This window comes from Apibacter sp. B2966, assembly GCF_011082485.1.
In the GTDB taxonomy this organism is placed as follows: domain Bacteria; phylum Bacteroidota; class Bacteroidia; order Flavobacteriales; family Weeksellaceae; genus Apibacter.
Genome location: NZ_CP049714.1, coordinates 2172501 through 2230171, shown reverse-complemented (window position 1 = coordinate 2230171; position 57671 = coordinate 2172501). Strand labels below are relative to the sequence as shown.

The window sequence follows — 57671 nt, the reverse complement described above, 5'->3', positions numbered from 1 at the left end:
TGTCGTATTAAAATGGAATAATATACCGGGAATTCTAAGTTATACTATTGAATATAAAACAAATAAAGAAGAAAATTGGAATACTAAAACCCTTGAATCAACCGACACCTTATACACCCTTACAGGATTAAAACCAAATACCTCATATAGTTGGAGAGTAAAAGCAAATTGCTATACTTCAAACAGTTCCAATTATGCTCAGTCTACATTCAATACCTTAATTTATCCAACTCCTACCCATCTGAGTGCTTACGATATTACTAGCAACAGCGCTATTTTAAAATGGGATGAAATGCCCGGGATTTCAAATTATACCGTTGAATATAAATCATCTTTAGAGTTAACCTGGACAACAGCTGCCATTGCAACTACAAATACATTTTTTCTTCTCTCAAAATTAAATGCAAATACCACTTATAATTGGAGAGTAAAAGCCAATTATTCTGCCTCTATCAGTTCCAATTTTGAAGAAAATTCATTCCGTACTTCTACTAATTGTGCAGCTAATTACGAACCTAATGATTCGTTTGAAACTGCATATCCTATAAACATCAATACTTTATATTCAGCTGCACTTGGCTCCAGTTATGATTTAGATTATTATAAATTTTCAATTTATAAAAAATCTACTATTGAAATTATTCTTAAAAACTTTTCTGAACATTATACTTTAGCTTTATATGATTCTTCAAAGAATTATATTACCCGTAGCACGAATACGGAGAATAATAAAGATCAATTTCAAATAAATTTAATTCCCGGAACATATTATATAATGGTTAAAGGATATAAAGATGCTTTTCTTGAAAATAAATGCTATGATTTAATCGTAAATCAAATTTTCAATGATAAAATTACTGATAACAATAACATAATCATATATCCTAATCCCGCTCATGAAACACTTAATATAAAAGGTGTTCCTTCAAATATTCAAAAATTTATAACATTAACTATATTTGATAATAGTGGAAAACTAGTTAAAAATGTACGACTTTTAATTGAAGACAAAATTTCTATAAATGTCTCTGATCTACAGCCCAATCTTTATATTATAAAAATTTTAGGAAAGAATTACAAATTCATAAAAAAATAAACTTAAGAATTACGTTAAAAAACCGAAAGACAAATCTTTCGGTTTTTTTTATATTCATTAAACTGATATTTTCAATCAACTCTTTTTTTATCAAAAAAATAAAGGGTCATACCGGCTCCTATGATTCCTAATCCAATAATACTTTCCCGAGGATGGTTGACAAAAGTAAAATACAAAATATAAAAGCTGAAAAGTAAAAAGATAACGGGCATTAGTAAAAAAATATTTCCTTTGAAAAGTACCCGATCTTTTTTCTTAATAAATAAAGAAGTACTCACGGCAGCCGTTGAAAGAAGTTGAAGTACAAATGCTGTGTAAATAAAAATTTCTTCAAATTTACCACTCAATATTATTAGTATACTGATAAGAGTATGAGCAACTACAGCCCATATAGGTATTCGGTTTTTATTTTCTTTACCTAAATAACTCCAAAGATGATTTTCTTTTGCTGTTGCCTGGGTTACTCTCGATCCAACCCACAAATAGCCACTAATTGTTGAAACTAATTGCAATGCAATCAAATAACTTATCCATTTTACTCCCCGAACGCCTAAAATATTGGTAAATGCGATATTGGCAATGTCTTCTTTTCCTTCCATTTGTTCGATTGAAGCATGTTTTAAAAAAACAAAATTTACCAACACATAACTTACTGTTACAAAAACAGTTCCTATTATCAACGCTTTGGGAAGATTAACTTTTGGCTTTTCAATTTCTTCAACAATATAAGAGGCAGAATTCCAACCGGTATAAGCGTAGGTAACAAACACTAACGAACTGGCAAAAGCCGGAACGATAATTTCATGAGTCCAAGAATTATCCCATAATAATGCATTAGTAGGAGACGGACTTATCGAAATTCCAATTAAAATCAGTACTACAATGAATGCTACCTTAAGAACGGCAAATATATTTTGAAAACGACTGCTTACCTTTAAGCTGAAACATTGAAATACAGCAATAATAATGATAATGAGAATAGCTGTACTTCTTTCATTTTCAAAACCCAAATATTTAGCCATAGCCAATGCTGCTAAAGCAATTGGCCCGGAGAAACCAACAATAAGCGATACCCAACTGGTGATGTATCCCATGATGGGATGATAAGTTCGAGAAAGATAAATATAATCTCCTCCCGATTGCTTAAAATGAGCTCCCAATTCCGCGTAGATAAAAGCACCTATTAAAGCCAGTATTCCCCCGATTGTCCATAAAAGAATAATGGTAAACGTATTGTGTAATTCCGGAACTTGATATCCTAAACTTGTAAACACTCCCGTTCCTACCATATTGGATATGACTATGGCAGTTGCTGTCTTCCAGCCTATTTTTTTCATATTTATATTAAATATATAAGTCTAAATTTAGAAATTCATAGAAAGCTTAGTAAACCAATTAGCTCCGGTTGTACCCATCTGTACCGGTGCATACTTGAAAACATTATAATAAGAATTTTCATAGATTTGCTTATCCGGAAATACATCAAAAATATTATTTCCGCCCATCGTTAATATTAAATCTTTTCGTATGGAATAACTGATACTAAAATCGGTTACTAATTTTGGATCATGATGTTGTACCGAACCGTATGGGTAACCATCTCTCGTAACTTTACCGAAATAGGTATTTCTTACTAATAAATTCCATTTCGAAACAGAGTAATTGAAGCCTAAAGTAGCCTTTGCTTTTGGACTTAAAGATTCAATTATATTGGTTTGATCGGGACCGAAATATTCATTTCTGTCTCCTTCAAAAACTTTCGGAAAATGATAATCAACAATTTCTGTTTCTGTATAGTTTCCTGATAAACTTATATCCAGATTTCCCCTTCCTAAACCAACTTTATACGTGGCCACTATATCAATACCTTTCGTTTCCGTATCCACAGCATTAGTAAAAAATCGTGCTCCTTCCACTCCATAAGATTCTACTTTTGCATTAACAAATTCACTCGTGAGTACAATACGATCTTTAACTTTGATATAGTAAGCATCAGCCGTTACATATATTTTTTTAGAAGGTTTAAATGTTAAACCGGCACTCGCATTTATAGATTTTTCTTCTTTAAGTTTATCAATACCTAAAGCTTTTGCCAAAGGACTGTCATTTCTAAATATACCTTTAGAAACAACTCCTGATCCCGACGATGAGATACTGGAAAAAGAATTATTGAAATATTGCTGTTGCAGAGAAGGGGCTCTGAATCCATTACTGAAAGCTCCCCTTACAGCAAATCCGTTTACATATTCATAACGCACCGCCAACTTTCCTATCCAAGAATTACCAAAATCGGAATAATGCTCATATCTTCCTGCCAAATCACCGGAAAATTTTCCTTTTTTAAATGCTACATCCGCATAACCGGAGGCATTATTTCTGTCCTCCTTTAACGCATTTTCAGGAGAAAATCCTATAAAACCTTGTGCTCCCCCCTCTCCCAGTATATCGGTGGGAAGAGTAGATGCTGTTGCCGGATTACCAAATTTATCGTAACGCATCCATGAGCCTTCTTCTCCGGCTTTTATTCTATACTGTTCGTATTTAAATTCTCCTCCGAAGGCAATAGAAAGAAGTGTATTTATTTTTTTAGAAATATCCAGATTGATAGTATTTTGCATAAACTCATGTCCCCCGGCTTTAAATTCCGTTGGAGAAAGTATACCCAACGAAGCATTGTTTGTATGCGTAGCCTTATAATTAAAGAGGTTTTCTCCAAAGGTATTACTTATATCTACCATCCAATTATTATGCATATATCTTATTCCCGTAGAGTTAGAAATATCATAAATAGTGGATTTTAATAAAGGTTGAAATCCTATCGGATAAAGTTCTTTAACTACATTAGTTTTTTCACTGGGAAGTCTTCGGAATTCAGCTCCTTCTCCTTGTCTTAAACTTGCTCCGCCGAATGAGTAGAACTCATACTTTTCGGATAATGGATAAATGGAATTTATAAAAAACTGTTGATTTTTAATTTGAGCATCTCCTGCCCTGAAACGGAAGTCTTTTTGGGTTAAACCCATTTCTGCCATAATTTTTTCATCGTTTATTCTGGCCTGATCGGGATCCGGTGCAAAATCATAGGCAAAGTTATCGCCAAACTTGTCCAGATTATTATCATATGAACGATTGGTTTTATTTCTTTGGCTGACTACAAAAGAAAGATTGATACTTCCTCCTTTATCTCCTAATTTAGCCCCGTAATTTCCGCTAAAATTGTAAGTTTCCCCGTCATTTCTATTGGTTAATCCATAGGTGATGGATGCCGAGCCGCCCTCATTCTTTTTTAAAATAATATTAATTACACCGGCAATGGCATCCGAACCGTATTGAGCTGCCGCTCCATCTCTTAGAACCTCTATTTTTTCTATTGCTGAAACGGGTATGGCACTTAAATCTGTACCCACAGATCCATTACCTACCGTATTTTGATAGTTGACTAATGAGGTAGTATGCCGTCTTTTTCCATTCACTAATACCAGAACCTGATCGGGACCCATACCTCTCAAGGTAGCCGGATCAATATGTTCCGTTCCATCAGAAGAAGATTGGCGAACTGAATTGAATGAAGGTACTAAATAATTTAATAAGTCGTTAACGGTTAATTGAGGAGATGCCTTATCTATTTTCCTGACATCTATTACATCTATGGCAACGGGAGAATTTACTTTTGTTCGTTCTGAACTTCTGCCACCGACTACAACAATCTCTTCAAGATCAAGGGAATCTACGGCTCGTTTTTCTTGAGCATCCACATAATTGGTAAATTCTAAAATTAAACTTACCATTAACAAAGAAACTTTTTTCATTATCTTTCTTACAGTTAGTAAATTATATTTATTAAAACTGTATCAAGAAAAACCGGAAAGGAAAAAAGAAATTATTCACAACTCAACACACTCACAATTCGCGAATCACTCATCTTTCCCCTCAGGGCTGGAATTAGCACCAAGCCTAAGCAGGCCGGTTGCCAAGGTTTCACAGGGCCAGTCCCTCCACCTTTCTTGATAAGTGATGTAAATATACCATAATTTTCATAATAAAATAATTTTATATTATATTATTTTACCTCTAAGATAAAGAAATAAATTTACTTTATCTTAAAAAATCTTACCAAGAAAATTATTCCTATTCCAAACAAGGAAATGAAAGTAAAAGATATTTGTAATGAAAATTTTTCAGCTAAAAAACCAATGCAAGGAGGACCTAGAAAAAAACCGATAAAACCAATGCTGGTAATAACTGTAAGCGCTTGTTCGGGCGAAGCTGTTTTTGAATTTCCCGCTAAGGTATATACTAAGGGTACGACTGCAGATATTCCCAGTCCAACAATAACGAACGAAAGAAGTGTAGTTAGTAATGTTGGAAATAGAACAGCACAGACCATACCTATAAAAATTAAAGATCCGCTGATAATCAACGTAATTTTTGAACCGAATTTTCGAACTACAAAATCAGAAATGAATCGTCCGCAAGCCATGGCTGCCATATAGGCAGTCAATCCATATCCGATATATTTTTTATCGGCTTTCACTATATTCCTCATATATTCATTGGACCAATCGGTCATCGTTCCTTCAGAAACCATAGCAAAAAAAGCTAGAAATCCTAAGACAATAAGATTTTTATCAACTCTGATAAATTTTGATTTTTTTGGTAATTCCATTGGTTCTTCTTTGGATTCATCCGGCAACAAGTATCTGAATAACCAAAGGGAAACCAGAATTCCTATGGAAGAATATAAAATAAAATGCTCAGAAGGTGGTATGTTTTTAGCAATCATTACTGCTCCTAACCAAGAAGCAAAAAAACCTCCAATGCTCCAAGTACCGTGCATGGAGCCTATTATTTGGCCTTTATAGGATTTTGACACATTAACAGCTTGTGTATTTATAGCTATATTGGTTAAATTACCTATGGCCCCGTAGGCTATTAAATTGAGTTTCAATTGCCACAATTTTCCACAAAATCCAATTCCGATTAAAAATATAAAGTAAAGAATGATAAATGTAAGGGTTGATTTTTTGCTTCCCAGCTTTTTTATTAAATTACCCGCAAAAGGTAACGTAATAAGTGTTCCGATGGATAAAAATAGTAAAACCAATCCCCAATTGGAATCGGAAACATTCATCGATAATTTAATCGTTGGAATTCGTGAAGCCCAAGTCGCGGAACTGCCTCCAAAGAAAAAAAATAAAAGGGTTACGGCCATTCTGGGCAAATGCTTTTTGTATATCATTGTTAATTCTCTCGGATTTTTTATGGATTGTATCTATTTATTAACTACTCCGGTATTTATAAAATAAAAAAAACCTGCTTGATACAATCAAACAGGCTGTTCATTAATTAAAACTTTATTCATTAGTCGGAGATTCTTTTTCAACCTCCAGTATTTTAATTTCCGTACTGTCTTTTTCTTTATTTAATCCAATATAGAGATGGTCTCCGTCATGTATCGATGAATTAATAATTTCTTCAGCGATCACATCTTCCACATATTTCTGGATCGCTCTTTTAAGCTGACGTGCACCGAAATTTTTGTCCCATCCTTTTTCAATGATGAATTCTTTAGCTTCCGGAGATAATTCTACTTCATATCCAATTTTAGCAATCCTATCGTACACATTTTTCAATTCTAAATCTATAATTTTAGATATATCTTCCTTTTCCAAATTATTAAAGATGATAACATCATCGATCCTATTTAGGAATTCAGGAGCAAATGTTCTCTTTAAAGCGTTTTCTAAAGTAGATTTTGCTCTTATATCGGAAGATGATTTTTTGGCAGAAGTTCCAAATCCAACACCGTCACCGAATTCTTTGAGTTCACGAGTTCCGATATTGGAAGTTAAAATGATTATTGTATTTCTAAAATCTATTTTTCTTCCCAAACTATCCGTAACATGTCCGTCATCTAAAATTTGCAAAAGGATATTAAATACATCCGGATGTGCTTTTTCAATTTCATCTAAGAGGATTACAGCATATGGTTTTCTTCTTACGGATTCTGTCAATTGACCTCCTTCTTCATATCCTACATATCCCGGAGGAGCTCCTACTAATCTAGATACGGCAAATTTTTCCATATATTCACTCATATCTATTCTAATGAGAGCATCATCTGAATCAAATAATTCTCTGGCAATAACTTTTGCTAATTGAGTTTTTCCAACTCCGGTTGCTCCTAAGAATATAAATGTACCTATAGGCCTGTTAGGATCTTTTAACCCGGCACGGTTTCTCTGAATGGCTTTTACTACTTTGTTGACCGCTTCGTCCTGACCGATTATTTTTCCTTTCATCAGATCTTTCATTTGAGCAAGTTTTTTAAGCTCTCCTTCTGCAACTCTTTGTACGGGTACACCGCTCATCATTGAAACTACCTCTGCAACATTATCTTCAGTAACAATCTCCCGATGTTCTCTTGAAGATTTTTCCCATTCTCTTTGTGCATTCGCTAATTTTGTTTCAATCTCTTTTTCGGTATCTCTTAATTTTGCAGCTTCTTCATACTTTTGGCTTTTAATTACCTTAGTCTTTTCAGCTCTGATTTTTTCTAATTCTTTCTCATAATTAACTATTTCCTTTGGAACTTTGATATTTTTAATATGGACTCTTGATCCCGCTTCATCGAGCGCATCAATCGCTTTGTCCGGTAAATATCGGTCGGTAATATATCTTGTAGTAAGATTTACACAAGCTTTAATTGCCTCCTCGGTATAAGTTACATTATGATGTTCTTCGTATTTATCTTTAATTTGATTTAATATGATAATGGTTTCTTCCGGAGAAGTTTGTTCTACCATTACTTTTTGAAATCGTCTTTCTAAGGCGCCATCTTTTTCAATATATTGCCTATATTCATCCAAAGTAGTCGCTCCGATGCATTGTATCTCTCCTCTTGCTAATGCCGGTTTGAACATATTGGAAGCATCTAAAGAGCCTGTGGCTCCTCCGGCTCCTACTATGGTATGGATTTCATCAATAAAGAGAATAATATCCGAGTTTTTCTCAAGCTCATTCATGATGGCTTTCATTCTTTCTTCAAATTGTCCTCTATATTTAGTACCTGCAACCAGTCCGGCTACATCTAAGGTAACTACTCGTTTGTTGTATAAAACACGAGAGACCTTTTTTTGAACAATTCGTAAAGCGAGGCCTTCTGCAATGGCTGATTTACCGACTCCGGGCTCTCCTATTAACAAAGGATTATTCTTTTTTCTTCTGCTTAATATCTGAGATACTCTTTCAATTTCTTTTTCCCTTCCTACCACCGGATCTAAACGACCTTCGAGTGCAGCGGTGGTTAAATCTCTACCGAAATTATCTAATACCGGTGTTCTGCTTTTCGAAGGGTTGGATCTGCTTCCTTTAGGTGCTTCGTATTGATTTCCTTCACTAATGCCTTCTTCTTCAGAAAATTCATTGGTGGGTTGTTCCGTAAAATCTTCTTGAAACTGAAATCTATATTCTTCTTTAAGGATATTAGCATCGATATTATACTTTTTGAAAAGCTGAGTTACCGGATCGCTTTCTATCCTTAAGATACATATCAATAAATGTATGGTTTCTATTTCCGGGCTTCTAAAAAGCTTAGCTTCTAAAAAGCTTGTTTTTAAAGCTCTTTCGGCAGCTTTAGTAAACGGGATGCGATTCCTGTCTACTTTTATACTTATTTCAGGTTTATTAAGATTTTCTATTTTTCTCCTTAAGTCACCTAAATCAACATTTAAACTTTGAAGTATGGTAATAGCTTTGCTGTTACCTTCACGTAAGATACCCAGTACAAGATGTTCCGTCCCTATATGGTCATTACCTAATCGTAATACTTCTTCATTGCTGAAGCTTATTACATCTTTGACTTGTTGTGAAAAATTTTCGTCCATGTATGACTTACTGTTCTATATATTAATATTTTACGATTTGAATCTTGCATTTATCATGCCACTTTACTTATCGGTTATTTTGTCATATTCCTTGATAAAGTAAAATATTTTTTTCTGATAAATGTACTCTATTATTTTAAAATATCATATTATGTCGGAACTATTTCTCGGGTACGTATATTATTTCTCCATTTTCAAGTTCATAAGCTATCCCTACTTTTTTCCCTTTTTTACCTGTGGATTTCTCTTGGGACGGGGTATACTTGTTTATTTTATTTCCTTCTTTGGTTATTATTTCCATATCTTCTTTTCCGGGATTTTTAACAACGGTAAAATCTTCATTGGAAAATACTTCACCCATATTTAAATTCATAACCATGGCAACCATAAGAGCAACGGCAAAAACCATAGCTACATCAAATAGGTTTACGATGACACTAAGCGGATCGGTATCTTCTTCTTTTAGAAATCTGTTAATTCTTCTTCGCCTTTTCATTCTTAATTTACATTACCCGTTACTACTCTTGCTACATAATCTAAATTGTTAACTTCTTTTGCATACCATCGTTGTTTAACTTGTAAAGTTACTAATCCGATTGCGCTTACTACCAATCCCACCACAGTTGTTGCAAAAACTACTTGCATGTTATACGCCATACCGGAAATATCCCCCGAAGACAGTCCAACCAGTGCCGGACTCATGGCTATCAGAGTACCGATTAAACCTAAGACAGGTCCGAGTTTTGCAAGCATTTTTGATAAGGAAAGGTCTTTATCTACTTCATTTTCAAAATTGGAAATGGTATAATCGGCATAGGCTTCATGGGTGGTATTTTCCAATAATGTCCTTAAATATTTTATATATAAGGAATTGTTTTTTGAAGGCAAGGATGCTTGTAAATCTTTTAATTTTTCTTGAGTAAGGTTTTCAATAACCGGATTTATCTTTTTATCGTTATTCCTTTTAACGATAAATTGATTGTAAAAGCTTCCTAAAAGAAGCAATGAACGAGCGAATAATATTAGTAAGATGATGATATCGGGAATTAATAAACTATTCGCTACCCAAAATAATACTTTTGATATAATTTCCATATTTATTAGTTATTTTAATTTTTTCTTTTAGTGTTTAACAATTTTTCCATTTAGTTAACCTCCATTTAATTTTATTTCCTAAAAATCCTATTAGAAAAAAGAAAATGAATAGTCCCATCGATAAAAGTATATAGTTAACATTTATGGTTTCTTCTGATGTTTTATATATTATTTTTCCATCAACGGTGGTTATGAGTCCTAGTATACAAATGATTAAACTCATCATAAAATGTATTTCAAGTCTTAAATCAAATTCCGGAATCAGTTTTTTAAGAGCTATGACAGCTAAAACCATACATAAAATAACGATTGATGCATAAAGGATTGCCATGGTTAAAAAGTGGAAACCTGTAAAGGTAAATGCGGCTTGAGTCAATCCATAAAATAAAACTAAAAAAGGTAATATTCCCGGATAATATTTTAATATTAATCGAACTATCTTATGTTTTTTACTTCCAAAATGTCCCATTAATGCTGCAAAACAGAAAGCAAAACATACCGCAGATTCTACCGTAACTACTACGGACATGTTTTGCATCATCACATGATCAGCTAAAAAATCTTCTATCTGTGTTTTAGATTGCTTAATGGCTACGGGATAAATTAAAAGTATATAGAAAGTGTATATTAGCATCATTAAGGCTATTTGCCCTTTTTTCCAAAAACTTAGCTTAATAATACTATTTACTAGGATTAGAGCCATTAATAAATGTATGATGAGTTCCATAAAGTACTATTCTTTTATCTTAGCTGTTTTTTCTTCTTTTCCGTATATACAGTAGTAGTGAAAGGGCAACAATGCTTATAACAGTAACTATAATTACTCCGTTGACTGCTGTTTTTTCTGATTTATTAACTCCTTTGGAAACTTCTTCTTTTTTCAAAACCATCCCCTCTTTAGCATCTGATGACGATTCTCCTATTCTCATTTTAGTTACTTGTTGTTTATATTCTGTAGATTGCTGAGGGGTAACTTGGTTTGAAATATAATCTTGGAGTTTTTTATTATTTCCGGAAAATCCTGCTCCTGAATGTCCAAATTCTTTCACAACTTGTGTATGTACGAGAGCCGTTTGTTTTATTTGTTCTTCAGTGGCTTTCCACATCCCTTTTCTTGAAGTTTCAAGCATGATTGCTGTAATTTCTTCTAAGGCTGCCGGACTCACTTTTTTGAAAAATTCTTTGGTTCCTAAATTGGTTTTATCAGTTACATAGGTATCATATATCTGATCCCACATTTCATTATCGATCACATCGGGCTTCATTACATTCCAACCGTAGGTATTGGTTATAACCTCTGTTATATCGGCCGCGCTGGATGCTCCCCCTTTCATCTTCTCTTTAATATAGGCCGGATTGAAGATGGTGGTACGAGCTTCAACACCTATAGCTTCTTTCAATTCCTGTATTTTGAAATTAGTATGATTTCTGTAGTCTGCAAAATAGGCATCGGGATCTTTGCCTGTAACATTGCGAATGGCTAAATTCATTCCTCCCATAAACTCGTATACATGATCTAGACTTAAAGCTCCCCAAGTATTGCTTTGTCTTGGATGAACAACCATATCTGTATTTTTTAGTACAGCTTTTAGCAATCCCTTGTGAAAATCACCCCAATTTTTATCACTGCCGTATATTGCTCCCATATTATTGATATAGGTTTCGGCTATTTCTTTTTCATCTTCCCATTTATCTCCGCTGGTTACCATTTCTTGAATTCCTGTTCCATACATTCCGTTAACTCCTCCGAATATTCGTTGTGTTGAAATCTGACGGGCTTCTTGAGGAGGTACTCCTTCATCGACTAAACTTTTTTCTATATCCAGAGTGCTTTGAGCTACTAAATTTTCATAGTTGGAATCTTTTGCAGATGCGGCCATTTCCACTGCTCTTGATAGTAATGCCAAACGGGAGGCTGCCAGATCTCTAAACTGTCCTGAAGTTTGCACCACCACGTCAATTCTCGGTCTTCCTAAATCTTTGGATTCAATTAGTTGTAAATCGGATACTCTTCCGAAGGCATCACGAACCGGTTCAACTCCCAGCATATATAAAACTTGCGCTATGGTTGTTCCTTCGCTTTCAATGAATTCACTGCTCCAAAAGGTATAATTAACTTTTTTAGGATACGCTCCATGCTTTGCTTTATATTGTGCCAAAGTTGCATTAACAAGTTCCTTTCCTCTGTCCCATGCTATTTCGGTAGGGGTGGATTCTGCATTAATGGAATACATATTTCTACCTGTAGGAACTCCGTTCGGATTCGCCACAGCATCTCCTCCTGAAGAAGGCTCAATATAGCCTCCGGATAGTGCATTGACTAATGCTTTAAATTCCAATTCCGGACTTTCTTCTAAACTTTTTTCGTATTTTTTTATGTTGGTGATAGTTCTTTCAATTTCAACAATAGCTCTCGCTCTTGATTTTTGCTCTTTGGTATAAGTTATCTTTTTACCTGCCATTCCATGCATAGGCTTTTTCTCTGATTCCTTTGGAGCTGTATGTGCAACTTGTTGCGAAGAGGTATTTTTGGAATGACCTGGAGAATTTTCCATTTTAGAAGGTTTACCTGCGGTACTTTTAGTACTTTTTTTAAACGTTCTTTTTGGAGGGGAAATAATCATTTTAGATTGTTCCAATTCTTTTTCATCAATTCCGGCAATGCTGCAAATAAATGCAGTACTCGCTTCTTTTCCTGATAAGATTTGATTAACTATATTTCTGGCTACGTCTAAATATCTTTGTTTAAAATATACTTTATTTTTGAGTTGTTTTTCGGTTACTTTTCCTCTTTGTTTATCCAAGGCGGCCAGACTATAAGCAATTGGATCTGTACTCATTGCCTGAACGGTTGATATGATTTTATCTTTAGTATAAGGTATACCGGAAGTATAAAGATGCCCGGACATTTTTTCATTGGAAATTTCTTCGGCAAAATTTTCTATTCTTTCTATCTCCTCTAAATTATAGGGTTTGGTTGCTATACTATCTAAACGTAAATCTCTGTGCAATCCCATTTTTACCGCTATTTTCTTTACTTCAAGGGATGCTAACGGCTGATTGGATTCTTCGGATTTATAGTAATATTGTATCTTATCTTGCAATTCTTTAAATTGAGAACGGGTTTGGCTCTCCATAAATGCAGGAGTTAAATAAGATAGTAAGGTGGCATAGGAACGTCTTTTAGCCATCATACTTTCTCCGATATTTCCAATGGTATAATAATAAAAATGTGGCAAGGTTCCGACTAGTCTATCCGGCCAATCTTCATTACTCAGAGCAATTTGTTTTTGAGGGGTAAACTCAAGACTTCCGTGTGTCCCAAAATGAATCAACGCATCGGCTTGGAATCCGTACTGTACCCAAAGATAGGACCCAATATAGGTATGAGGAGGAGCTGTTTTTGCTCCATGGATAATGGCAAAGGTATCATCTCCCAATCCTGCCATAGGTTGAGGTAATAGTACAATATTTCCGAATTGAACTCGTGAAATCGCTAAATACGATTTTTCACCTATATTTTTACTCATGTAATTACCCGGAGCTTCTCCGTAAACGGCTGTAACTTCGGCATATTTTTCGGGGGTAAGTGTTTTTTTTGCCCAGTTTTCATACGTTGTTTTATCAATCAATTCGGGATTGCCATTTTTCAAGTATTCATCAAAAGCTCCTTGGGCGTAGGTACTCATTACAGAACCTTGGGTCATCAGGATTTTTTCAAAATCTTGTACATTTTCGGGTAAATTATCTACTTTATATCCTTCTTTTTTTAATCGTTTTAAAAAATTATAAAGTGAAGGAACGGTTTCCAATCCCTGTGCGGTTAAGGATTCTTTACCGGGTCCTTTATAATAGTAGACAGCTATTTTTTTATCTTCATTTTTTTTATGTTTTAACTCTACAAAATTGTGAATGATTTGAACAAAATTTTGGAGTCTTTCGGGCACTGTTTTAAATAAATAAAGATTATTATCTGTTAATTCTTGGGTATTTAAAACGTATGGATATATAGATCCGTCCAATTCAGGCATAACTACACTTTGTGAGAGGAAACCTCCCATCATTCCCATGGGATCTTTAAGCCATTCTTCTTTAGTTTTTAATATGGTAAGTGGCGTAAATACGGGAATATTTCTTTGTTTTAACCAGTTTACTGCTTCTTCTGCTTTTCCTAACGCTAGTCTTCCGTGAGCGAAATGAATTACTGCATCCGGTTGAATTTCCTTTAAAAATTCCAATCTCTCAAATGTGGAGGATATGGGATATACGTTAAATCCTTTCTTTTGTAAAGAAACGAGTAAGCTGTCTAAGTTATCTCTATTTCCACTATACGGATCATTTAATCCACCCAAAATGACCACTTTAGGCGCGCCCTCTATATAAAAATAATTTTTCTTTAAGTAATTTTCATATTCACTAACATTTTTAAATGCCAAGTCTTCATCTAAATGATACAATACATCTTCTGCAGTCTCAACTATAGGGCTTGGTTCCGTAACAAAAAATATCTTTTTATCTATATTTTTACGTATATATCTGGCAAGGCTTTGATAATTTTTTTTGTTTCCACTATCCATAAATGCTTCTACCGCTTTCATCCGTGTGCTGTCTAAATTGCACAGATTGTTTTCGGGATTAGTTGCGCGGTATATATAAAAGGGTTTACCGTCTTGCATAATTTTTTTTAGCTGCTCCCTTTCTTCCGCAGATGCTTTCATTCCCATACCGAATCCTAAAATAAAGTCGTACTTTTTTAATTTAGATAAATCTTCTAAAGAGACTTCTTCGTATTGAATGAAGGGGTCTTTATTGGATTGAATAAGACTGGTGGTTTGAAATTTTTGAAAGTTTACTAAAGCTACTTTTGTTGGTGAGGCAGTTTTATTCCAAATGATCCAACTTGCCATTAGTAATACAAATAGACACACAATTATACTCAATAAGAGCTTCTTTTTTTTCATTTTCATAATATTTATGTAAGCCTGATTTTTTCTTTGATAAACGTTTATTTGACAATGATTTTTTTAGTCGCTTTATGATCTCCTACTTTGAATACGAGAATGTAAATTCCGGGTGTTAAGGCAGATAAATTCAATTCTTTTGAATAAAAACCGGCTTGTCCCAAGATTTTATCTTCGTACATTTTCTTACCACTTAAGCTATATATGGATAATTCTGCTTTATTTGCATTGGAATTTTTAATATCATATAGTAAGGTAGCCGTTTTATTTACTATTGGATTAGGATAAACCGTAAAGGAAGAATGATCTGTCAATTCTTCTATTCCTAAATTATTTATTTTTTTATACGTGAAATTGATAGTTCCTGTAGCTGCTCCTCCAAAATCAGTAAACCATAATTCATATAAGCTCGTTGTTTGATCTTTTTCTGTTTTAACGTAATATTTATTTTTTGGAATTACGTATGAATAACCGGATAATTCCTTCCATCGGTCTCCTATGGTATTAATCTCTTTTTTAAAATTTTCATTTTGAAGTTCAGTTTGGTCGCCTTCTAGTTTTTTAGCAACGGCAACGTGAGTATTTTGTAATGCTCCTGTTACAGAAACATAATCTATGTTTTTATAGAACGAAGTATATTTTGTAAAAAGCAAATCCCAATCTACATCCAAGGGAATTGTATCTACCAATTTATTATTTTTCAATGAATAATAGTTAAACATTTTTCCTTCACCTGTGGAATTTAAGATAGTAAAGGATCGATCTGAACTCCATGATGTTCCTTCCCAAATGGCATATTTACATGTATATCCTTTAAAATAATCTTCAATCATAAATTTGATAAGAGTTCCATCGTCATATTCTAATACAAATATGATAGAACCCACTACATGATGGGTGGGCATAAAATATTCTCCCCATCCGTAGGTTGCCGAACCGTTATCGAACGCTCCTTTTTCCCATTTAACCTCGCTATTATATAATTTTTTCCATTGTTGTTTCTTAGATACATCAATAGTACTCCAATCTGAAGCTGCATTTGCTGCTTCATAAACTTTAATGCGTGCATCATTCACGCGTGTAGCAAAACTTCTGGCATCTTTTCTTAGAAAAGCTAAGTCCCAATCTGTTGTGGGCAGGGTAATTTGATTATTAGAACCCAATTGAAAATATACTTGTTGGGTATAAGAAGAGCCTAAGGAAAGAGCGATATTTTTTTCTTGAGCATGTACGGTAACTTGTACCATAAACCATACTATAAGCAGTATAGTCCTTTTCATAATCAATAGATTTAAGTTTTTATTCTATTTTTATTTAGGGCAAATATAATTATTATTTAGATTTATTCTCAATAATATTTAGATTTATTCTAAATTATTTTTACTTTTGCTAAAAAAACTATGAAAAAGAATAGCTCCAATAAGTTCTTTTTATTATATATATCTCTGATTTTAAGTAATTTATCTTATTCTCAAGAGACTAATGACAAAAAAAATAAAGTAAAGGATATTGATGAAATTGTGGTAACAGGTCAATATCATCAACAAAGTGTTGATAAATCCATATATCAAGTTGAGGTCATATCCCAAGAAGATATTAAAAACAGAGCAGCATCCAATATATCGGACATTTTAAGTTATTATCTTAATTTTAATACTCTACCCAACAGTAAAAACGGGGATTCTGAAGCTTCTCTTTTCGGTTTGGATGGTCAATATTTCAAAGTATTGATAGATAATATTCCTATGGTGAGTGATTATGGAATGGGCTCCAATGTTGATTTAACCAAAATTAATTTAGATAATGTGGAACGGATCGAGATTGTGAGAGGGAGTATGGGTACGGATTACGGTTCTAATTCACTGACTGGAATTGTCAATATCATAACCCGTAAAAAAATCAATTCCCAATGGAAAGTTTCCGGTTATGTACAAGAGGAAACGGTAGGTAAAGAGTATGATTGGAAAGAACAGGGCAGACATATTCAATCGTTAGATATTTCTCATTCTTTATCAGATAAATGGTTTTTATCGTTAGGAGCAAATCGTAATGATTTTAAAGGTTTTTTCGGAAACAAAAAGGGTAAGAGATATTATGAAAATGATGGTAATAGAGGATATGAATGGCTTCCTAAGGAACAATGGAACTCTAATGCTCTTATTCATTATAAAACTACTGATTTTAATGCTTTTTATAATTTACAATTCTTAAATGAGTTGACTAATTATTATAATCCTATCGTTGATTACAGAGCATTGTCTGAAGGTGGTCTTTTTACTTATGCTTCTAAGGATCGAAATTTTAAAACAGATCGTTGGCTTCATCATCTTTTTTTAAGTGCCAAACTTTTCAATTATCTAACTTATAACGGAGATTTTTCTTATCAAAAACAAAGTAGAAAAAGCAGGGATTATACGTACGACATTGGTATGAGAGAGGTTTTTGGAAAGAAAGATGCTTATAAAAAATATGCCGGAACTGATGCCTGGTACACTCGCGGAACTTTTAGTTCTCCTTCCCTTAGTAAAATATTATCTTATCAAATTGGCTATGAATTTAATTTTATTGAAGGATTAAGGTCTTCGAATTCCAGTTCGATTGGTGGAATGAACACTTCCGGCTTTCAAGAAGATTTGAAAAAACATTTAGACAATTATGATTTGTTTGGATCTGCTGAAATCAAAGCGAACCCGGATCTATATTTAAAACCCGGATTCCGAGCGAGTTTTAATACAAAATTTGATAATCAGTATTCTTATTCACTGGCTATGAAATATCAACTATCTCCTAATTCTAATTTTCGTACGGAAGTTACTTCTACCAATCGAACTCCAAATTTTGACGAATTGTATACGTATTTTGTCGATACTAATCATAATGTACAGGGAAATGAAAATTTAGTTCCCGAAAAAGGGTATTCCAGTTCCATTTATTGGAATCAGAAATTTAAATCTAAAGATAATTTTAAAGGTGATATCACGCTAAGTACGTTGTATATTAATTTAAAAGACAAAATTGAACTTGCAACGGTTAATATGCAACCGTTAGAATATAAATATTTGAATGTGGATAAGTTCAAAACATGGGGAGTACAACTCAATTCAAATATGAGAATTCAAAATTTTCATTTTAACCTGAATGCTTCTTATTTTGGAGTTTCTCGAACGTTAGAAGACAATATCAACGGCATTCCTATTACAACTCCTGATAATGATTATTTGTATACCTTCCAACTAAACTCCAATGTTAACTATACAATTAAGAAATGGGATACTACTTTTTCTCTTTTTTATAAATATAACGGAAAAGAATCTTCTTATGTATTAGATTCTAAAACTGATTCTTATTACTTGGGAAAACAAGATGATTTTAATTTATTAGATTTTTCGGTTAGGAAATCATTATTTAACAAATTTATTGAACTTACGGCAGGGGTAAGAAATATTTTTGATATTAAGAAAGTAAATACTACTGCTGCACAAGCTGGAGCTCACGACGGACCTGTAAAAAGTATCAATTTATTTTATGGTAGATCATACTTCGCTAAACTTGGTTTTAATTTTAATATATAAATGATGAAAAAATATTTTTTACCTATACTCATTTCTCTTGTTGTTCTTTTAAATTGTAAAGAAGATGATAGTCCTATCGTGGTTCCTCAACCGGGAGCTACTTTAGATGTTCCCGTTGGAGGACCTACCGAACCTAATCAAGTTTGGGTTGATCTGGATCAAAACCGAATGAATGTAAATCAGAGGGATTCTTGGGATTTTGGATTTTATGGTGGGGATAAATTCCGTGTTATTTTAAATAATTCCACATTAATGGCTGCAGGTAAATTGAATTCTACTTCGATAGATGAAGTGAGAGAATCCGATATCGCTTCTATGAAATCGGTAGTAACGGTAGGTAATTTTCAAGCGGATAATGTGCAGTATGTTGATGATATTATGGGAAATTATTTGGAGCGCACAGCCATTGAAGAAATAAGTGAAAAAGATGAAGAAAACCATGTGTATCTTGTTAATATGGGATATTCTGTGTTTAGCGGTAATACGAATGATTTAACGGTTGTAGGAGAACACAGGGGATGGAAAAAAATTAGGGTTCTTCGTAATGATTCTAATAGTTATAAAATTCAATATGCAAATATAAATGATACAACGCATCATGAAATGATAGTTAAAAAAGATAAAGAGTATCATTTTTCTTATTTAAGCTTATCCGCTGGCATCGTCAAAGTTCAGCCTGCCAAAAACTTGTGGGATCTATGCTTTACAGTTTTCATCAATGAAAATAAAGGACATGGTACGTATACTTTTTCTGATTTTGTAACCATAAATACGATGAATAACACCGGAGCCTATCAAGCAAATATATCTGATGTGGGAAGTTACGAAGATTTTACTAAGGAAAAAGTAGATTATACAAAATTTGTTTATAACGATCACAGAGTTATTGGCTCCAGTTGGAGAACAACGTATGGAGGGGCTAAGGTATTTACGGATCGGTTTTATGTTCTTAAGGATTCTAAAGGCAATTTATTTAAACTCAAATTTTTAAATATGACGGATAAGGATGGACGAAGAGGATATCCGAAATTCGAATACAAATTACTCACTAATTAATTGCTCTTTATTTACAGGTTGTTGGTTTTTCAACAACCTGTTTTTTTATATATTTTTATTATTTATTTCTTTGCTGTAAGCATATAGGGTATTTTTCAAGAGCATGGCTCTGGTCATAGGCCCTACACCTCCGGGAACCGGAGTTATCCAAGATGCTTTTTTTGATACTTCTTCAAAATCAACATCTCCGGCTAAATAGTACCCTTTTTCGTGTGTGGAATCCTCAACTTTAGTAATTCCAACATCAACAATTACCGCTCCTTGTTTAATCATGTCTGCTTTTAAAAAGTGGGGAACTCCTAAAGCGGTTATAATAATATCTGCATTTCTAGTATGTTTAGGTATATCAACTGTTTTAGAGTGTACTAAAGTAACCGTCGCATCCCCGGGATTTCCTTTTCGGCTTAGAAGAATACTCATCGGACGCCCTACAATTCTGCTTCGGCCAATGACAACCACTTCTTTGCCCTCGGTTGGAATGTTATATCTGGACAGCATTTCCATAATTCCGTAAGGAGTTGCGGGTAAAAAACTTTCAATTTCTAAAGCCATTTTTCCAAAATTTACGGGATGAAAACCATCAACGTCTTTATCGGGATTTATAGCCGTTATAATTTTTTCTTGATTTATATGTTTGGGAAGAGGTAATTGAACTATAAATCCGTCCAATCCTTCCGTTTCATTAAGTTTTTTTACTTCCTCAAGTAATTCATCTTCTTTTACAGTACTCTTAAGTTTTAATAAAGAAGATTTAAATCCTACTGCTTGACAATCTTTAATTTTATTGTTTACATAGGTTACACTTGCAGCATTTTCGCCCACAAGAACAGCTAATAAGTGAGGTTGACGATACCCTTGGTTTACATATTGGATTACTTCTTCTTTAATTTCTTGTTTTATTTGCTTAGATAATTTGATACCGTCCAATATATTAGCCATATTTTTAATTTTAAAAGTGATACAAATGTAAAAATTAACTTCTAAATGATCGGTATTATATCAATTATTTTTATCTGATTTCTTAATCAAATATTTTTTTATTTATATACTAGTAATAGTAATTTGGATAAAAATAATTTAATTATTATTGTATAATTGTATTAATTAACTATATGATAAAATAGACTTATAAAAATATTGTAAGGAAATTCGCTTATGAAAAATTAAGTAAGAAGATTAGTAAGTGGTATTACCCTTTTAAGTAAGTGGTATTACCCTTTTAATCTGGCAATTACCCGTTCTCCTCCATCGGGTATAATATCTCCTACTTTAACTAAGATTTCTGTTCCTAAAGGAAGAAACACATCCATTCTAGAGCCGAATTTTATAAAACCGAAATCTTTTCCTGCTTGAGCTGTATCTCCTATTTGAGAATAAATTACTATTCTTCGAGCCATTGCTCCTGCAATTTGTCTAAAAAGAATTTTTTGTTTTTGTTCCGTTTCTACAGCAACTGTAGTCCGTTCATTTAATTCTGAAGATTTTTCATGCCAAGCAACTAAAAATTTACCCGGATGGTATTTCTTAAATATAACTTTTCCGCTTACCGGATATCTGCAAACGTGTACATTTAAAGGAGACATAAAAATAGATACTTGGATGCAATTGGTTTTAAGAAATTCTTTTTCATAAACTTCTTTCACAATTACCACCTTTCCATCTACAGGCGCAATAATTTCATTTGCCTTTGCATCATATCTTCTTATCGGATTTCTGAAAAACCAAATAATAAAAAATGATAATACCAGAACCGGTACCGCTATTATAAGTCCCCAATAGTTAAGAAAATAAATGGAAAGGATACTTATTAGTATGCTTACTATTAAACTAATACCTATAATGGTTTTACCTTCTTTGTGTAACCTCATACAATAGTATTTATTAAATAATAGGCAAATATAGCAGGGATGCAAAAGATAAAACTATCTAATCGATCCAATACTCCGCCATGTCCGGGAATTAAATTTCCGGAATCTTTAACTTTAAATTTTCTTTTCAGCTTAGATTCGGCCAGATCACCTATTGGTGCAAATATAGCTATAATTATACTTATTACAATCCAATTACCACGTAAACCCGGCTCCAGATATTCGATAACTAATCCTGCTATTATAGTAGACACTATTCCTCCGATTAATCCTTCAACAGATTTGTTGGGTGAAATCTTGGGAGCTAGTTTCCGTTTACCGAATTTACTGCCTATTAGATAAGCAAAGCTGTCACTTATCCAAAGTAATAAAAAAACATAAAATATTTCGGGAGTTAAAGGATTGGTACTCCGCGGTATAGCCAGACTCAACCCAAAAGGTATACTTAAATATGCTGTGGTGAATATGAGTTTTGCACTGTCCGTATAGAGCTCATCAGAAAAATAAAATAGAGTTATAATGGATAGGCAAAATAAAACTAAAATAAGAATATATCTCCAATAGAGTAACCGTAAACTAAAACTGCTGTTAAAAAAATTTTGAGTGAAAGTATAATATACAACACCTATTAAGACAAAGGTTAAAAGTTTATATATGAAATTTGAATATTTTAAAAGCTTTACTGTTTCAAAACTGCACCCTAATAAAAATAAAGTAAGCAAAGCATATAATAAATAGGAGGAATTTATTTTTAAGTCAAAGTAAATATAAAGTATGTCGGATAGAAAATGAGTGGTGCATAAAAAAATAAGAAGCACATAGACTAGACCTGATAAGGCACGGACAAATATTGTTTTCACCAGTTTTAAAAATTATTCTTCAACTAAAAGTAAATATAGTTTTTTAGCTGTAGATATACTACTAAATCCTTGTACTTGATTGCCATGTATTGAAGTAATATTGGAAGGAATATTATTCTTTTTAGCATATCTTATCTTAGCTAATCCTACACTTGAGGAAGAGATGATTTGACCTGGAGTAGCCCAAACAATAATTTTTTTGGGTAAATCCGTTTTTTTTAAATGATAGGTTTGATCGGAAGAAATCATTATGGAACCATCCAAAGCTACTAAGTACTCACAATTAATGAGGGCAATATCTTGATCGCCTGTACTTTGTGTTGAATAATTGCAATCTAATTGATTTATCATAGATATTAGTTTAGGTTCTACACATAGAACTTCACTAATATCTTCATTCTTAAGTATTTCTTGTAAATAATGTAAAGATTCTTCCTGATTTTCACAGTAAAAGAACATCCCTCCTCCTGCTTTAAATTTCCTAGCAAATGCTACATCCTCTTCTTCTCCTTCATTGTAAAAATCCAGATTAGTAGTTTCTTCTTTGTTTTTTTTTCCAAATATTTTGTTAAGAAATCCCATTCACTTTTTAGCACTTAAAAATCAAAATTATTATCAAATCAAATATATAAAAATCTTTTTATTTTATATGTTGTTTAGAATTTATCAAAATACTTGCCATTATTCGGATTTTGATTCACTATTTTGATCATTTTCTTTAAGGCTTTCCTCATTTATTTCTTCTGAAAAAGTTTCTTCATCAAATTTTCTTTTACCGAAAATTTCTTCTAAATCTTCTTTAAATATTACTTCTTTTTCTAATAATTTATTAGCTAATCTAGTTAATTTATCTTTGTTATCTGATAAGATCTGAACAGCTCTTTTATATTGCGATTCAATGATCTTTGATATTTCTTTGTCAATAGTTTCAGCAGTAACTTCTGAGTAAGGCTTTGTAAAACCATATTCGTTGCCTGAGCTATCATAATAAGAAATATTCCCTATTTGATCGCTCAATCCGTAAATGGTTACCATCGCATTGGCTTGTTTTGTTACGCGTTCTAAATCGGACAATGCTCCGGTTGATATGTTATTAAATATTACCTCTTCTGCAGCTCTCCCTCCTAAAGTAGCACATATTTCATCTAACATTTGTTCCGTGGTTGTCAATTGTCTTTCTTCAGGAAGATACCAAGCTGCTCCTAATGAGCGTCCTCTTGGAACAATAGTTACTTTTAATAAAGGAGCTGCATGTTCAACCATCCAGCTGATGGTAGCATGGCCTGCTTCGTGAAAAGCAACTCTCTTTTTCTCATGAGGCTTAATTACTTTATTCTTTTTCTCCAAACCTCCGATAATTCTATCCACAGAATCTAAGAAATCTTGCTTTCCTACACTTTCTTTTCCTTTACGTGCTGCTATTAACGCCGCTTCATTACAAACATTGGCAATATCTGCTCCACTAAATCCGGGAGTTTGTTTAGCTAAGAAATCGACATCTAGATCTTCATCTAATTTTAAAGGTTTCAAATGAACTTGAAAAATCTCTTTTCTTTCATTTAAATCCGGTAAATCAACATAAATGGATCTGTCAAAACGGCCCGGACGCATTAATGCCTTGTCTAATATATCTGCTCGGTTAGTTGCTGCCAAAACGATAACGCTGGTATTTGTTCCAAAACCATCCATTTCTGTTAGCAACTGATTTAACGTGTTTTCTCTTTCATCGTTAGATCCGGTAATATTGTTTTTACCTCTGGCTCTACCGATAGCATCAATTTCATCTATAAATATAATTGATGGCGATTTTTCCTTAGCTTGTCTGAACAAATCTCTTACCCTGGAAGCTCCAACCCCCACAAACATTTCGACAAAGTCTGAACCTGATAAAGAGAAAAAGGGAACTTTAGCTTCTCCGGCTACCGCTTTAGCTAATAAGGTTTTACCGGTTCCCGGAGGGCCTACTAATAAAGCACCTTTAGGTATTTTACCTCCTAATTTGGTATATTTTTGAGGATTTTTTAAAAAATCAACTATTTCTTCTACTTCTTCTTTTGCTCCTTCCAATCCTGCTACATCTTTAAATGTAACTCGAACATTATCGTTTTCATCAAAAAGTTTAGCTTTGGAGCGACCGATATTAAAGATTTGTCCTCCTCCTCCGGCACTTCCTCCGGCCATCTTACGAAATAAGAAAAACCATATTAGTGCAAAGAAAAGAATTGGTAACAATAATTGAATAAATACATCTCCCCATTGACTAGGGTTTTCAAATTCTAAGTTGGTATTTAAATTGTAATTTGCTTTATCTTCGTTAAATCTTTTTTCAAAAAGTTGTTTATCTCCTGCTATGAATGAGAATTGTGGAGAATCAGAAAGTTGTTTAAATGGACTGAATCCTTGATTGTCCATGTTATAAACTTCAGGATTCTTCATTGCTTCCTGGGTTAAATATACTTTTACCTCAGAAGAGCCGTTAACAAATACTACATTTTTAACGTAGCCTTTTTCTAAGTAGCTGAAAAATTTAGCAGAATCTATTTTTACGTCTTTTCCGGAATTTAAAAATTCTTGAGATACCAGTAGTATAGCAAATATGATAAGTATACCGTAAAACCAATTAAACGAAAATGGTTTGTTATCTTTTTTCTTTTTATTATTTTTATTATTTGTTTCCAAAATTAAGTCTGATTTTTTATAATTATCGGATTATGTATATTTATAAGATCTTATTTGTCCGGATTAGGAATTCTGGTTATTTCCACATCACCCCATAAATTTTCTAAATCATAATATTCTCTGTATTCGGGTTGAAAAATATGAACAACTATAGATACGTAATCCATTAAAACCCATTGTTGATTATCAACTCCTTCAATATGCCAAGGTTTGTCTTTAGTATTTTTTCTTACGAATCTTTCCACAGAATTGGAAATTGCGGAAACTTGAGTATTAGTTCCCCCCGTGCATATGACAAAATAATCTGTAATTGTATTTTCTAATTTGGTAAAGTTCAAAATAGTTATATCGTATCCTTTAACTTCTTCTATCCCTTTTATAATATTTTCTAATAATTCTTTTTTTTCGATCTGTGTATCAGTCATCTAATCTATTTCTAGTATAATGTGTCTTTTATAAAATGTAATGAGTTTATGCAAAAATAATCAATTTATCACTTATATTAATTATAATTTAATAATTTTATCATTTAATTGTATTTGTCAAATCTTATGCCATTAGAATATTTTGATAAAATTGGTTCTACTAACGATTTTGTCAGAGAAAATATAAAGCAATATTCAACTAATTTCCACGGTGTATTTTCTTTTAATCAAACGAAAGGAAGAGGCGTTAATGGCCATCAATGGATGTTCGAACCCGGTAAAAATATTGCTCTGACATTTTGTCTTACCACCCCTTCCATTCCTAATAATTTTCTTAGTTTTTGGGTAGCTATTCGGGTATGTTTATTCATAAAAAAAATCACAAAAACTGATGCCTTAATTAAATGGCCTAATGATATTTTAATTAATAAAAAAAAAGTCTGTGGAATTTTAATTGAAAAATCAGGAAACACTTTTATTGTAGGAATTGGCATCAATGTTCTTCAAAAAGAATTCACGGGAATTCCTCATGCTTCATCCTTACTTTCTTTTTCTTCTCAAAATTATAATTTAACGGATCTAGTACATGGTTTAATGAAAGATTTTGAAAATAATTTCTATTTACTTGATGATCCCTTGTATCTTCTTTCCAATTATAATGAATATCTGTTTGGTAAAGGAAAAGTACTGGCTTTTAAAATAGGCGGATCCATTAAAAACGGAATTATTCAAAAAGTTGAAGAAGACGGACTTTTAGAGGTTAGAATTGAAAATAAGGGGATTATGAAATTTAGAATCAAAGAAATTGAATTTTTATATTAAATTATTTAAATTTTGTTTAATACTTGTGAATAATAAATTATTTCAAATAGTTATAATACTTTTTTTTTAATTATATTTACATAAATTTAAAAATAAAGTAAAAACTAAGTGGAAGATTTTTTTGACAATGAGCTGGTAAATATGTTCGAAGAAATGTTGGAAGAAAATAAATCCGTTTATTTTGAAGCGGATGAGTTTTGCGAAATTATTTCTTTCTACTTGGAGATTTATGATTTTGAATATGCTATTAAAGCTCTTGATATTGCATTTTCTCTATACCCAAACAATATTGATATTAAAATTAAACAGCTCGAATATTTTGTTAAAATCGAAGATTTACATAATGCTTTCGATTTAATCGAAGAATTAAAGGAATTATGTTTTGCTGATACTGATTACTTAATTGCTACTGCAAAATATTGGTCTTTGCGTAATTTTCCTTATAAATCTATTGATTTCTACAAGGCGGCATTAAAAAATGAAGAAGATGAAGATTATATTTATAATTGTTTAGGCCATGAATATCTTGAAATTAAGGAGCCCACGTTTGCTTTAAATTCATTTAAAAAAGCATTAGAATATAACAAAAACGATGAGTATTCCTTATTTTCTTGCATACATTGTTACGATATTTTACATCAGCATAGAGAATGTATAACTTTTTTAAATCAATACATTGATGTAAATCCTTATTCCGATGAAGCTTGGTTTCAATTGGGATTACAATACTTAAATCAGAATTGGTATGATAAAGCTTTATTTGCTTTTGATTATACAGTTATAATTAACCCTAAGAGCATTGCCGGATATACTCAAAAAGCCTTTTGCTATGAAAAATTAAACCAATGGGAAAAAGCGATAAGTGTTTATAACGAGTCTTTAGATTTTGACGATACGGCTGCTTTTACTCTTTTTAAGATTGGACAGGCTTATAATAAGCTTCGTAAACCTATACAAGCGCTTACCTCTTTTCAAAAAGCAGTTAAAGAAGATCCTCAATTTGATAAAGCTTGGTATGAAATCTCTGACATCTATGATTCTTTAGGTAATAATGAAGAAGCACTTCACTACATAAAAAAAGCTCTGGATATAGAATCTAAAGAGGTTAATTATTGGAAAAAATATGCTTACCTCAACATTCAGCTTGGAAAATATGAAGAAGCTTCTGATTCGTTTGAAATAATTATTGAGCTTGAACCCAATCATTTTTATAATTGGTTGGCTTTTTCCGAATTACTCATCAGTTTGGGGGATTATAGTAAGGCCGCATTACTATTGCATAAAAGTTTTAAGAATTTTCATAAAGCAGAACTCTACTATCAACTAAGCAACTGCTATTTCTTATTGAAGAATTATGAAAAGAGTGAAAAATTTTTAAAAATGGCACTAAAATTGAATCCTTCCATTAAACAAGAAATGCAGGAAAAATACTCAATTTTACTTAGGGATAACACAATTAAATATAAAAATCCCGGCATTATTTAAAACTTATTTATTAATAAAAACCATAAAGAATAATTGATAATATTCAATGAACATTGTAGCCCATCAATTGCTATCGTATCAAATTCCTGATATACAATTAGGTAATGTGTTGGGTGAAGTTGTTCGGGGTAAAGATTATCAAAATTATCCTCAATCTATAGCTACCGGCATTCTTTTACATCGGCATATCGATTCATTTACGGATTCTCATCCTATTGTTAAAGAAACAACTAGTATTTTCCATAAATCGTATGGAAAATTTGCCCCTATAATCACCGATGTTATCTATGATTATTTCTTAATAAAAAATTGGCATCTTTTTTATGAAGAGGATTTTGAGTATTTCAAAAATTCATGTTATGATTTGGTTCAAAGTACGGAACTATTGTTTCCAAAAAAATTAGATACCATTTTAAAATCTTTAATTGAAGATGATTGGTTTGAAAAATACAGTACTTATGAAGGTATTGAATGGACGCTGCATCATCTAACCAAAAAATCCAAATTTAATCAAAGTATTGCTGATATGGGTAATTCAATTAAGGAGATATATTTACAAGAAAAAAAAATTGAACGCCATTTTCTTGATTTTTTCCCTCAACTTCAATCTTATTGTAAAAAATTTATTATAAAGTTAATGCCGGAATACGAAGTTTTAATTTTGCAAAACCATACTCATCGTTTATGAAAACATACATTGTTTTATTTGACGGCGTTTGTAATCTTTGCAATTCTACGGTTCAATTTATTATTAAGAGAGATACTCATAATCAATTTAAATTTTCCTCTCTACAATCCGAATATGGACAAAATTTTTTAAAAGAAAGAAATCTTGATTCTTCCGATTTTAAATCAATAATTTTATATGAACCCGAGGTAGCGTACTATACTAAAAGTACAGCTGCTTTAAAAATTGCTCAGAATCTTGGTTTTCCCTATAATCTCTTATCTGTTTTTCTATTGATCCCTTCTTTTATAAGAGATTGGATTTATTCTTTAGTATCCAAATATCGATATCATTTATTCGGAAAAAAAGATAGCTGCATGGTTCCTACTCCTGAAAATAAAAGAAAATTTATTTAAAATTTCGGATAGATATTTCTAGGTTACTTACATTAATTTTTATAAAAATTAATATTAAACTTTTTCAATTTCATAAACAGAAATTTTAGTTGTAAACAGTCCGTAATTTAGAAATGCGGTTTCTCCTTCAATTTTATCTATGGTAGCAACACTGGAGCTGCCTTTGATTCGAACTCTTTTCCCTTCTTTCATCCATTTTTTTGCTCTATCTGCAGTTGTTCGTACTTCTTCAGCCTTTGTTTCTTCTAATTGCTTTTTTATTTCTTCTTTTTTTAACTCGGTCTTAACTTTGTTTCGTTGCTTCTTAGTTTGAATTTTTTCAACTTCAGTAACTTGTGTTTTTTTATATTTTTCTTGTTCCAGTATTTTAGTAAAGTCTTTTATAATATCTCTTTTTTTCTTACCACTTGAATATGCGTCTATATATTTTTCAAATTTTTGACCCAGTTGATTTAATTTAGTTTCTTCATCATATAACTTCTGAAAATTAATCAGTTTTTGTTTATAATTATTGATCGTATCGGTCAATTGTCTTTTCTTCTCTTCTGAATGATCAATTTGCTTATTTAAATCGCCTTTTAATTTTTCAACTTGATATTTTTCCTGCTGTAAACGTACTATAGTTTTATCTAAATTAACCTTATCTTTTTCAATTTTTTGCTTGGCAACTTGAATAATTTCTTTAGGTATTTTATTTTTTTCTGCCACTTCAAATGTAAATGAACTTCCCACCTGTCCTACTTCCAACTTATATATAGGTTGCAAAGTTTTCTCGTTGAATAACATAGACGCATTTTTGGTATGACTTAATTCTTCTATCTTCAATTTGATATTGGTATAATGAGTCGTAATAATACCGAATGATTTTTTATGATAAAAATATTCCAAAAATGCTTCTGCCAATGCTCCCCCTAATTCAGGATCAGATCCGGTTCCAAATTCATCAATCAATAATAAGGTATGTGCATCGGCTTGTTTAATGATTTGTTGCATTTTCCTTAATCGAGAACTATAAGTACTTAACTGATTTTCAATCGATTGATTATCTCCTATATCGGTAAGTATTTTATTAAAAAATCCTACCTTAGATTTAGGATGCACCGGAATTAAAATACCACTTTGTATCATGAGCTGCAACAATCCAACTGTTTTCAGTGTAATACTTTTACCTCCGGCATTTGGACCTGAAATACATATAATCCGAATGTTTTTGTCCAGGGTAAGTGTCTGTGGAATCGTTGTTTTTTTCTCTTTTTTATTTGTAAGAAAAAGGATTGGATGATAAGCATTGATCAGATGAACTTCCGCTTGATCAGTAATTTCAGGCAATACTGCATCTAATGCTTCCGCATATCGTGCTTTTGCCTGTATTACATCCAATTTATATATATAGTGTTGATATTTTTCTAATAACGGATAAAATTCAACCATTTGTTGAGTCAGGTTAAAAAGAATTTTTTCTATTTCCTTTTTTTCCTGATTGATTAATTCCATTAATCGTACATTGGGTTGAATCACAGATTCCGGTAGGATAAAACAGATCGAACCGGTTTTAGAAAAACCTAATACTCTACCTTTGACTGACTTTTTAAAAGACGATTTTACAGCCAACACTCGTTGGTCATCAATAACACTTTCCCTGATTTCATCTAAAACTCCTGTTTGAGAAAAATGAGTGACTGTCTTATCAAAATTTTCCTGTATAGTTTTCCTGACTATCTGGATATGCTCTCTTATATTTTGCAGGGTAACGGTTGCATCATTCTTAACTTCACCAAAACGATTAAATATTTTATTTACCATTAAAATAATTTCTTTGGTATATTCAATATATGAGAGATTTTTATGTAGAGTAGGAAAATAATCTTTAAATTTTTCAAAATGAACAATTAGTGAATTCACTAATTGAGATAAATTTCTAATTTTCTGAAAGGATCTTGCTTCTAACGTAAAATTTTCTATAAGAAGCATTTTTAATTCAGTTTCAATATCATCATATTCCCTGAACGGAATATAATTTTCATTAGAAAAGCTTCCTAAATATTCATTGACACAGTGAAGACTTTCTTTAATTTTTTCTTTTTTTAGAGGTTTGAGCTGAGCAACTAAATCCTTTGACTTTTCTGAATAACAAAAGGGTATTATTTCATCAATAATCTTCTGAAATTCTAATTCTTTTAACGTATCTTCTGATATCTGCATAGTATCCTTTGTACTGTATATAATGCGTATACAAAAATAAGGCTTTTTTCTTCTTCTATATTTACTCTTCGATAAACTTCACTTTGAATTAAACCTAAATTTTGCTTAAATATCCAGTTACAAAGTCATGCCTATATCAATTCCCTTAATTTTTCTGTATAAATCTGTAGCGTAATTATCGGTCATTCCCGATACAAAATCAATAATACCCAAAACTTTTTCATAATCTCCTTTGTCTTCATATAGAAACTGTTTAGGGATGAGTTGAACCGCTCTTTTTTCATATCCTAAACGTTCTTTTTCTGATTTTAAAATTGACGGTATAAAATGATCCAGTAATTCATACATCACATTATATCCTGCATTTTCAATTTCAACTACCGATCGATGATTATATATATGGGTTTTGGAAAATTCTTTGATTGTTTGAATTGCTTTGCATTCCTGCTGAATTAGGTCATATATGGAAGTTTGCAAAGTACCTTTTATAATTTCTTCAAAGTATTTTTTATACAATTCCACTGATCTGGAAATTAATGCACCGATTGATACAGCACGCAGAAAAGAAATACGATCGTTTTTATCTTCAATACTATCCAATTTTTTCTTCACTCTGCTCCATTTATTATTACCGTGTATTTCTTCAATAATTTGCTGCAAAAGTTCTTCACATATTTGAGCATTTATAAATCCTAATCGTTGAGCATCTTCCAAATCAATAATGTTATAGCAAATATCATCGGCAGCCTCTACAATCCAAACAAAGGGATGTCTATAATAAGACAAGGGATTTTCTTGTACCAAAATCATAGACGTTTCGTGAGCTATGTCTTTAAACGTATTTTTTTCGGATTGAAAAAAACCAAATTTTTTTCTTTCTATTATGTTTTTATTTTTTGCTATGGATTCACAGGGATATTTAGCAATCGACGCTAAAGTTGAATACGTAAGCATAGCTCCTCCTTCGGACTTACCGTTTTGTTTTTGTGTCAAGATGCGTATGGCATTAGCATTTCCCTCAAAATTTAAAAAATCGCTCCATTCTAATGCTGAAAATTTATCTTTTAATTGAGAAGCATTTCGTTGGAAATAACTTGCAATTGCATCTTCTCCGGAATGTCCAAATGCAGGATTACCAATATCATGACATAAACAAGCTGTTGAAATTACGTTGTAAAGACTATGTCTATATAATTCTTTATTTTGTTCTGTTAGCTCCGAAGCATAGGCTGTTGCTATAAAGTTTCCAATATCGCTTCCTAGAGATCTGCCCACTGAAGCCACTTCTAATGAATGCGTCAACCGATTATGTACAAAGACACTTCCCGGCAATGGAAAAACTTGTGTTTTATTTTGCAATCTTCTGAAAGAGGTTGAAAATATAACCCGATCAAAATCTCTTTGATACTCACTTCTTGCGTCTGTATGTTTATCCGTAGATTTATATTGTATACCTGTTCTTTTTTCTGAGAACAGTTGGTTTATATTCATCATTCTTTTAATGATAATTAAAAATAAAAATTATTTTATATGTCGAAATATTAGTAGTATGCACTTTACGATACACCTCTTTATCCCAATTTATTTTTATTTAATTTTTTGGATGATTGTATTTTTAACTTAATCCTTCTACTAAGCCATTAACTAAATCTATATGCATGGCAGCAGGATTTTTTGGCAAACCGGGCATACGCATAATATCTCCTGCAATTACTACTATAAATTCCGCGCCTCGGTTTATTACCAAATCCCTAATTTCTAAATCAAAGTCTTTAGTTACTCCGTAAGCCGTAGGATTTGCAGAAAATGAAAATTGAGTTTTTGCGATGCAAACGGGAAATTTACTCATATCGCTATCTTCCAATTTTTTTATTTTTTGAGATGCTTGTTTACTAAAACTTACCGATGAAGCTCCGTATATTTTTTTTGCTACTTTTTCAATTTTTACTTTAATTGAATCCTCATCTTTATATACAAATTTCAATTTTTCGGAAGGACTTTTTTCTATCGTTTCTACTACTAATTCTGCCAGGTCTACTGCTCCTATTCCGCCCTCTGTAAATGCATTATTAATTGCAAAACCAACCCCTCCTTTTTGACAAAATTCTTTTACTAAAGATATTTCTTTCTCTGTATCATTTGAATATTTATTAAAAGCAACTAATACGGTTTGCCCGTATGATTTAATATTATCGATATGCTTTTCCAAATTTTGAAGCCCTTGAGCGATTCCGTCAACATTTTCTTCCTTTATATGAGATATAGGAACTCCTCCGTGCATTTTCAATCCTTGAGCCGTTGCCACAAGAACTGTGAGTTTAGGTTCTAACCCTGATTTTCTGCACTTTATATCATAAAATTTTTCAGCACCCAAATCAGCACCAAAACCCGCTTCTGTAATTACATATTCTCCATGACTCATAGCCATTTTTGTTGCCAGTACGGAATTGCACCCATGAGCTATATTGGCAAAAGGGCCTCCATGTACAAAAGCGGCTGTATTTTCAGTGGTTTGTACTAAGTTAGGAAGTAGGGCATCCTTTAATAAAACCGTAATAGCTCCTGCAACACCCAAATCTTTTACAGTAAAAATGCTACCATCTGTTTTGTAGCCTAGTAAAATATTTTCAATCCTTCTTCGTAAATCATCTATATCCGTTGCCAAGCATAGTATAGCCATAATTTCCGAAGCAGGGGTTATATCAAATCCCGATTCTTGAATTACGCCATTAGCATTTCCTCCCAATCCGGAAACTATATTGCGTAGATTTCGATCATTAACATCTAATACTCTCTTCCAAACGACTTCTTTTAATACCTCCGTAGTGCCTCTGTTTTGATAATTATAATTATCCAATAATGCCGTGATCATATTATGAGCTGAGGTTATAGCATGAAAATCACCGGTAAAATGAAGATTGATATTTTCCATGGGTAGCACTTGTGCATATCCTCCTCCTGCAGCTCCTCCTTTCATGCCAAAACAAGGTCCTAAAGAAGGTTCTCTTAAAGCAACTATTGCTTTCTTACCAATTTTATTGAGCCCTAAAGCCAAACCTATGGATACTGTTGTTTTTCCTATTCCTGCTTTGGTTGGCGTTATGGAAGTTACTAAAATTAAATTGGATTTGTTTATTTTCTCTTTGGATTCCAGCTCAAGGGGAACTTTTGCTATATATTTTCCAAAGGGTATTATTTCCTTTTCAGGAATATTTATGTTTTCCGCTATTTCGGATATAGGTTTCAGTTTTATGGAACGAGCTATTTCTATATCTGAATTTATTTTTTTATATGTATGTTTACTTTCCATCTGATTAAAATTTAAATACTTAATTCCAAATATATATATTTTATACCAATAATCGTATAATAATAATTTAACATTATAACTTGTTTAACTTAGTACCTAAAATAGCAACAGATCATACGTTTCCTGATTAGGATATTCTAGGCTATAATTTTACATTTAATTTTACATTAAAAAATCTTCCCGTTAGTTTATTAGGCACTGCATAATAAGAAGTTGAATTGACATCCCTGATCCAATCATTACTGACCGTATTTCTAACATCAAAAACATTAAATATTTCTAACCCCAACGATAACTCCTTAAACTTATCCCAAGCGGTACCGATACGAGCTTTATTCTTTTTTTGATCCACAAAAACATAAGTCAAGCCAACATCGGCTCGTTTATAATCCGATAAGGTGGTTTGGTAGTTATACGGATCTGAATATAAAGGGGCTCCGTTGGGAAGACCGGATGCATAGACTAAATTTACATTGGCTTTAAATCGGGGATATTTCTTCATATAATCCTGAAAAAATAATCCAATTTTAAATCTCGGATCTGTCGGACGCGGTATATAACCTCTTCCGTCAATATTTTCTTCAGTTTTCCCGTAAGAAACCGATAACCACGATTCGGCACCCTCTACAAATTCACCATTCAATCGGGCATCTATTCCATAGGCATACCCTTTGGAATTATTTTCTCCGGTATAAATTATCCTGACATTATCTACAAAATAGGGTATTAAATCATCTAATTTCTTGTAATAAATTTCCGTTGTTAATTTAAATGGATGTTTGTTGAGCATTTTAAACTCAAAGTCATTACCTAAAATAAAATGTATGGAACGTTGCGATTTAATTTTATCATTAAGCGTACCGTCTAACCGTAAAGCTTCTTTATAAAAAGGGGGTTGATAGTAGAAACCCGTAGCAAAACGAAAAAGCATATCTATCTTCCAATCCGGCTTTAAAGCAATTTGTGCTCGGGGACTAACATTGGTTTCACCATTGAAATCCCAATGGGTTGCTCGAACTCCTCCATTAATTAATACACGAGTGGTATTCCACATGAATTTAGTTGAATATTGCAAGTATCCATTAACTCGATTGGATTTTAACTTATTATTAGCTGATACATGATTTATTAAAATCAAATCGGATTCATCTAAATTTCCCGGCGGTACTAAAGGTCTTGGTATGGCATATCCTGCCGAATCAATGAGCTGCCATTCGTTTTTAAGGTTTCTTATATCTTCATGTTGGTATTGAAAGCCTGCTTCAAATGCTGAATTTACGTTTAAATTATATTTAGCCTTCAATTGTGTACCTAATACCAACATATCCAAATTATTTCTCCCGTGATTTATTTGTCCTCCTGAATTGAAGGAAGGCAAGAAATCGCCTGTATCCTGATCTGCTTCTTGTAACCTATATCCGGCTGAAATATCAAAATATTCCTGTTCTTTAGAATGAAAAGCATATCCATCTAAATTAAAGGCTAGTTTATTTGAAGGTTTAAATTCTAAAGAGACCGTCCCGTTAGCCGTTCTATATTTATCTTTTTCATTCCCATTATAGGCAACATTTAGCTTGATAGGCTGTTGTAAAGTTCCAAATTCTACTTCTCTATTTTTGGGTTCCATTGTATAATCATTGGAAGCATAATTTCCTAAAAATGACAATTTCCATTGAGGAGTCCAGGTATACTGAAGATAACTTTGTACATCAAAATATTGCGGGTTGAAATCCGTATCTCCATCAAAAGTATTTAAAATGAGATCCGTATTTCTATATCTTGAACCTACAATTCCCGAAAATTTATTTTTTTTGTCCGCATACCCAACAGTTGCTCCGCCCCCTAATAAACTTGCTTCCAGACTAGATTCAAATTTTCGAGTTTTCCTGTATTGAATATCCAACACGCTCGACATTTTATCTCCGTATCGAGACTCAAATCCTCCGGCAGAAAAATTAATGGAAGAAACCATATCCGGATTAATGATGCTCATTCCTTCTTGTTGTCCGCTTCGCACGGTTAAGGGCTTATATATTTCTACTCCATTTATATAGACTAAATTTTCATCGTAATTTCCACCTCTAACTCTATAAAGTGAACTTAACTCACTGGCTGTACTTACAAAAACCGTATTTAAAATTTCTTCTACTCCTCCGGAAAGAGTAGGTGTATTATCAAGATTGTGTACATCAATCTGCTGCATAGTTATATCAGCCGTTTTTTTTCGAGTTCCTTTAAACACAACTTCAGGAATTTCTTTTTCTTTATCGGGCATAAGATTAAAATCAATCTTTATATCTTGATCAGACGTTATAAAAGTTTTTGTATCTGATAAATACCCCTTATGTTCAACGGTTAAAGTTATAGTAGTATGGGAAGGTACTTGTAATCCATAATTTCCATTTCTATCAGATATGGAAAATGGTTCCGGATTTACATAAATCTTAGCTTCGGATATTGGCTTGCCGTGATTATCTTGTATTTTACCTGAAATAGTTATGGTCTGCCCCCATACACTATAGGAGATCGTCCATAAGACTAGAAATGTTAGAATTTTATAATTTTTCAAAGTCGCTCGTATATATCTTTTTATTATTTACTTTATCGGTAACTATTACTTCAACTTGATGCTTACCTGATCGAATTCCTTCTTTTTCTAAGTTAGAAATAAATAGGCTGTTTTGCTTATATTCATATTCAGCAAGTACCCATTTTCCATCGATAAAAACATCAAAGGTTTTAATTCCCGATCCTGTGTCTTTAATTTTAAATGATAATTTATTTCCTATTTTTTTTGATTTTGTGAGCATCGGACAGCTAATAGTAGGTATTGATTCATCTATAGCCAGATAGAATTTTCCAAAATCTTTAGGAGTTGCTTTATATTTTCCGTTTTCATAAGAGGTATCTAAATATTCTTTTTTTATTGGACCGAAATTAGATTCTCTGATAATAACATATTTATCTGCTTTAGATTTATCCAAATTGCTCCAATCGGGTGTTATAGTGATTTCATATTTTTTGTGAATAGGAACTGATGATTGATGCACTTGGTATTGATTACTTCCGATTTTTTTATAATTAAAAGTGAAATCTTCATAAAAAGATCCTTTTTCAAAGTTTACAAACAATCCGTCCTGTTTAAATGAATATGGATTTTTAAAATTTACGTTTAAAAGTTCATTTCCTGATTTTATTTTTTCCGCATCATCTGTATTTTTATAAGCAATACCATTCATGGTGAAACTTCGTGCGGTAACATTACCGGCATAGTCTCCCACTTCTATTTTAACTTGATACGTTTTACCAGCTTCTACTTTTAAAATTCCTCGATTAACCTTTTGTTCATACATCTGCAAAGTATTTCCCGGTAATAAATAAGTGCGATATATCCAACTGTTGTTAGCCAATAATTCGGGATAGTCCACGGAAGCATTAATAGAACGGGTTTCACTAAAAGAATGCTTATCCGCTTGAAATATGGATAGAATTTGACCGTTAACCCAAGTTTTAATAAAATAAACTCCGTTTAAATTTTGAGATCCGCTCTGTTGATCGTATGCTTTTACACCGAAACCAATTTCTCCTGATACATTATAACTTCCACCTTCAGACGCTATAATTTTAGAATTGCTACCGTTTACCTGTCCTTTTACGGGATAAATCCAGGTGCCTCTTAGTAAAGGTTTTATTTGATCTTTAACATCGTATCCGAATAAAAACGGATTTAATATTTCTTCTGTTTTGGTATCTCTAACTTCAAAATGTAAATGAGGCCCCCCGGATCCTCCGGTGTTTCCTGAAAGTGCGATAATTTCTCCTTTTTTAACCGGAAGTTCTCCCGGTTTCAAATAAAAATCAACTGTAAAACTTTTATTTTTATATTGTTCTTTACGTGCTCTTTCTTCAATGGCTCCTTTCAATTCGCTTAAATGACCATACACGGTTGTGTATCCATTGGAATGATCTATATAAATTGCTTTACCATATCCATAGGGTGAAATATTAATTCTAGAAATATAACCATCTTGAGAAGCCAACACAGATAATCCTGTTCTCTGTTGGGTTTTCATATCCAAACCGGAATGAAAATGGTTTTTTCGTAGTTCTCCATAATTAGCAGATAAATAAATAGGGATTGTTAAAGGGGATGCAAAATTTTTAGGATAATTCTGTGAATGGGATAAGAGCGTGAATAGTAGGGCTGCTGTTACTGCTATTTTTTTCATGGGAAATTTTAAATAATCATCTTTATGTATTATGATATAGTAATCTTTCTCAAAAATAAGAATTTCATTTTTATTTAGATTCTTTTAACACTTAATTAAGTTAAATTTTATTTATGGTGTTTAAATTGGTAATGAATATGAATAGTTGTTTGCTTACTAGTTTATTCTGTCTTTAGTGACAAAGTCATTGGTCAGATATTGTATTTCATTCAATGAATAATGAATTCTATAGTAAAATATTATTTACATTCATTATAAATTTAGGATAAAAAAAATCAGGCTTATTCATCTAAATGAACCTATTATCCAGAAGTTAACAAAATATCTCTCCCCCGATTGAATTTAAATTTTGAAATTATTTAAACCTAAAAAAAATTATCCCGTATATTTGAAAAATTATTGCCAATTTACCTCGTATAAATATTTAATACGTTTAAATTTTAACAAAACCACTCTTTATGTTAAAAAAAAACATTCACACGTTTCTATCATTTATTGTCATTATTTTATTTTATAATACTCTTTCTGCTCAAGAAAAACCATCGTTACCTAAAAGTAACATTTATGAACCGTATCAGGTCCAAATAAAAGGAGAATATGAAGGAGGACGAAAGCAATTACTCAAAATTTTATCTTCCAATCTTGAATATCCTGTTAAAGCCATTAACAACCATATTCAAGGAAAAGTGATTGTGAAATTTGTTATTGAAAAAAACGGCACAATTACTAATTTTGAAATTTTAAAAGATATAGGATACGGATGTGCCGATGAAATTATTCGTGTTTTAAAGAAAACACAAGCCAGATGGAATTCGGCCATATTAAATAAAAAGCATGTTCGGTCTTATTATACTTTACGAGTTAATTTTAAAATACCATCCAATCAATCAAAACCTTATATTCAAGATGCCAATAACTAACAAGCTGATTTCAAAAAGTTATATTGTTTTAATTATTTTTTTCTTTAATTTATCCGTAGCGCAAACGCCTAAAGTATATGCGGAACAAGTGATAAAAAAACTAACTTCTTCCGAATTTGCCGGTCGAGGCTATGTTGAAGACGGAATGAAAAAAACATCGGAAGAAATTGCTGCACAATTTGAAAAAATTGGTTTATCTAAAATTCATAATTCATATTTCCAATCCTTTTCTTATCCAATTAATATCATAGAAAAAAGTTTTGTTTCTGTAAATGGCAAAGAACTGAAATTAGGTTCAGATTATTTGGTTGGTGCCGGTTCGCCATCTTTAAAGGGAACTTTTTCTCCCGTTGTATTTAATACGGGGGTAATTGACAGCTTATTTGAGTGGAATGACCGTTCTTATATTGATAAAGAATTGGAAAAAATAAATACCCGTTCAGTGGTTTTTCCGAATAAAATTTTCCCGGATAACCTGATTTTACAGGAGGAATCGGCAAATCAATTATATCGTGAGATTCCGCAACTTATTTGCAATGAAGTTTGGGATATTTCAATTCCATTGGTAATACAGCAAACTTCATCAAAATTTATACATTCTTTAAGTCCTAAACAGACTAAAACCGTTAATTTATTTATTAATAATCAATCCGTACCTAATACTATCTCATCCATTACTTTAGATATAAAAACCCATTTTGAACCTAATTTTGAAGCTAATAATGTAGTAGGTTATATAAAAGGCAAACGTTCCGACAGCCTTATTGTATTAACTGCTCATTATGATCATCTGGGTAAAATTAATGACGTTATATTTCCCGGTGCAAATGATAATGCCAGTGGTGTTGCTCTGTTACTTTCAATGGCTAAAGTTTTTGAAAAAAACAAACCCAATTTTGATATAGTATTTATTGCTTTTGCCGGAGAAGAGGCAGGATTAAAAGGTTCTCAATATTTTGTGGATCATCCTTTGTTCGATCTAAAGAAAATTAAATTTTTAATAAATTTTGATATGGTAGGTACGGGAGAAGATGGAATTCAAGTTGTAAACGGTAAAGAGTATTTTAAGCAATTTACTAAACTTGAAAATATAAGTTACATGTATAATTATTTAAAACAGGTTAAAATTAGAGGAAGTGCCTGTAATAGCGATCATTGCCCTTTTTACGAAAAAGGAGTTCCTTCTTTTTATATTTATACTTTGGGTGGAAAAAGCGGATATCATGATATATACGATTCAGAAGTTTCTCTGTATGCCTTCGATAAGTTGGTGGCCCTACTAACTAAATTTATAAATGTATTATAATATATTCATAAAAAAAGGCAAGTAAAAATTACTTGCCTTAAACTTTATTTATCATGAATTTTTATTGAAAACCGATAGCTGACTCCAAAGCTAGAACCATCATGGTATCAAAAGAGGATTGTCTCTCCTGTGCTGATATATTTTCTTTTGTAATGAATGAATCAGAGATGGTCAACAAACAAGCTGCATTCTTACCTAAAACTTGGGCATTATGGAATAGAGCAAAACTCTCCATTTCTACGCAACCGCAACCATGATCTTGAATTAATTTTTTATAATCAGTTCCTCCTTCTACATAAAAAACATCACTGGAATGTATACAAGCTTCATGAATTGAAATGTTCAATTCAATTGCTTTCTTTGCAATAAATACATTTAATTCTTCTGACGGATAGGTTTTATCTTTGTCGTATCCTGACTGAACTTTTGCATAAGAGGATTCACTATATGCGCTATTTCCTAATACTACGTCATATATTTTAATGTCTTCAACATACGAACCTGCTGAACCAATTCGTATAATAGTGTCAACTCCGTACTGAGAAAATAGCTCATAAGAATAGATACCTATACTTGGCATTCCCATACCTGACCCCATAATAGATATTTTTTTCCCTTTATAAAGACCGGTATATCCAAACATGTTCCTGACAGAATTAAATTGTATTGGATTTTCTAAATATTTATCCGCTATATATTTAGCCCTTAAGGGATCTCCGGGCATCAATACTGTTTTTGCAATTTCTCCGAATTCTGCCTGAATGTGTGCAGTTGCCATATTATTTAATTTTAGTTTTTACGTGAAGTAAAGATAAGAATACTATCTTTACTTGAATAGTTATTTGTTTAATTAAAACTTGAATTATTATTCGTTTTAAACTTAGTACAATTTAAAATTCTTTAGCTACTTCATCGATGGATTCTAAAATAATATCACATCCTTTAATAATCTCTGCCGGAGTAATGGTTAATGGAGGCGAAATTCGTAAGAATTCATTTCTGTATAATTGCCAAAAAACGATTAATCCTTTGTGCATACATCTTTCAGCTACTTTTAAACTAAATTCAGGTGATCTCAATTGCACAGCCAACATTAGACCTCTTCCGTTAATGGAGAGAATTTCCTTATGTTTTAATTTTTTTCTGTATAATTTTTCTTTGCTGTGAACTTGATCCATCAAATCGGTTGTCAATAATTCTTCCATAACCGCACAAGCTGCTGCAGCCGGAATAGGATTACCGCCGAAAGTGGTTACATGGCCTAGTTTAGGATGATCTGCTAAAGTATCCATCATTTCAGCAGAAGCCATAAAGGCTCCTATCGGAATTCCTCCGGCCATACCTTTTCCCATGGCCAAGATGTCGGGAACCAGGTCATACCACTGAAAAGCGAATAACTTACCTGTTCTGCCAAATCCGGGCTGTATCTCGTCTAATATTAGTAATGCTCCGACTTCTTCACATCTGTTTTTTAATTTTTTCAAATAATTGTTTTCAGGGGTTATAAATCCTGCTGCCCCTTGAATGGTTTCAACTACTACTCCCGCTGTTTTTTCGGTTATTTTAGCTAAATCTTCTTCTTCATTAAAACGTATAAAATTAATTTGAGGCAATAAAGGCTCAAAAGGCTTTTTATTAGTATCCCTACCGGCTAAACTCAAGGAACCTTGCGAGTTTCCGTGATAAGCATCAATAAACGAAATGATTTCTTGCCTTCCTGTATATCGTTTAGCTAACTTCATGGACGCTTCTATGGCTTCCGTTCCGGAATTGACCAAATAGGTTGTATGGAGCGGATCCGGTAAATTTTCCGATAACATTTTACATATCTGCACCGGCTTTTCCATGGCATATTCTCCATATACCATTACGTGTAAGTATTTATCCGCCTGATCTTTAATCGCTTGAACAACTTTCGGGTGGGAATGACCTAAAGTATTTGCTGAAACTCCCGCTACAAAGTCCAGATATGCCTTGCCATCTTTTCCGTATATATAATTTCCTACTGCTTTATCTACTTCAAAACCTGAGGCATAAAAAGTTGTTTTTGCTTGATATTTAAAAAAATCCTCTTGTAATTTACCCATTTCTCAATGATTTTTACACGCAAAAATACGGAATATATTGCAGCTTGTAAATGGTAAATTTTTAATAATTATTACTTAAAAAATTCTTTTTATTATTCTGATTTTTGGTTATTATTATATGATAAATATCACCAAGACGATTCAACTTTATTTTTTTTGTATATCTTTTCTTATACAATTTTTTTAAGATATTTAATTATAGCTTTAAATAAATTATTCTGTATAGGTACTTTATGAAAATATTTAAGATTTATAAATTTAAATTTTTCAACTTAAACAGTATAAACATTCGTTACTTTTCCTTTTGATAAAACTTTATACCAACCTAAAATACATTTGTTTTTACTACTTTTGTGAAGAATTTATTGATATTATGAATTATGATGTAAAAGTGGGTATTGACGCGTTTTCTTTTGATATCCCGAAAATATATTTACCTATAAAAGAATTAGCAATTGCTAGGGACATTGAACCTGCAAAGCTTGAAAAGGGTTTAGGTTTACTTAAAATGTCGCTTCCTGATGTTCATCAAGACGTAATAGTTTTTGCCGCTAACGCTCTAAAAAAGTTATTGGAGCAAGAAGGATTGCGCCCGGAAGAAATTAGCCGAATCTATATAGGTACAGAAAGCGGTATTGATTCTTCCAAACCTATCGGATCTTTTCTGGTATCCCTAATGGAAGATCTTTATGGAGAAGGTTCTTTTGAGCATTGCGATGTGGTAGACCTTACTTTTGCCTGTATTGGAGGGGTAGATGCCCTACATAATTCATTAGATTATATTCGAGTGAATCCTGATAAAAAAGCAATAGTCATCGGCACGGATTATGCAAAATATGACCTGAATTCTACCGGAGAATATACACAAGGAGCAGGTGCAGTAGCTTTATTATTGTCTGCAGATCCAAGAATCATTTCTATTAAAAATAAAATTGGAATTAGCACAAAAGGGGTTTTTGATTTTTTTAAGCCTAAAAGAAGCTTATCAAAAAAAGAAGTGACTGAAAAAGATAATAATCCGGTTTGGTTCGGAATAGAAGAAGACGAAATCAATCTTTTTAAGGAACAACCTATTTTTGACGGTCAATATTCGAATACTTGTTATCAAAATAGACTGAAGGGTGCCTATTTTCATCTTAAAAAATTATTAAGCATTGAAACCACTCTTTATCAACAGTGGAAAAATATAATTGTGCATTCTCCTTATTCTTTTCAAGGGAGAAGAATGTTTTCTGAAATATATGCTTTAGATTCCGATTTAAAAGAATCTTTACCCACTCAAGAAAAGGAATACACCGATAAACTCAAGGAAATAAGTAAAACCTCAGAATATAAATCTTTTGTACAAGAAAAGTTTGCTCCAGCCGAAGTTGCATCTTCCAATATTGGAAATATGTATACCGGATCAATTTTTATGGGATTATTATCTACCTTGTATTATCATGTAAAAATCAATTCCGAAATTATCGGAGAAAAATTTGGCTTTTTAGCTTATGGTAGCGGTTCAAAATCGAAGGCGTTTGAAGGTGTGATTGAAAAGGAATGGAAAACTCAATCTGAAAAGCTTCACTTGTTTGAAACATTAGAACATACTAAGGCTATTGATATGGATACTTATCATGCTTTATATAAAAAAGAATTAAAAACATCTGTACTTGCTCCTAAAAATGAATATATGTTGGAAAGTATTGAACATGAAAATCCTGTATTACTGGGTGCTAGATATTATAAGTTTAAACAATAAAAAATTATTTAATATAATATAAAAGCCTGAGAATATTCTCAGGCTTTTTTTATTTTTAGGATCTTTACCGTTTTTATTTAAAAAAACTTAAAACCGTTTCTGTAATATATTTTAGCTGATCATCTTGCAATTCCGTATGCATAGGTAAAGAAATTACTTCATTGATTAGCTTGTTGGTTGCCGGAAAATCTTCATCTTTATAATTTCCGTTATCGTAAGCTTTTTGTTTTCTTAAAGGTACAGGATAGTATATCATTGCAGGAACTTCTCTTTCTGAAAGATATTTTTGTAAAGCATCTCTATCTGAATTAATCACTTTTAACGTGTATTGATGAAATACATGGGTGGAATAATTTTCCATTCTTACAGGAATAACTAAATTAGGATGATTGGAAAAAGCTTGATCGTAATAGTCAGCAGCCTTTCTTCTCTTTTCATTATAGGAATCCAATAAAGGTAATTTTGCATTCAAGACTACAGCCTGTAAACTATCCAATCGTGAATTTACCCCAATTTCATCATGGTAATATCTTTTGTACATTCCATGATTAACAATTCCGCGTATTTTATGTGCTAATTCATCATTATCTGTAAAAAGGGCACCTCCGTCGCCGTAACAACCTAAATTTTTTGATGGAAAAAAGGAAGTGGTTCCTATAATCCCCATTGTTCCTGATTTTTTACGAGTTCCGTTTCTAAATGTATATTCTGAACCTATAGCTTGGGCATTATCTTCAATAACATATAAATTGTGTTCATTTGCAATCTGTATGATTTCTTCCATATTTGCACATTGCCCGAATAAATGCACAGGAATAATAGCTTTTGTTTTAGGTGTAATGGCTTTTCTTATGGCATCCGGACTTATAGTAAAAGTATCATAATCTACATCTACTAAAACAGAATTTAGCTTTAACAAGCTAATTACTTCCACGGTTGCCGCAAAAGTAAAATCAGCGGTTATGACTTCATCACCCGGTTGTAGATTCAGAGCCATTAGAGCTATTTGTAATGCTTCTGTACCATTACCGCATGGGATAACATGTTTTACATCTAAATATTTTTCTAAATTTTGAGCAAATGAATTGACTTGCGGTCCATTGATAAAAGAAGCGGTGTTTAATACTTCTTCAAATCCTTTATCTACAGTAGGTTTTATATGCTGGTATTGGTTGATTAAATCCACCATTTGAATTTTCTTCATATGTAAAATTTTGAACACAAATTTACTAAATGAATTTGTAATGCCGCTTCAATAAAAAGAAAAACTCTTATTAAAAATAAGAGTTTTTCTGCCTCATCTACTATTTTATAAGAGTAATTTATTTTTGTTTTTGTTGGTATTGTTCTTGTACTTCATCTAATTGTTGAGGTGTAATCTCCATAGGTGTTTGTTTTTTTACATCTTTAGGCATTGGTTTAAAATCTACCAATTCCACTTCAAATATTAGAGCTTGATTAGGACCTGCAGGGCCATTTTCCCCATAGGCTAAGTCTGAAGGTACATATAATATGTATTTGGCTCCTTTAGACATCAATTTAACCCCTTCTTTCCATCCGGGTACAACCCTTGCTAAAGGAATATCAGCCGGTTTACCTTCGGTTTGTTTTTTAGAATCTTCAATCACAGAACCATCGGTTGTTTTCAATACATAATTTACGGATACCATATCTTCATCGGTTGGCTTTGCTCCGTTTCCTTCTTTTTCAACTTTATATTGTAGTCCTGAAGCTGTTGTTTTAACGCCTTCTTTCTTTTTATTTTCTTCTAGGAATTTTTTACTTTCTTCTGCATTTCTTTTTGCTATTTTTTCCAAATGTTTAGGAACATAAACAGTCATAAAAGATTGTATGGAATCTTCTGAGAATAATAATTGTTTACCCTCAAATTTGTCTTCCATGGCTTGTTTAATAATATTTACATTTAAATCTTTATCAAACCCTTGAATTTTAAAATTACGAGCAAGATCTAAGCCAATTGCATAGGCTGCTTTTTCATCATCGGTATTTAATTTTGTAACTCTTTGTCCTTCCTTATTACATGCAACAAGGCTGATACCTGCTAATGCCAGTAAAATTGTTTTTTTTATCATTGTGTTAAATAGTTAAATATAATTTTTTTTAGTTGGCTGAGTTTTCTGTATTATCTTCCGGATTTTTAAAATCCACTAATTCAATATCAAAAATCAATACAGAATTAGGTCCTATATCCATTCCCGCTCCATTTTCTCCATAAGCAAGTTCAGAAGGAATGAAAAATCTATATTTTGACCCTTTGGTCATTAAGGCTACCCCTTCAGTCCAACCTTTAATTACTCTGTTTAATTGAAATTCAATTGGGTTACCTGCATTATTTTTATCTGTCGAATCAAATATTTTTCCATCGAGAAGTTTACCGGTATACTTAACTTTTACCATATCATCTTCGTTTGGCTTTTCATTAGATTTGCTTTTTTCTAAAACCTCATATTGTAACCCAGATGCTGTTGTAATTACTCCTTTTTTCTTTTTATTTTTTTCTAAAAAAGCTAATCCTTGAGTTTTATTTAGCTCTCCTTGTTCTTTTCTTTTCTTTTCAAATTCCAGTCTTTTTTTTGAAAAATATTTCTGCATAAATGAATTAACAGAATCCATAGGGTAAATCGATGGTTTACCGGCTAATTCATCCCTAAATGTCTGATTAAATATATTAATATCTATATCTTCTAACATATCTTGTTGCTTTAAACTTTGAACAATGTTATATGCTAAAGAATACGACAATTTTTGTTTATCTGTTTTTAATTCAATTTTATCTTGTGCAGAAAGTGATAATGAGCAAATTATACCTAATAATGTAACGATTTTATTTTTTTTCATTCGTTTAAAATTTATTATTTTTTATTCTTGACCTTCTAATTTTTATACTAAAAAAATAACATTTAAATTATTTTTTCAATAGTATAAGTACCCTGCAAATATCCGATAATTTATTGAAACACGAATATAAATTTTAGTTAATATTCTATAAAAAAGAATTTATTCTTTTTTAATCGGTAAAAATCTTATAAATAAATATTGGTCATTATATTTTTTTAGTAATTTTAAAAATCTAATCGAAAATCATTTCTTAACTTCTCTAATAATGGATTTTCCTTTACCATTTTTTCGTATTTATCTTTATCTGTTAGAAGGATCGTTCTTTGAGTTTCCTTAATTTGATATTTAAAATTAATGGAATAATTATTTACCTCTTTTTTCAGTTTTTGAAAAATATCTTCACGTAAGTGTTCAAATTCATCATAAGCTGAATTGGAAGGAAATTCAAAAAAAATAGTATGATTCGGCTTAACACTGCATTGGGTCGTGTTTAAAACACTATATAAAACCGGTTGGTTTTTTAAAGTTTCCAAATAGGTATTCCAAAAACTCTTAACTTGATCTTCAGTAAAATCGTCTTTATCTCTTTCGGAAAAATCTAAATTAGCTACCTTTTCTTCTTTTTGAGAAGCCGTGTGAAGTGATCCCTTAATTGAAAGAAATGATCCTTTTTTAGTTTGATTTCCCAGAGGTATTCCACTTTTTACAATTGGTTTTGAAGGTAAATTATTTTCATCTTTCACCTGAGAATTACCAACTTTTTCTATCTGTTTCTCTTCCTCGGATTTTATGGTTTGGGGTGTTAATTTATTTTCCTGCTTTGCAGGAAGATGATTAGGCGGTGGTATTATCCTAAACTTTTTTTTTTAGTTGTAGGAGATTCACCAGCTGTTAAAGATGCCAATTGCATTAAGGCTATTTCAATGGATAGTTTAGGACTTTTACTATTCCTAAAGTTTATATCAGCCTGATGACAAATTTCAATAGCGTCTATCAAAAATCTGGATGAGCAATTTTGAGCTTGTTGCAAATATTTTTGCTTGGTATTGTCTCCTACTTCCAACAGGGAAATTGTTTGAGGATTCTGTGCTACCATTAAATCTCTAAAATGACTTCCTAATCCTGAAATAAATAATTGTGGATCAAATCCTTTTTTTATAATATTATTAAAAGCTAAAAGTAATCCGGGAATATCATTTTTTAAAGCTAAATCCGTTATTTTAAAATAATATTCATAATCAAGAATGCTTAGGTTTTCTGTAACGGATGCAACTGTTAAGTTTTTTTGAGTAAAAGTAACGAGTCGGTCAAACATAGAAAGAGCATCGCGTAATCCCCCGTCTGCTTTTTGGGCGATAATATACAAAGCATCTTCTTCATATTGAATGCCTTCTTCTTGAGCTATTTTTTTTAAATGATTGTTTATATCATTTACTTCAATTCTCTTGAAGTCGTAAATCTGACATCTTGAAAGAATGGTAGGAATAATCTTTTGCTTTTCTGTTGTTGCCAAAATAAAAATAGCATGTGCAGGTGGCTCTTCCAATGTTTTCAAAAAAGCATTAAAAGCAGCATTAGACAGCATGTGCACCTCATCAATGATATATACTTTATATTTTCCTACCTGAGGAGCGTAACGCACTTGTTCAATCAGATTCCGTATATCGTCTACAGAATTATTGGAAGCTGCATCTAATTCAAATATATTGAATGCAAAATCATTCTCATCAGTCTCTCCGTATTTTTCATTAATTTTTCTAGCTAAAATACGGGCACATGTAGTTTTACCTACTCCTCTAGGTCCACAGAAAAGCAATGCCTGAGCTAATTGATTATTATCAATGGCATGTTCCAAAGTATTGGTTATGTGACTTTGCCCTACAACAGCATCAAATTCTAAAGGTCTATATTTTCGGGCTGAAACTACAAAGTTTTCCATGAGTGTACAAAGTTACTAATTTTCTGCTTTTTCTGTTATTTTTTAGATAGGTTTCTCTGCACAATCGTTACATAATCCATGAATAACAATATCTAATTTTTCAGCGATAAATCCTTCTGGAATGTTTATATTCGGCGTTCTTACAGTCCGCATACAGTATATTTTTTTACAATTTTTGCAACAAAAATGCATATGGCTGTCAGCATGTTGCTCCTCAGAACAATTATCCATACATAAGGCATAAACAGTTATATGCCCATCATTTATTGTATGCAATAATCCTTTTTTTTCAAAAGTCTTTAAAGTCCTGAATAGAGTAGTTCGGTCAGAATAATCAAAACCAGACTCCAAATCCGATAAGGATAAAGCAGTATTTTGTTTTAGAAAATAATCTAAAACCAATAAACGCATGGCTGTGGGATTTATATCTTTTTGTTTTAATATATTTTCTAAATCATACGACATACTACATTCTTTCCGGTGCCCCTATACCCAATAGACTTAACCCGTGTCTAATCACATTTCCGGTCCACTGAGTTATTGCCAAACGCAGTTGTTGTTCTGATTCATTTTCGGCATCCAAGATACGATTACTTTGATAGAAAGAGTTATATTCTTTAGAGACTTCGTATATATAATTGGCTATTAATGCGGGATTTAAATCTGCAGCAGATTTTTCAATTAATTCCTCATAAGAGGATAAAAGTATGATTAATTTTTGTTCTGCCTTATTTATTTCTTTATCTTTAATTTCTAAGGTTTGCTTTGCGGATTTTCTAAGCACGGAACAAGTACGGGCATATGTATATTGGATAAACGGACCGGTATTTCCATTGAATTCGATACTTTCATTAGGGTCGAATAAAATTCGTTTCTTAGGATCAACTTTCAAAATAAAATACTTTAATGCGCCTAAGCCAATAAGTTCATTCACTTGTTCTTTTTCATTTTCGGTGTAGCCTTCTAATTTTCCTAATTCTGAAGTTTTTTTAACTGCTTCTTGATGCATTTCTTCCATTAATTCATCTGCATCAACCACCGTACCTTCTCTTGATTTCATCTTTCCACTTGGTAAATCTACCATTCCGTAGGAAAGATGATATAATTTATCTGCCCATTGATACCCTAATTTTTTTAAAATTAGAAACAATACCTGAAAATGATAGTCTTGTTCATTTCCTACTGTATAGATTAATTCATTAAGATGATAACGGGTAAATCTTTCAACGGCTGTTCCTAAGTCTTGTGTGATATAGACAGAGGTTCCGTCTCCTCTCAACAATAATTTTTGATCTAACCCCTCTTCTGTTAAGTCTGCCCAAACAGATCCATCTTCTTTTTTAAATAAAATTCCTTTTTTAAGTCCTTCTTCAATAACATCTTTTCCCAGCAAATAGGTGTCACTTTCATATTGGACTAAATCATAAGATACTCCTAATCTTTGATATGTTTTCTCGAAACCTAAATACACCCAACTGTTCATCTCTTTCCACAAAGCTTTTATTTCCGCATCGCCGTCTTCCCACTTTTTCAACATTTCTTGAGCTTCTAAAAGAATGGGTGCTTTTTTCTTAGCTTCATCTGCATCCAATCCCGATGAAATTAAAGATTGTATTTCTTCTTTGTATTTTTGATCGAAAATAACATAATATTTTCCTACCAAATGATCTCCTTTGATTCCTGTTGTTTGTGGAGTTTCACCATTTCCATATTTTTTCCATGCCAACATGGACTTACAAATATGAATACCCCTATCATTAATTATTTGTCCTCTCAACACCTCATTTCCTGCTGCTTTTAAGATGTTACTAATTGAAAATCCTAATAAATTATTTCTTATATGTCCTAAATGAATTGGTTTATTGGTATTCGGAGAGGAATACTCAACCATTATTTTTTCAGTATGCTTTTTCGTAAGCTTAAAATCTTTAACTGAATATTTTTCTTTTAATAGTTTAGTAAAGACGGTCGGATTTAAAGAGAGGTTAAGAAAGCCTTTAACTACATTAAAAGCAACAAATTCCTCCTTAGCTGTAAGATATGATCCTATTTTATTGGCTATTTCCTCCGGCTTCTGTTTCACTAGCTTAACAAAGGGAAAAACCACTAAAGTATAATCTCCTTCAAATTCATCTTTAGTTATTTGTATTTCAACATCTTCAACTTTATGTTGAAATAAATTTTCAATTGCTTGTATACTTTGTTCTTTTATATAAGACTTTAGGTTCATTGTTTTTAATTACTAGTGAATGTACAAATTTAGGCATTTCCCTTAAATGTGTAACTTTTTATACTACTTCAATTAACACAAATATGATGACGTATTCTTTTTACGATGTATTATTTATAGTTTATAGACAATTTATAGCAATAATTCATAGTAGACATATTTAAATTTACATGCTTAATATTTATAAAATCTTCAAATTATATAAAATAAATATTTCTTGAGGATATAATTTATTAATAATCACCAATAGTTTGTCATATATTCTTATCAATAGGTTTGCTTCCTTTATTACACCATTTTATTATAAAAAATTATCTATACTTCAATAAGATATTTATAACTGGAATTAGTATGTTTCATTTCGGCCAAATGAGTAGGTAAACGGTCAAAACTGCTGATTTTTTGATCTCTCAACTTTAATTTACCTGTACTGATTTGTTGTAAAAGTTTCTCCCCATCAGTCATTAATTGAACCATTTGTTTTTCCGATGCAAATCGGTGAAATGCTCCCAAAGCGATTTCATGTAAGGAAACACAAGTTGTAAATGGAGGTAAAGGATTAGTATCTACTCTCCCTTGTATGGCAACTATATGTCCATAATAGGCTGCTAGATCTAAAAGTTGAGAAGCATGATTTCCACTAACCGTGTCAAAAATAACATCAAAGTTACTTCCGGGTAGAGCCTCTTTTATTTCATTTTTCCAATCATCATTTTTATAGTCGACTGCTTTACTAACTCCCATCTTATAAAATTCGTTATGATGTTGGAGATCGGCAGTTATATAAACCTTAGCTCCTGCATTCAGAATTAATTGGGTAAGAAAATATCCTACCGATCCTCCTGCTCCACTTATTAGTACATTTTTATTACGTATATCCGGAATTTTCTGCATAGCCTGCCAGGCGGTTAAAGAGGGACAAGGAAATGCTGCAGCTGCATAATCACTAAGTTTTTCAGGAATATGCATAATGCGGTTCCCTTTAAGAATTGTATGAGTGGAAAAACTGCCTGCTTGGGTAAGATCAGAATGATAACATACTCTTGCTCCGATTTGTATACGCTTCATTTTCTTTCCTGTTTTAATAACAATACCGGCACCATCTACTCCGGGAATCTGATCTTTTACCCATGAAGGATTGCCGGATGATATCAGTTTCCAATCAACCGGATTAAGTCCTATGACAGTATTTTTAATGAGTACTTCATCATCTTCAACTTCTCTGATTTTATATTCTTTACAAATTAAATCTTCCGGTTCTCCTCTATGCTGCCAACACCAAGCTTTTGAATATATTTCGTTCATAATTATCGTCAAATTATATAGATTTATAAATGATATGTAAACTGCTCAACTCAAATTAAGATTTTATCGAAACCTACACTTTTATACTTTAAAGAATTTATTCTGCAAAAGGTCCGGATATTAGATTGGTAAGAACCCCTTTAGGATCATTTACTAGTGATTTATAACTGAAAAATATACTTCCTTTAACTTCTGGAAACTCACGATTAAAATATACTTGCTCAACAAGTTCATTCGGATTTTTCCATTGATTGACTCTATAGGCCGCCATTCCTATATACAGTTTGGTGTCTGTTTCTTTAGCCATGCTGCTCCACCATTCCACTAAAGTGGCATAATCGGCAAGATTATGTCCTCGATGCCAATATAACTGAGGAGCTATATAGTTTAACCACCCTTTTCTCATCCAAAGTAAAACATCAGCGTACAAATCGTCATAATTTTGTAATGCTTTGGTTTTCGATCCTAAAGGATCATTATTTTGATTTCTCCAAACACCAAATGGGCTAATGCCAAATTCTATATCTTTATTTTTGGATTTAATGCTCTTATATAATTTTTGTACAAAAGTATTAATGTTGTCTCTTCTCCAATCTGCTTTACTGGCAAAAGTTACCCCATATTTAGTGTAAGCCGTAAAATCAGGATAATCGAGTTTACCCACTTTATAGGGATAAAAATAGTCATCCAAATGAATACCATCTACTTCATAGTTATTAACTACTTCCATAATGGACTGTATTACATAATCGCGTACTTCCGGAAGACCCGGATTTAGATATAATTGATTGGCATATCTAACCACCCAATTGGGATGCTTGAATGCAATATTATCAGTAGCCAATGAGCTCCAATTGGCATTGGCTGCAGAAAGTCTAAAAGGATTAAACCAAGCGTGTATTTCTATATCTCTTTTATGTGCTTCTTTAACCATAAATTCAAGGGGATCGTATCCCGGATCTACTCCTTGAGTTCCTGACAAATAACCCGACCAGGGACTTAATTTAGATGGATATAAAGCATCAGATGCGGGTTTTACCTGAACAATAATGGCATTCATTTTCCATTTTTTTACATTCTCCAATAAGGTTATAAATTCTTCTTTTTGTTGTTCAGCAGGTAAACCGGGTTTTGAAGGCCAATCTATGTTTAAAAATGTTGCCACCCATACGGCCCTGAATTCTTTCGTATTTTTTTCTTCATTCTCTTCTTCTACAGGCTCATTGGTACCGGCAAAAATTAATGTTAATGATAAAAAATGTGCTACAATCAAAAATAATTTTTTGCTTTTCATTTATTTTATTATTTATTACTTAGAGAATTCATTCAATTTATTTATAAAATTTTATTACACAGTGTTTTTGAAAATTAAGATTCACTTTCAAAAATATCAGCTTTTGATATGAGATCTTCAGGCAAAGTTTTCTTAGCTTTTGCACCCATTTTTTTTAAATTATGTATTTGAGACACAATATTACCTCGCCCTTCTACCAGCTTGTTCATAGCGTTTCCATATTCATTTTTAGCCTCATTCATTTTTTTCCCTATACGTAACAAATCTTGTAGAAATCCTTCAAATTTATCATATAAATTACCAGCAGTTTTAGCTATTTCATATGCATTCCTTTGTTGCTTTTGATTATTCCACATACTATCAATAGTTTTCAAGGTTGCTAAAAGAGTAGATGGAGTAACTATAACAATATTTTCTTCGAAGGCTTTAGCATATAAAGATGATTCATAATTTAAAGCTAAAGAAAAAGCCGTTTCAATGGGGATGAAAAGTAATATAAAATCTAATGAATTTTCTGCATGTAACCCCTGGTAATTTTTCGATGAAAGTTGATTAACATGTTTTTTAATAGAATTTATATGATCTTTTAAATGAAGTTTTTTTTCTTCTTCATTATCATTGTTTATGTAACGTTCATAGGCTATTAAAGAAACTTTGGAATCTATAATCATCTTTTTATTATCAGGAAGATATATGATTACATCGGGAATATACCGTTTTCCATCTTCAGAACTCAAGCGTTCTTGTATAAAATATTCTCTTCCTTTTTCTAATCCCGATTTTTCTAAAACTCTTTCTAAAACCAATTCTCCCCAATTTCCTTGAATTTTTGTATCTCCTTTAAGAGCTTTAGTGAGATTTTCAGCCTCCTGAGAGATTCTTAAATTTTGGTTTTGTAAATAATGTAATTGTTCTTTTAAAGATGCATAGATCCCTATATTTTCTTTTTGGCTTTCTTCCACTCTCTTTTCAAAAACGGAAATTTTCTCTTGTAAGGGATATAAAAGTGTTTTTATATTATGCCTGTTTTGTTCTGTAAATTTTTCAGTTTTTTGTTCCAGTATTTTACTTGCTATTATCTCAAATTCTTTCCTAAAATTATCTTGAATTTCTTCAATCTCTAATTTTTGCTCTTTATTTTTATGCATTAAGTTTTCAAAATCGGCATCTTTACGAGCTAATTCAAGCAATAATTGTTCTCTTTCCTTTTTTATTTTTTCCTTTTCAAACAACTCTTTTTCTTTTAGTTCTTCACTTTTACTTAAACCGGCATGTAAAACTTTTATCTTTTCATTTAAAAGAATTTTTTCGGAATTAATGGATGAATCATTAATTTTTTTTCCGATATATATTCCTATTAATAAAAAAATGATACTAAATAGTAAAACCAAAAATATTTCAATCATAAATATAAGAGTACAAAAATGGATGTTTGAAAAATCAAGTTCTACTTACGTTTTAAATATTATTTTTTACTTCGTAAGTTTTCTGTATAAAATTTGAGAAAATAGGGAATGGTTTCAATTCCTTTATAAAAGTTAAATAAACCATAGTGTTCATTAGGAGAATGAATAGCATCACTATCCAATCCAAACCCCATTAAAACAGATTTTGCTCCCAGTAATTCTTCAAATAGAGAAACAATAGGAATACTGCCCCCGGTTCTGTAGGGTAAAACTTCTTTATTAAAGGTTTTTTCCATAGCCAGTTTAGCTGCTTTATATCCGGGATCTGAAGAGGGTAAAACATACGCATTACCTCCGTGATGAGGGGTGACTTTTACTTTAACACTTTCCGGAGCAATGGATAAAAAATGTTTTGTAAACAATTCAGTTATTTCCTCAGGATTTTGGTCAGGAACTAACCTCATGGATATTTTAGCATGAGCTTTTGATGGAATAACAGTTTTAGCTCCTTCTCCTGTATAACCTCCCCAAATACCATTTACATCTAAGGTAGGTCGTATAGATGTTCTCTCTAACGAATTATATCCTTTTTCCCCTTGCGTCCCTTTTAAACCAATTGATTTTTTAAACTCTTCTTCATCAAAAGGAATTTTATTTAATTCTGCCCGATCTTCAGGAGATAATTCTATTACCTTATCATAGAAGCCTTTAACAGTAATTTTGCCGTCTTTATCAATTAACGAAGCGATCATATCAGAAAGCACGTTAATAGGATTAGGAACTGCACCACCATATAAACCTGAATGTAAATCTCGATTAGGCCCTTCTACTTCAACTTCTACATAACTTAGACCTCTTAAACCGGTTGTAACTGTGGGAACTTGATTTGAAAAAATATGTGTGTCTGATATCAATATAACATCACATGAAAGTTTGCTTAAATTTTCTTTTAAAAAATTCCCCAAATTGACAGAACCTATTTCTTCTTCTCCTTCAATAATTAATTTTACATTACATGGTAAAGTATTTGTTTTTATAAGAGACTCAATAGCCTTTACATGCATAAAGAATTGACCTTTATCATCAGCAGATCCTCGAGCATATATTGCACCTTCCGGATGTATGTTTGATTTTCTTATTACAGGATCGAAAGGATCGGTTTCCCAAAGATTCAAGGGATCTGCAGGTTGTACATCGTAATGACCATAAATTAAAACTGTTGGTAAATCGGAGCTAATAATTTTATCAGCATAAACTACCGGATTCCCTTGTGTTTTACATATTTCAACATTCTCAAATCCGGATTCTTTTAAATTATTAGAAATACTATTGGCACATTTTATTATGTCATTAGCATATGCTGAATCCGCGCTAATAGATGGAATTCGTAATAAATCAAATAATTCGTCTAAATATCTTTGTTTATTTTCTATTTGGTATTGAAAAGCTTTATCCATTTATTTATTATTATAGTAACAAATATATAAATAAAAAAACCGCTTCCAGAATAGTTTTTGAAATTAATAAATAAGAAAATGGCAAAAAACAGGTAAAAAAAAGGTAACCAAATAAACCACTCCAACCCAAAACAAAAAAAGCCTTGTATATTACCTATACAAAGCTTTCTTTTTTAAAAAACCGGCGGCTACCTACTCTCCCGCGTTTGCAGTACCATCAGCGCAAGTAGGCTTAACTTCTGTGTTCGAAATGGGAACAGGTGAGCCCTACCGCTATAACCACCCTAAATATCTTAATGGGATTTTATATAAATTTTGTAAACTCTTACGGCCAATTGTATTAACTTTTATTTTTTATTTTGGACGAAATCTCCGGGTAATTAGTACTACTCGGCTATGACATCACTGCCTTTACACCTGTAGCCTATCAACGTGGTATTCTCCCACGACCCTATATCGAATTCTTATCTTGTGGCGAGTTTCGCACTTATATGC

43 protein-coding genes, 2 rRNA genes and 1 riboswitch (2 of these 46 cut by a window edge) are annotated in these 57671 nt (G+C 32.0%); of the genes, 10 read left to right on the top strand and 35 right to left on the bottom strand.

Translation table 11 applies throughout. From position 1 onward, the window contains the following. Positions 1 to 1096, top strand: partial view of a C10 family peptidase gene (locus tag G8C43_RS09530; protein WP_166005637.1) — the end only. It extends 1226 nt beyond the left edge of the window; the window shows 1096 of its 2322 coding nt (coding positions 1227-2322); its start codon lies beyond the left edge, outside the window; the stop codon is at positions 1094 to 1096. 71 nt (positions 1097 to 1167) lie between these two features. On the opposite strand, the gene G8C43_RS09525 is transcribed toward G8C43_RS09530, so the two are convergent. The 9 genes from G8C43_RS09525 to G8C43_RS09485 form a co-directional block, all read right to left on the bottom strand. Continuing rightward, the gene (locus G8C43_RS09525) at positions 1168 to 2433 is read right to left on the bottom strand and encodes an APC family permease (protein ID WP_166005636.1); all 1266 of its coding nucleotides are present in this window, start codon (positions 2431 to 2433) and stop codon (positions 1168 to 1170) included. Positions 2434 to 2460: 27 nt separating this feature from the next. Further along, the gene (locus G8C43_RS09520; RefSeq protein ID WP_166005635.1) at positions 2461 to 4905 is read right to left on the bottom strand and encodes a TonB-dependent receptor plug domain-containing protein; all 2445 of its coding nucleotides are present in this window, start codon (positions 4903 to 4905) and stop codon (positions 2461 to 2463) included. Between the two features lie 106 nt (positions 4906 to 5011). Beyond that, positions 5012 to 5110, bottom strand: a riboswitch (SAM riboswitch). A 76-nt stretch (positions 5111 to 5186) separates the two neighbouring features. Further along, positions 5187 to 6335 carry an MFS transporter gene (locus G8C43_RS09515; protein WP_166005634.1) on the bottom strand — a complete coding sequence of 383 codons (1149 nt, stop codon included), beginning with the start codon at positions 6333 to 6335 and terminating at the stop codon, positions 5187 to 5189. Positions 6336 to 6450: 115 nt separating this feature from the next. Then, on the bottom strand, positions 6451 to 8982 hold the full coding sequence (locus G8C43_RS09510; RefSeq protein WP_160543029.1) for an ATP-dependent Clp protease ATP-binding subunit: 2532 nt from the start codon (positions 8980 to 8982) through the stop codon (positions 6451 to 6453). A gap of 160 nt (positions 8983 to 9142) precedes the next feature. Further along, positions 9143 to 9478 (bottom strand): DUF2149 domain-containing protein, encoded by a 336-nt coding sequence (locus G8C43_RS09505; RefSeq protein WP_105296926.1) that lies wholly within the window; start codon positions 9476 to 9478, stop codon positions 9143 to 9145. A gap of 2 nt (positions 9479 to 9480) precedes the next feature. Beyond that, the gene (locus G8C43_RS09500; RefSeq protein WP_105296925.1) at positions 9481 to 10077 is read right to left on the bottom strand and encodes a MotA/TolQ/ExbB proton channel family protein; all 597 of its coding nucleotides are present in this window, start codon (positions 10075 to 10077) and stop codon (positions 9481 to 9483) included. A 34-nt stretch (positions 10078 to 10111) separates the two neighbouring features. Further along, the gene (locus tag G8C43_RS09495) at positions 10112 to 10804 is read right to left on the bottom strand and encodes a hypothetical protein (protein WP_166005633.1); all 693 of its coding nucleotides are present in this window, start codon (positions 10802 to 10804) and stop codon (positions 10112 to 10114) included. 19 nt (positions 10805 to 10823) lie between these two features. Continuing rightward, positions 10824 to 15038 (bottom strand): cobaltochelatase subunit CobN, encoded by a 4215-nt coding sequence (locus tag G8C43_RS09490; RefSeq protein ID WP_221411567.1) that lies wholly within the window; start codon positions 15036 to 15038, stop codon positions 10824 to 10826. Positions 15039 to 15082: 44 nt separating this feature from the next. Next, complete coding sequence (locus G8C43_RS09485) at positions 15083 to 16318, bottom strand: T9SS type A sorting domain-containing protein (RefSeq protein ID WP_166005631.1); 1236 nt, start codon at positions 16316 to 16318, stop codon at positions 15083 to 15085. 120 nt (positions 16319 to 16438) lie between these two features. Between G8C43_RS09485 and G8C43_RS09480 the strand changes: the two genes are divergently transcribed. Both G8C43_RS09480 and G8C43_RS09475 read left to right on the top strand, forming a co-directional pair. Further along, the gene (locus tag G8C43_RS09480) at positions 16439 to 18610 is read left to right on the top strand and encodes a TonB-dependent receptor plug domain-containing protein (protein WP_166005630.1); all 2172 of its coding nucleotides are present in this window, start codon (positions 16439 to 16441) and stop codon (positions 18608 to 18610) included. Positions 18611 to 18613: 3 nt separating this feature from the next. Further along, positions 18614 to 19666: an HmuY family protein gene (locus G8C43_RS09475; protein ID WP_166005629.1), complete on the top strand. Its 1053-nt coding sequence runs from the start codon at positions 18614 to 18616 to the stop codon at positions 19664 to 19666. 45 nt (positions 19667 to 19711) lie between these two features. Here G8C43_RS09475 and G8C43_RS09470 read toward each other — a convergent pair whose 3' ends face one another. The 6 genes from G8C43_RS09470 to rsfS form a co-directional block, all read right to left on the bottom strand. Then, positions 19712 to 20605 carry a bifunctional 5,10-methylenetetrahydrofolate dehydrogenase/5,10-methenyltetrahydrofolate cyclohydrolase gene (locus G8C43_RS09470; protein WP_166005628.1) on the bottom strand — a complete coding sequence of 298 codons (894 nt, stop codon included), beginning with the start codon at positions 20603 to 20605 and terminating at the stop codon, positions 19712 to 19714. A 272-nt stretch (positions 20606 to 20877) separates the two neighbouring features. Beyond that, positions 20878 to 21534, bottom strand: a complete 657-nt coding sequence (locus tag G8C43_RS09465; protein ID WP_166005627.1) for a phosphatidylserine decarboxylase family protein — start codon at positions 21532 to 21534, stop codon at positions 20878 to 20880. Beyond that, entirely contained in the window at positions 21531 to 22394 is an 864-nt protein-coding gene (locus G8C43_RS09460) for a phosphatidate cytidylyltransferase (protein ID WP_166005626.1), read from the bottom strand. The genes G8C43_RS09465 and G8C43_RS09460 overlap by 4 nt, the downstream gene beginning before the upstream one ends. 12 nt (positions 22395 to 22406) lie before the next feature. Continuing rightward, on the bottom strand, positions 22407 to 22976 hold the full coding sequence (locus tag G8C43_RS09455) for a hypothetical protein (protein WP_160568292.1): 570 nt from the start codon (positions 22974 to 22976) through the stop codon (positions 22407 to 22409). A gap of 99 nt (positions 22977 to 23075) precedes the next feature. After that, positions 23076 to 25073: an ATP-dependent zinc metalloprotease FtsH gene (gene ftsH, locus G8C43_RS09450; protein WP_185149857.1), complete on the bottom strand. Its 1998-nt coding sequence runs from the start codon at positions 25071 to 25073 to the stop codon at positions 23076 to 23078. A 50-nt stretch (positions 25074 to 25123) separates the two neighbouring features. Beyond that, a complete protein-coding gene (rsfS, locus tag G8C43_RS09445; RefSeq protein WP_105296916.1) occupies positions 25124 to 25498 on the bottom strand; it encodes a ribosome silencing factor in 375 nt (124 codons plus the stop codon). Between the two features lie 126 nt (positions 25499 to 25624). Between rsfS and G8C43_RS09440 the strand changes: the two genes are divergently transcribed. The 4 genes from G8C43_RS09440 (at position 25625) to G8C43_RS09425 (ending at position 28888) form a co-directional block, all read left to right on the top strand. Next, on the top strand, positions 25625 to 26320 hold the full coding sequence (locus G8C43_RS09440) for a biotin--[acetyl-CoA-carboxylase] ligase (RefSeq protein ID WP_166005625.1): 696 nt from the start codon (positions 25625 to 25627) through the stop codon (positions 26318 to 26320). A gap of 108 nt (positions 26321 to 26428) precedes the next feature. Then, on the top strand, positions 26429 to 27805 hold the full coding sequence (locus G8C43_RS09435) for a tetratricopeptide repeat protein (protein WP_166005624.1): 1377 nt from the start codon (positions 26429 to 26431) through the stop codon (positions 27803 to 27805). A gap of 46 nt (positions 27806 to 27851) precedes the next feature. After that, positions 27852 to 28493, top strand: coding sequence for an ACP phosphodiesterase (locus tag G8C43_RS09430; RefSeq protein ID WP_166005623.1), 642 nt, complete (start codon positions 27852 to 27854; stop codon positions 28491 to 28493). Then, positions 28490 to 28888 (top strand): thiol-disulfide oxidoreductase DCC family protein, encoded by a 399-nt coding sequence (locus G8C43_RS09425; RefSeq protein ID WP_160568295.1) that lies wholly within the window; start codon positions 28490 to 28492, stop codon positions 28886 to 28888. Before G8C43_RS09430 ends, G8C43_RS09425 begins: the two co-directional genes overlap by 4 nt. Positions 28889 to 28942: 54 nt before the next feature. Here the strand turns inward: G8C43_RS09425 and G8C43_RS09420 are convergent, their stop codons facing one another. From G8C43_RS09420 to G8C43_RS09400, 5 genes are all read right to left on the bottom strand, one after another. Beyond that, complete coding sequence (locus G8C43_RS09420; RefSeq protein ID WP_166005622.1) at positions 28943 to 31090, bottom strand: endonuclease MutS2; 2148 nt, start codon at positions 31088 to 31090, stop codon at positions 28943 to 28945. Between the two features lie 117 nt (positions 31091 to 31207). Continuing rightward, positions 31208 to 32581, bottom strand: a complete 1374-nt coding sequence (dgt, locus tag G8C43_RS09415) for a dGTP triphosphohydrolase (RefSeq protein ID WP_166005728.1) — start codon at positions 32579 to 32581, stop codon at positions 31208 to 31210. Between the two features lie 124 nt (positions 32582 to 32705). Next, positions 32706 to 34373 (bottom strand): formate--tetrahydrofolate ligase, encoded by a 1668-nt coding sequence (locus G8C43_RS09410; protein WP_166005727.1) that lies wholly within the window; start codon positions 34371 to 34373, stop codon positions 32706 to 32708. A 169-nt stretch (positions 34374 to 34542) separates the two neighbouring features. Further along, complete coding sequence (locus G8C43_RS09405; RefSeq protein ID WP_255490371.1) at positions 34543 to 36969, bottom strand: carboxypeptidase-like regulatory domain-containing protein; 2427 nt, start codon at positions 36967 to 36969, stop codon at positions 34543 to 34545. Beyond that, positions 36956 to 38629, bottom strand: coding sequence for a M23 family metallopeptidase (locus G8C43_RS09400; RefSeq protein WP_166005621.1), 1674 nt, complete (start codon positions 38627 to 38629; stop codon positions 36956 to 36958). Before G8C43_RS09400 ends, G8C43_RS09405 begins: the two co-directional genes overlap by 14 nt. A 458-nt stretch (positions 38630 to 39087) precedes the next feature. On the opposite strand from G8C43_RS09400, the gene G8C43_RS09395 reads away from it, so the two are divergent. Further along, positions 39088 to 39549 (top strand): energy transducer TonB, encoded by a 462-nt coding sequence (locus G8C43_RS09395; protein ID WP_166005620.1) that lies wholly within the window; start codon positions 39088 to 39090, stop codon positions 39547 to 39549. Beyond that, positions 39536 to 40855: a M28 family metallopeptidase gene (locus G8C43_RS09390; protein ID WP_166005619.1), complete on the top strand. Its 1320-nt coding sequence runs from the start codon at positions 39536 to 39538 to the stop codon at positions 40853 to 40855. The genes G8C43_RS09395 and G8C43_RS09390 overlap by 14 nt, the downstream gene beginning before the upstream one ends. 61 nt (positions 40856 to 40916) lie before the next feature. Here the strand turns inward: G8C43_RS09390 and deoD are convergent, their stop codons facing one another. Then, positions 40917 to 41633 carry a purine-nucleoside phosphorylase gene (gene deoD / locus G8C43_RS09385; protein ID WP_166005618.1) on the bottom strand — a complete coding sequence of 239 codons (717 nt, stop codon included), beginning with the start codon at positions 41631 to 41633 and terminating at the stop codon, positions 40917 to 40919. 112 nt (positions 41634 to 41745) lie between these two features. After that, positions 41746 to 42942 (bottom strand): aspartate aminotransferase family protein, encoded by a 1197-nt coding sequence (locus G8C43_RS09380; protein ID WP_166005617.1) that lies wholly within the window; start codon positions 42940 to 42942, stop codon positions 41746 to 41748. A 373-nt stretch (positions 42943 to 43315) separates the two neighbouring features. Between G8C43_RS09380 and G8C43_RS09375 the strand changes: the two genes are divergently transcribed. Beyond that, a complete protein-coding gene (locus G8C43_RS09375; RefSeq protein WP_166005616.1) occupies positions 43316 to 44686 on the top strand; it encodes a hydroxymethylglutaryl-CoA synthase family protein in 1371 nt (456 codons plus the stop codon). A gap of 73 nt (positions 44687 to 44759) precedes the next feature. On the opposite strand, the gene G8C43_RS09370 is transcribed toward G8C43_RS09375, so the two are convergent. The 13 genes from G8C43_RS09370 to G8C43_RS09310 form a co-directional block, all read right to left on the bottom strand. Next, the gene (locus tag G8C43_RS09370) at positions 44760 to 45890 is read right to left on the bottom strand and encodes a DegT/DnrJ/EryC1/StrS family aminotransferase (RefSeq protein ID WP_166005615.1); all 1131 of its coding nucleotides are present in this window, start codon (positions 45888 to 45890) and stop codon (positions 44760 to 44762) included. A 118-nt stretch (positions 45891 to 46008) separates the two neighbouring features. Further along, on the bottom strand, positions 46009 to 46779 hold the full coding sequence (locus tag G8C43_RS09365) for an FKBP-type peptidyl-prolyl cis-trans isomerase (RefSeq protein WP_166005614.1): 771 nt from the start codon (positions 46777 to 46779) through the stop codon (positions 46009 to 46011). Positions 46780 to 46807: 28 nt separating this feature from the next. Further along, entirely contained in the window at positions 46808 to 47545 is a 738-nt protein-coding gene (locus G8C43_RS09360) for an FKBP-type peptidyl-prolyl cis-trans isomerase (protein ID WP_160543005.1), read from the bottom strand. Positions 47546 to 47769: 224 nt separating this feature from the next. Continuing rightward, a complete protein-coding gene (locus G8C43_RS09355) occupies positions 47770 to 48288 on the bottom strand; it encodes a hypothetical protein (RefSeq protein ID WP_160568311.1) in 519 nt (172 codons plus the stop codon). A gap of 104 nt (positions 48289 to 48392) precedes the next feature. Beyond that, positions 48393 to 49484, bottom strand: a complete 1092-nt coding sequence (gene dnaX, locus G8C43_RS09350) for a DNA polymerase III subunit gamma/tau (RefSeq protein WP_166005613.1) — start codon at positions 49482 to 49484, stop codon at positions 48393 to 48395. 42 nt (positions 49485 to 49526) lie between these two features. Continuing rightward, a complete protein-coding gene (locus G8C43_RS09345) occupies positions 49527 to 49949 on the bottom strand; it encodes a Fur family transcriptional regulator (protein WP_166005612.1) in 423 nt (140 codons plus the stop codon). 1 nt (position 49950) lies between these two features. Continuing rightward, on the bottom strand, positions 49951 to 51714 hold the full coding sequence (gene argS / locus G8C43_RS09340; RefSeq protein WP_166005611.1) for an arginine--tRNA ligase: 1764 nt from the start codon (positions 51712 to 51714) through the stop codon (positions 49951 to 49953). A gap of 315 nt (positions 51715 to 52029) precedes the next feature. Next, positions 52030 to 53019 (bottom strand): zinc-binding dehydrogenase, encoded by a 990-nt coding sequence (locus G8C43_RS09335; RefSeq protein WP_166005610.1) that lies wholly within the window; start codon positions 53017 to 53019, stop codon positions 52030 to 52032. Positions 53020 to 53116: 97 nt separating this feature from the next. After that, on the bottom strand, positions 53117 to 54313 hold the full coding sequence (locus tag G8C43_RS09330) for a glycoside hydrolase family 10 protein (RefSeq protein WP_160542996.1): 1197 nt from the start codon (positions 54311 to 54313) through the stop codon (positions 53117 to 53119). A 74-nt stretch (positions 54314 to 54387) separates the two neighbouring features. Beyond that, positions 54388 to 55719: a DNA recombination protein RmuC gene (locus tag G8C43_RS09325; protein WP_166005609.1), complete on the bottom strand. Its 1332-nt coding sequence runs from the start codon at positions 55717 to 55719 to the stop codon at positions 54388 to 54390. Positions 55720 to 55778: 59 nt separating this feature from the next. Further along, a complete protein-coding gene (locus G8C43_RS09320) occupies positions 55779 to 57176 on the bottom strand; it encodes a dipeptidase (RefSeq protein WP_166005608.1) in 1398 nt (465 codons plus the stop codon). A gap of 179 nt (positions 57177 to 57355) precedes the next feature. Continuing rightward, positions 57356 to 57463: ribosomal RNA gene (rrf, locus tag G8C43_RS09315) — 5S ribosomal RNA — on the bottom strand. Positions 57464 to 57536: 73 nt separating this feature from the next. Then, positions 57537 to 57671: ribosomal RNA gene (locus G8C43_RS09310) — 23S ribosomal RNA — on the bottom strand (it continues 2688 nt past the right edge of the window).

What these genes read in the sequence shown, in the direction of transcription:
- G8C43_RS09525 (WP_166005636.1), bottom strand. Translation starts at nt 2,433, where the DNA reads ATGAAAAAAATAGGCTGGAAGACAGCAACTGCCATAGTCATATCCAAT.
- G8C43_RS09520 (WP_166005635.1), bottom strand. Translation starts at nt 4,905, where the DNA reads ATGAAAAAAGTTTCTTTGTTAATGGTAAGTTTAATTTTAGAATTTACC.
- G8C43_RS09515 (WP_166005634.1), bottom strand. Translation starts at nt 6,335, where the DNA reads ATGATATACAAAAAGCATTTGCCCAGAATGGCCGTAACCCTTTTATTT.
- G8C43_RS09510 (WP_160543029.1), bottom strand. Translation starts at nt 8,982, where the DNA reads ATGGACGAAAATTTTTCACAACAAGTCAAAGATGTAATAAGCTTCAGC.
- G8C43_RS09505 (WP_105296926.1), bottom strand. Translation starts at nt 9,478, where the DNA reads ATGAAAAGGCGAAGAAGAATTAACAGATTTCTAAAAGAAGAAGATACC.
- G8C43_RS09500 (WP_105296925.1), bottom strand. Translation starts at nt 10,077, where the DNA reads ATGGAAATTATATCAAAAGTATTATTTTGGGTAGCGAATAGTTTATTA.
- G8C43_RS09495 (WP_166005633.1), bottom strand. Translation starts at nt 10,804, where the DNA reads ATGGAACTCATCATACATTTATTAATGGCTCTAATCCTAGTAAATAGT.
- G8C43_RS09490 (WP_221411567.1), bottom strand. Translation starts at nt 15,038, where the DNA reads ATGAAAAAAAAGAAGCTCTTATTGAGTATAATTGTGTGTCTATTTGTA.
- G8C43_RS09485 (WP_166005631.1), bottom strand. Translation starts at nt 16,318, where the DNA reads ATGAAAAGGACTATACTGCTTATAGTATGGTTTATGGTACAAGTTACC.
- G8C43_RS09480 (WP_166005630.1), top strand. Translation starts at nt 16,439, where the DNA reads ATGAAAAAGAATAGCTCCAATAAGTTCTTTTTATTATATATATCTCTG.
- G8C43_RS09475 (WP_166005629.1), top strand. Translation starts at nt 18,614, where the DNA reads ATGAAAAAATATTTTTTACCTATACTCATTTCTCTTGTTGTTCTTTTA.
- G8C43_RS09470 (WP_166005628.1), bottom strand. Translation starts at nt 20,605, where the DNA reads ATGGCTAATATATTGGACGGTATCAAATTATCTAAGCAAATAAAACAA.
- G8C43_RS09465 (WP_166005627.1), bottom strand. Translation starts at nt 21,534, where the DNA reads ATGAGGTTACACAAAGAAGGTAAAACCATTATAGGTATTAGTTTAATA.
- G8C43_RS09455 (WP_160568292.1), bottom strand. Translation starts at nt 22,976, where the DNA reads ATGGGATTTCTTAACAAAATATTTGGAAAAAAAAACAAAGAAGAAACT.
- rsfS (WP_105296916.1), bottom strand. Translation starts at nt 25,498, where the DNA reads ATGACTGATACACAGATCGAAAAAAAAGAATTATTAGAAAATATTATA.
- G8C43_RS09440 (WP_166005625.1), top strand. Translation starts at nt 25,625, where the DNA reads ATGCCATTAGAATATTTTGATAAAATTGGTTCTACTAACGATTTTGTC.
- G8C43_RS09430 (WP_166005623.1), top strand. Translation starts at nt 27,852, where the DNA reads ATGAACATTGTAGCCCATCAATTGCTATCGTATCAAATTCCTGATATA.
- G8C43_RS09425 (WP_160568295.1), top strand. Translation starts at nt 28,490, where the DNA reads ATGAAAACATACATTGTTTTATTTGACGGCGTTTGTAATCTTTGCAAT.
- G8C43_RS09420 (WP_166005622.1), bottom strand. Translation starts at nt 31,090, where the DNA reads ATGCAGATATCAGAAGATACGTTAAAAGAATTAGAATTTCAGAAGATT.
- dgt (WP_166005728.1), bottom strand. Translation starts at nt 32,581, where the DNA reads ATGAATATAAACCAACTGTTCTCAGAAAAAAGAACAGGTATACAATAT.
- G8C43_RS09400 (WP_166005621.1), bottom strand. Translation starts at nt 38,629, where the DNA reads ATGAAAAAAATAGCAGTAACAGCAGCCCTACTATTCACGCTCTTATCC.
- G8C43_RS09395 (WP_166005620.1), top strand. Translation starts at nt 39,088, where the DNA reads ATGTTAAAAAAAAACATTCACACGTTTCTATCATTTATTGTCATTATT.
- G8C43_RS09390 (WP_166005619.1), top strand. Translation starts at nt 39,536, where the DNA reads ATGCCAATAACTAACAAGCTGATTTCAAAAAGTTATATTGTTTTAATT.
- deoD (WP_166005618.1), bottom strand. Translation starts at nt 41,633, where the DNA reads ATGGCAACTGCACACATTCAGGCAGAATTCGGAGAAATTGCAAAAACA.
- G8C43_RS09380 (WP_166005617.1), bottom strand. Translation starts at nt 42,942, where the DNA reads ATGGGTAAATTACAAGAGGATTTTTTTAAATATCAAGCAAAAACAACT.
- G8C43_RS09375 (WP_166005616.1), top strand. Translation starts at nt 43,316, where the DNA reads ATGAATTATGATGTAAAAGTGGGTATTGACGCGTTTTCTTTTGATATC.
- G8C43_RS09370 (WP_166005615.1), bottom strand. Translation starts at nt 45,890, where the DNA reads ATGAAGAAAATTCAAATGGTGGATTTAATCAACCAATACCAGCATATA.
- G8C43_RS09365 (WP_166005614.1), bottom strand. Translation starts at nt 46,779, where the DNA reads ATGATAAAAAAAACAATTTTACTGGCATTAGCAGGTATCAGCCTTGTT.
- G8C43_RS09360 (WP_160543005.1), bottom strand. Translation starts at nt 47,545, where the DNA reads ATGAAAAAAAATAAAATCGTTACATTATTAGGTATAATTTGCTCATTA.
- dnaX (WP_166005613.1), bottom strand. Translation starts at nt 49,484, where the DNA reads ATGGAAAACTTTGTAGTTTCAGCCCGAAAATATAGACCTTTAGAATTT.
- G8C43_RS09345 (WP_166005612.1), bottom strand. Translation starts at nt 49,949, where the DNA reads ATGTCGTATGATTTAGAAAATATATTAAAACAAAAAGATATAAATCCC.
- argS (WP_166005611.1), bottom strand. Translation starts at nt 51,714, where the DNA reads ATGAACCTAAAGTCTTATATAAAAGAACAAAGTATACAAGCAATTGAA.
- G8C43_RS09335 (WP_166005610.1), bottom strand. Translation starts at nt 53,019, where the DNA reads ATGAACGAAATATATTCAAAAGCTTGGTGTTGGCAGCATAGAGGAGAA.
- G8C43_RS09330 (WP_160542996.1), bottom strand. Translation starts at nt 54,313, where the DNA reads ATGAAAAGCAAAAAATTATTTTTGATTGTAGCACATTTTTTATCATTA.
- G8C43_RS09325 (WP_166005609.1), bottom strand. Translation starts at nt 55,719, where the DNA reads ATGATTGAAATATTTTTGGTTTTACTATTTAGTATCATTTTTTTATTA.
- G8C43_RS09320 (WP_166005608.1), bottom strand. Translation starts at nt 57,176, where the DNA reads ATGGATAAAGCTTTTCAATACCAAATAGAAAATAAACAAAGATATTTA.